Source organism: Mesorhizobium sp. M0239 (genome assembly GCF_040321815.1).
In the GTDB taxonomy this organism is placed as follows: domain Bacteria; phylum Pseudomonadota; class Alphaproteobacteria; order Rhizobiales; family Rhizobiaceae; genus Mesorhizobium.
The window spans coordinates 1-55,843 of the sequence record NZ_JAMYSG010000007.1 but is presented as its reverse complement, the minus strand read 5'-3'; the positions used below and the strand labels follow the sequence as shown (position 1 = coordinate 55,843).

Sequence of the window (55,843 nt, the reverse complement as noted above, 5' to 3'; positions counted from 1 at the left end):
CAGCGTTGACCAAGATTTCGGGAACACCGCCAATCACCGTCTGGCAGACCGACACCGAAATCCCCGATGTCGACCTGATCGCCATTCCAGGCGGCTTTTCCTTCGGCGACTATCTGCGCTGCGGCGCGATCGCGGCGCGCATGCCGGTCATGCGGGCTGTGGCCGAAAAAGCGGCCGCCGGCGTTACGGTCATCGGCGTCTGCAACGGTTTCCAGATCCTGGTCGAGGCCGGCCTGTTGCCGGGCGCCTTGATGCGCAACACCTCGCTGAAATTCGTCTGCCGGCAGGTGAAGCTCGAGATCACCAATGCCAACACCATGTTCACCCGCCGCTATCAGCCGGGCCAGATCATCCGCTCGCCGGTCGCGCATCATGACGGCAATTATTTCGCCGACGCCGACACGCTTGCCCGCCTCGAAGGCGAAGGCCAAGTGGTGTTCCGCTATGCCGAGGGCACCAACCCCAATGGCTCGATCAACGACATTGCCGGCATCGTCAACAGCCAAGGCAATGTGCTCGGGCTGATGCCGCACCCGGAAAACCTGATCGAAGCAGCCCATGGCGGCACCGACGGCCGCGGACTGTTCGAGAGCGCTCTCGGCATCGCCGCCTGACGATATCGAAGCGAACAGCTTGAAAACAGCCGGACATTCCTGTTTCTTTGGAGCAAGTCTGGTTCATTGGGGAGAGAGACGGTCATGAAACTCTATTCGCGGCCGTTGTCGCCCTACTCGTCGATCGTGCGGGCACTGGCCTACATCAAGGACGTACCACTCAAGATCATCGCGCCGCCGCCCGGTTTCCCCATCCCGGAAGAGTTTCGCGCCATCTCACCGATGAACCGGATTCCGGTGCTGATCACCGGCTCGGGCGAGACGATCGTCGAATCGGTGGTCATCGCCGAATATCTCGAGGAACGGTTCCCGGAACCGGCGCTGCTGCCCCCCGATTCCAAGGACCGCGCGCTGGTGCGTATGTTCGCCCGCATCACCGATCTCGATGTGCTGACACCGATGATGAAGCTTTTCGAGCTTCATTCCGTGCCGAAGCGAAACAATGCCGAGATCGACGCCCAGTTCGCCCGCCTACATCATGGACTGGCAGCGATCGAGGCCCGCATGGCGCAAGGGCCCTTCGCACTCGGCGACGACATTAGTTTCGCCGATGCCTGGCTGACGCCGACGCGGTTCATCTTCAACAATTTCCGGGCCATGACGGGACGCCACGACCTGCTCGATGCCTATCCCAAATTCGACGCCTACCAGCAGATCGCCTCGCAACACCCGGCATTGTCGAGGGTGTGGGGCGAGATGACCGATGGTTTGAAGATTTTTCTGTCCGAGCTTGAGATGGGTGCCGCTTGATTAAGTCGAAGACGATCGCGCTGGTCGCCGCGGCGGGCTTTGTGCTGGCATCTTGCCAGTCGACGCCAAAGAGCACGCCTGTTCCCTCAGGCAAAAGTGCTGCGCTGCTGGCCATGGAACAAGTGGCGATCGCTGCCCACAAATGCTGGATCGCCAGCAAGGACCCAGCCTTCAAACCGTACCAGATGGCCAATGAGCTGAATTCGTTCAGCGGCACGCCGCGTTTCCTGCTGGTGCCGGCCAAGCACTATGGCGGCAAACCTTTGCTGGTCGTGCAGGCGCAAGGCAATTCTAGCCGTGTCGACGTCTTCGGACCGCTGATGAACGATCCGCTCGGCGCCCGCATCGGCTCGGACATCGCTCGTTGGCAGACCGGCAATCCGGCCTGCGCCGCGACGGCCTAGCCCATGGGCCGCTTTCTGCAGATTGTGGGGCTGGTCATCGGTCTGGCCGGGCTCATCCTGCAGTTCTGCATCAGCATTCCGGCATCGATGGAAGCAGGCCGCAGCCTGCTTGGCTCCGTCATTTTCGTCTTCAGCTTCTTCACCATCTTGACCAACATCGGCGCGGTGCTGGTGTACATGTCGCTGCTGTCACCCACCTTCTATGCCTGGGTGCCGGCCTTTGCAGGCGCGCGGATGCGGGCCGGCGTTGCCGCTTCGATCGCGCTGGTTTTTATCATCTATGCAACGGTCCTGGCACAACTCTGGCAGCCGCAGGGGCTGTTCCTGCTCTGCGACGTCCTGCTGCATTATGTGACGCCGGTGCTCTTCGTGCTGTGGTGGTTGATATCGGGCGCTGACGGCAGGACGCGCTGGAGCGACATTTCCTGGTGGGTGATCTATCCCATCGCTTATCTGGTCTATGCGCTGGTGCGGGCGCCGTTTGCCGGCGAGGTGCCCTACCCTTTCCTGGACATCGCCAAGAACGGCGCGACCAGCGTCGTCATCTCGGCCGCAGCCATCACCGGACTTTTCCTCGTGCTGTGCGTGGTCGCCGTCCTTGCGGACCATGGCATTGCTCGCACCAGGGCATCGAGCGTCCGTTAGAACTGTGCGGACGTCCTGTCCGCATTTCCAGGGACCATTATCTTTCCCAAAAACCGGTTCCCACTTTTGGGATCACGGTCAGTCCCAGAACGGCCTGATGCCCTCGCGGTGGGCATCGCAGCGCGAGATGCCGATATCCTTGAGCTGGTCGTCGGTCATCTCCAGCAGCGCCAACCGGCTGCGGCGGCGATCCAGCAGGTTGTCGATCCATCTTGCCAGCGACCTCAGCACGCGCACAAGGCGGCTGACAAAGCCGCGCTGAACCGACGGGCGTATCGATTGGCCTGATAATGCAGCGCTCGAATGACGTATTGTCGCGATTGTATTCATTTTCTTTCTGCCGACGTTCTAAATTGTACCCTTTTTTGCACGCGATTGATATGTATTGACTCATGTGCCGGTGCAATATAGAAAATTGTCACCATGACAAATTGGCTTCCAGATCTCACTGCCGGCTCCGGCCCGCTGTATCAGCGGCTGGCGGATTCCATCGAGACGGACATCGATCGCGGCGTGATCGATGCCGGCGCAAAGCTGCCGCCGCAACGCGACCTCGCCTACGACATCGGCACCACCGTCGGCACGGTCGGCCGGGCCTATCAATTGCTGCGCGAGCGTGGGCTGGTGAGCGGCGAAGTCGGGCGTGGAACCTATGTGCTCGGCCAGCGCGCGAAGCCGGATTTTCCGGCTCCGGACGTCGGCGGCGAAGGCACACGCTATATCGATGCGCCTAAAGGCAAGTTGCGTTTCGACAGCACCGCAGCACCCGATATCGGCCAGGGCGACATCGTCGCCGGTGTCCTGTCGCGCACGGCGCAGGACCATCCACATGAGATTTCAAGCTACACGCGGGATTTTCCCGACCGCTGGTACGAAGCCGGCGCCCGCTGGTTGGCGCGCAATTCGTTTCGTCCGAGTGCCGACACCGTCGTTCCCACGCTCGGCACCCATGCGGCGGTGATGGCGGCAATCGCGGCGCTCACCATGCCTGGCGACTATGTTGCCTTCGAGCACCTCACCTACTCGCAGATTTCCCGCAGTGCCGGCCTGATCGGCAGGCGCACCGCGCTGGTGGCATCGGACGAGGAAGGCATCGATCCGCAGGATTTCGAGCGCGTCTGCGCGCAAAAGCATCCCAAGATGATCTTCCTGATGCCGACTGCGCAGAATCCGACGCTGGCCACCTTGTCGGCGGCGCGCCGCGAGGCGATCGCCCATGTCGCACGCGAATACAACGTCGTCCTCATCGAGGACGACCTCTATGGCAATCTGACCGATGATCCGACACCATTGCTGGCCGAGTATGCGCCTGAACGCACCATTGTCGCGGGCGGCCTGTCGAAGTCGGTCGCAGCCGGTGTACGCGGCGGCTGGCTTTCTTGCCCGCCCGCCTACCGCCACCGCATCCGTGTCGCCCACAAGATGATGACCGGCGGCATGCCCTTCCTGCTGGCGGAGGTGAATACAAGGCTGGTGCTGTCAGGTCAGGCGGATGAGATACGCAAGCGCAGCATCGCCGAAATCGGCGCCCGCATCGCCATCGTGCGCGAGACTTTGGCCGGCTTCGCGTTCAAGTCGCATGACAGGGTGCCCTTTGTCTGGCTGACCCTGCCCGACCCCTGGCTTTCCGGCACCTTCAAGAACGCCTGCCTTGAGCACGGCGTGCTGATCGACGACGAGGACGAGTTCAAGGCCGGCCGCTCCGAGCAGGTTTTCCATGGCGTCCGCTTTGGCGTTTCGCAGCCGAGACAGCGCGAGGACATAGCCGAAGGCGTCGCGGCGATCCGGCGACTTCTCGATGAAGGCCGCGCCGGCTACGACAGCTTCTCCTGACACTGCGTGGCTTTGTCCGGTTTTCCGTCGTTTTTCGTCAATCCATGGGTGTATCGGCCGCAAGGCTTGCGATAAGACGGGACTCAAAATCCCAACGTCCCGGATATAAATCGCCGCCCATGACCATTTCCAATTCCGTGCCGATCACCCCTGAGCTCATTGCCTCACACGGGCTCAAGCCCGACGAGTATCAGCGCATCCTCGATCTTGTCGGGCGCGAGCCGAGCTTCACCGAACTCGGCATCTTCTCGGCGATGTGGAATGAGCACTGCTCCTACAAATCCTCGAAGAAGTGGCTGCGCACGCTGCCAACCACCGGTCCGCAAGTCATCCAGGGGCCGGGCGAGAATGCCGGCGTGGTCGACATCGGCGACGGCGACTGCGTCGTCTTCAAGATGGAGAGCCATAACCACCCGTCCTATATCGAGCCTTACCAGGGCGCGGCGACCGGCGTCGGCGGCATATTGCGCGACGTCTTCACCATGGGCGCGCGGCCGATCGCGGCGATGAATGCGCTGCGCTTCGGCTCGCCTGACCATCCCAAGACCCGGCATCTCGTTTCAGGCGTGGTTTCCGGCGTCGGCGGCTATGGCAACGCCTTCGGCGTGCCGACAGTCGGTGGCGAGGTCAATTTCGACGCCCGCTACAATGGCAACATCCTGGTCAACGCCTTTGCGGCGGGCCTTGCCAAGACCGATGCGATCTTCCTGTCGGAAGCCAAGGGCGTCGGCCTGCCGGTCGTCTATCTCGGCGCCAAGACCGGCCGCGACGGCGTCGGCGGCGCCACCATGGCGTCGGCTGAATTCGACGACAAGATCGATGAGAAGCGCCCGACAGTGCAGGTCGGCGATCCCTTCACCGAAAAGTGCCTGCTGGAAGCCAGCCTCGAACTGATGGCCTCGGGCGCCGTCATCGCCATCCAGGACATGGGTGCCGCCGGCCTCACCTGCTCGGCGGTCGAAATGGGCGCCAAGGGCGACCTCGGAATCGAGCTCGATCTCGACAAGGTTCCGGTGCGCGAAGAGCGCATGAGCGCCTACGAGATGATGCTGTCGGAAAGCCAGGAGCGCATGCTGATGGTGCTGCGCCCGGAAAAGGAAAAGGAAGCCGAGGCGATCTTCCACAAATGGGGGCTCGATTTCGCCATCGTCGGCAAGACCACCGACGATCTGCGCTTCCGCGTTCTGCACCAGGGCGACGAGGTCGCCAACCTGCCGATCAAGGATCTTGGCGACAAGGCTCCGGAATATGATCGGCCGTGGACCGAACCGAAGAAGCCGGCGCCGCTGGCCGCCAATGACATTCCGCAAGCCGACGTTGCCGACGCGCTGCTGAAGCTGCTCGGCGGGCCGGACCTTTCGTCGCGGCGTTGGGTGTGGGAACAGTATGACACGTTGATCCAGGGCAATTCGCTGCAGCTTCCAGGCGGCGATGCCGGCGTGGTCCGGGTCGAAGGCCATGCGACCAAGGCGCTCGCCTTCTCGTCCGACGTGACGCCGCGCTATTGCGAGGCCGACCCTTATGAGGGCGGCAAGCAGGCGGTGGCCGAATGCTGGCGCAACTTGACCGCCACCGGCGCTCTGCCGCTGGCCGCCACCGACAACCTCAATTTCGGCAACCCGGAACGGCCCGAGATCATGGGCCAGCTGGTCGGCGCGGTGAAAGGCATAGGCGACGCCTGCCGTGCGCTTGGCTTCCCTATCGTCTCCGGCAATGTCTCGCTCTACAACGAGACCAACGGCCAGGGCATCCTGCCAACCCCGACTATCGGCGGCGTCGGGCTGATCGCCGACTGGTCGAAGATGGTGCGGACCGGCTTTGCGGCCGAGGGCCAGATGATCCTGCTGGTCGGCGCGCCGGGCTCCTGGGGAACGCATCTCGGTCAATCGGTCTATTTCAGGGACATACACGGCCGCACGGATGGCCCGCCGCCGCCGGTCGACCTCGATCACGAAAAGCGCGTCGGCGACCATGTGCGCGCGCTCATCGCATCCGGTGTCGTCACGGCGGCGCACGACGTTTCCGATGGCGGTGTCGCCGTTGCACTTGCCGAAATGGCGATGGCGTCCGGTATCGGCGCCACCGTTCCCGGGCTTGTCGGCACCGACCCGATCCCGGTCTGGTTCGGCGAGGATCAGGGCCGTTATCTCCTGACGCTGTCGATCGATCCGCATGGTGACGAATGGGACGCCATTCGCAAGCAGCAGGGCGAACTCGGCATCTTCGCGCCGTGGATCGGCTCGACCGGGGGCAACGCGCTGAAGCTTGGCGACGCCAGGGCAATCCCGGTCAGCGAACTCTCCGCGGCGCACGAAGGCTGGTTCCCCCGCTTCATGGACCAGGCCAGTTGACGAGAGCATGATCCCGAAAAGTGGGAACGGTTTTTCGGGAAACTCATGATCAATCACAGGAAACTGGCTGCCCGGGCGCTGCTTGCAGTCGTCTTCTGGCCGTCGTTGTTCTTCTTCTGGTTCCTGGGACCGTTCGTCTTTTCCTGCTGTCGACAACCTCAAGCGAGGTGTGCATGCGGCTGGAAACGCGCGCGGAGTTCCTTGCCGCGGCCAATGGCGCCATCCCCATGCTCATCGCGCAGAATCTCATCTACGCGGTCCCGATCGTCTGCCTGGTTCTGTGGGACCGCCTGGCGCCGGATCCGGCACGGGCAAGGCACATTGTCACCTGCATCAAGCTTTTTGCCAGCGCGGTGGTCGTAGGCGCGATGTGGGAGTACGGCTCGTCGCTCATCTGCGACGGCTATGGCGAGGGGTTCTTCTCGCCAGCTTGGCAAATGACGAGTTACCTTCCCATTGTCAGTCTCGTGCTCAACGTGCCGCTCTACGTGCTGGCCTTCAGCCTTGGCCGCGCCTTCTCGACACGCGAGGACATTGCCGAGGATGAAGCAAGCCCACCGGTCTAGTCTTTCTCTGAAGCCATCGAACCGTCTTGCCGTTGGTGGGACAGAACGGCTTCAATCCGGACCGGAAAGGCTTTAGGCTCGCCCGACTCTCATCTTATGGCCGGCTGCCGGCCGCTCGAAACAGGATTTTGCCATGGCAATGGATGCCCACGACATCGAAAAACTGATCAAGGACGGCATTCCGGACGCCAAGGTGACGATCCGCGATCTCGCCGGCGACGGCGACCATTATGCGGCCGAGGTGGTGGCCGAGAGCTTTCGAGGGAAAAGCCGCGTGCAGCAGCACCAGATGGTCTATGACGCGCTGAAAGGAAATATGGGTGGCGTGCTGCACGCACTGGCGCTGCAGACCAGCGTTCCTGACTGAGCCGCACCGGAACAACCGCAACCACGCGGATCAGTGTCGAGAGAACCGCTTGGCCCAACACGGCTCATCCTTTGCGCCATTTCAGCCACGGCACGGCTAACGTCTTGTTTCGAGCAATCGTTGGGTTTATTTGAAGGGATATGTTTCGAGCCTGACTCCCACAGGCGGGAAAGGATTTTCCATGAGCGGTATCAACGACTACATCGACAATGAAGTGAAGGGCAACGACGTCGTCCTTTTCATGAAGGGCACGCCCGGTTTCCCGCAATGCGGATTTTCCGGCCAGGTCGTCCAGATCCTCGACTATATCGGCGCCGACTACAAAGGCGTGAACGTTCTGGACTCGGCTGAACTGCGCCAGGGCATCAAGGAATATTCCAACTGGCCGACGATCCCTCAGCTCTACGTCAAGGGCGAATTCGTCGGCGGCTGCGATATCATCCGCGAGATGTTCCAGGCCGGTGAGTTGCAGACATTCCTCGTCGAGAAGGGCGTCAGCGTCAAAGGCGCCGCCTGATTTCTGTTTGTGCATATTGCCATCCGAAGGTTGATTTTGATTTTCGGGGTCGTGCACAAAGGCGCCGGGAGCAGCCCACCTCGGCAATTTTCATGTCCTGAACCCAGGACCAAGACGAGCCAATGCGCCGGCCCGCCGGCGCATTTTCGTTTGAAAGATCGGACTTGCCGTGGACCAGTCAAAACCAGAGCCGCAATCGGCAAGCAAACTGCCCATTCCGCGCTGGGAGTTCATCGCCCTGTGCGCGGCGCTGATGGCGCTGAACTCGCTGGCCATCGATATCATGCTGCCCGCGCTGCAGCAGATCGGCGCCTCGCTCGGCGTCGAAAATGAAAACCACCGGCAGTACGTCATAACGGCCTACATTCTGGGCTTCGGCGGCGGACAGCTGTTCTTCGGGCCGATCTCGGATCGCTTCGGGCGTCGCGCACCGCTGGTCGCCGGGCTGGTGATTTATGTCGCCGCGGCGGCGGCTGCCGCCATTGCGCCAAGCTTTGAAACACTTCTGCTGTGCCGAGCCGTGCAGGGCATCGGTGCAGCCGCCACCCGCGTCATCGCCGTCTCGATCGTGCGCGATACGTTCGACGGCCGGCGCATGGCCGAGGTGATGTCGCTGATCTTCATGGTGTTCATGGCGATACCGGTCATTGCTCCCGGCATCGGCCAGTTCATCATGCTGTTTGCGACCTGGCATTGGATCTTCGTCACCATGGCCGTCGGTGCGCTCCTCGTCTCGGCCTGGTCGCTGCTGCGCCTTCCTGAAACGCTGCATCCCGAACATCGCCGGCCGCTGACCGTGAACTCGATTGTCGGCGGGTTTCGCATCGTGCTCACCAACCGCATTGCGATCTGCTATGCCTTCGCCAGCACCTTCATCTTCGGCGCCATGTTCGGCTTCATCGCTTCGGCGCAGCAGATCTATGTGGACATCTTCCATGTCGGGGAGATGTTCCCGGTCATCTTCGCCGGGGTTGCGGGCGTGCTCGCCTTCTCCAACTTTCTGAATTCGCGCCTTGTCGGCCGCATCGGCATGCGCCGCCTGTCGCAGAGCGCGTTGCTGCTGTTCCTGGTCATCAGCCTTGCCTGGCTGGTCGTTTCGCTGGAAATGAAGATGCCGCTCTGGCTGTTCATCACCTTCTTTGCCTGTGCCATGCTTCCGTTCGGTGCGCTCGGCGCGAACTTCAACGCGCTGGCCATGGAACCGCTCGGACAACTGGCCGGCACGGCGTCGTCGATCCTCGGTTTCATGCAGACGTTTCTCGGCGGCATTCTCGGCACGTTGATCGGTCAGGCCTTCAACGGCACGGTGACGCCGCTGGCCGCCGGCTTCTGCAGTGTCTCGGTCGCGGCGCTGCTGATGATCTTCATCGCCGAGCGCGGCAAGATGTTCCAGCCACAGAACCCGCCCGTTTCAGGGCACATCACCGACTTGCATTAGGACGCACCTTCAAGAGTTGCCGTGAACCGAGGGGCAAGCATGCGCCCTGCGATTGCTTCACCCATGCTGTCCGAAAAAGGCAATGGCAGAGCGTCATCAAGTGCCCTGAGGATGGATGCCACGAAGGCCCTGCTGCGCTGGGCATCGGTTCCCAGATCGGAATATGTGGCGCGAGGTTTGCCAATCAGTGTGCCGTTGCGGCGAAGCGAGAACCGCAGTGTCAGGGACATGCCCGCGGTTCCGGGTGGCGGTTTCCAGCAGGCATAGATAGCGTCCGACATCTCCCTTATCGTATCGACGGGATCGGAACTGCGACAGCTGCGCTCTTGCGATCTTGCTTCCTGGGAACTGGCAAACAGAGCGGCGGCAAGAGCCGTGGCGACAAATGCGAACCGAGGTTTCATTCGAGAGCCTCCGGATTTGCGTGAAATTGCACCGCTCCTTCGGCTAACGCAGCAATTAATCCTGTGCCGCCCAGAGTTCGCGGCGCAATTCGTGCCAGCTTTCGCGATCGGGCGCGACAAGCAGGCCGCCGCCGAGATGCGAGGGCAGATAGGTGCTGCCGTCGAAGCGCGCCGCGTGGCCGCCGGCCTCGGCATGGATCAGCACGCCGGCCAGATGATCCCACGGCATCAGCTTGTTGTAGACGACGAAGTGGGCATGGCCGCTCGCCAACAGGCGGTATTCGTGCGCGGCGCAGCGATAGGCGAATTGCGACAGGATCTTCGTCTGGTTGCGCGCCAGCCGCGACCGCTCCGGCTCGGCCATATATTGCCAGGAGACGGAGCCGGTCATCTGCGCGATCGGCGCAGGTGCCGCGACATGCACCTTCTCCAGGCTGCCATGCGCATGCCGGATATGGCTGCCAGCGCCCCTGGCACTGATCAGCCAGTCCTTGCCGACGGGATCGTGGATGATGCCGGCAACCGTCTCGCCCTGGACCACGACCGCCAGCATGACGCCGAACAGCGGCACGCCGGAGGCGAAGTTGAAAGTGCCGTCGACCGGATCGATGACGAAGGCCAGATCGGCATCGCCCAGACCATCGAGCAGTGCCGGATTGTCGGAACAGGCCTCCTCGCCGACGATCATCGCCTGGGGATAGCGCTCGCGCAGCCGCGCGGCGATCAGCCGCTCGGCATTGACGTCGGCTTCGGTCACCAGGTCGGCAGCCGACGTCTTCTGGCGGATGTCGCCCTCACCAAGCCGGCGAAAGCGCGGCATGATCTCGGTCAGCGCCGCCTCGGCCAGAATGCCGGCCAGCCAGTCGATCGCGGTGTCGTCAAATGTCATCGGAAATATCTTGCCTTGTGCTGAGGGTCTCATTGAGCGCAGCGAAGTCGAACAGCTTTCTGTCGAGCAGATGCGATGGCCTGCTGTTCGACAGCGCGCGCAGCATCGTATCCTTGCGGCCCGGCATGCGCTTTTCCAGGTCCTCGAGCATCGCCTTCATGGCGTTGCGCTGAAGACCTTCCTGGCTGCCGCAGAGATCGCAGGGAATGATCGGGAAATGCATGGCGGCGGCGAATTTTTCCAGATCGGCCTCGGCGCAGTAGCTCAATGGCCGCAGCACCATGACGTCGCCCTCGTCGTTGAGCAGTTTTGGCGGCATGGCGGCGAGACGGCCGCCATGGAAGAGATTCATGAAGAAGGTTTCGAGAATGTCCTCGCGATGGTGGCCGAGCACCAGCGCCGAGCACCCCTCCTCGCGCGCAATGCGGTAGAGATGGCCCCGCCTGAGGCGCGAGCAGAGCGAGCAATAGGTGCTGCCCGCAGGAAGCTTGTCGGTGACGACGGAATAGGTGTTCTGATACTCGATCCGGTGGGCAATGCCGTGGCTGTCGAGATAGTCCGGCAGGATATGTTTGGGGAAATTGGGCTGGCCTTGGTCGAGATTGCAGGCCAGAAGATCGACCGGCAAGAGCCCGCGCCATTTAAGGTCGAGCAGCACCGCGAGCAGGCCGTAGGAATCCTTGCCGCCAGACAGGGCAACGAGCCAGCGCTGGCCGGGCGTGACCATCGAGAAATCGTCGATCGCCTGCCGGGTCAGCCGCAGCAGCCGCTTGCGCAATTTGTTGAATTCGACCGAGGACGGCACGTCGGCGAACAGCGGATGGAAGCCGCCTTCGCTGTCGGCGATCGGTTCGATGTCTGGAAGCATGTTCATGGCATGTCGCTTTCAGTGGCCCAGAGCGCCGGATTAGCGGACATGACCGACAAAGAAAAGGCCGCCTCGACAGGCGGCCTTTGCTTGGTATCGCAGAACGCGCTCGTTTAGCGCGAATAGAATTCGACGACCAGGTTCGGTTCCATCTGCACGGCGAACGGAACGTCCGCAAGGCCAGGGATGCGCGAGAAGGTCGCGACCATCTTGTTGTGATCGGCTTCGATGTAGTCCGGCACGTCGCGCTCGGCGAGACCGACCGCTTCCAGAATGATGACCAGCTGCTTGGACTTTTCGCGCACTTCGACGACATCGCCCGGCTTGCAGCGATACGAGCCGATATTGACACGCTTGCCGTTGACGTTGACGTGGCCGTGGTTGACGAACTGACGGGCGGCGAAAATGGTCGGCACGAACTTGGCGCGGTAGACGACCGCGTCGAGACGCGATTCGAGCAGGCCGATCAGGTTCTCCGAGGTGTCGCCCTTGCGGCGGTCAGCCTCTTCATAGACCTTGCGGAACTGCTTTTCCGAAACATCGCCATAGTGACCCTTCAGCTTCTGCTTGGCGCGCAGCTGCAGGCCGAAATCGGAAAGCTTGCCCTTGCGGCGCTGGCCATGCTGGCCAGGACCGTATTCACGCTTGTTGACCGGGGACTTCGGGCGGCCCCAGATATTTTCGCCGAGACGGCGGTCGATCTTGTACTTCGCGGATTCGCGCTTGCTCATCGCATTCCCTTTTCAAAACAATACACCCGGAACCTCATGGTCCGGGTGAAGGAAACGCGCCCTCCTCTGGCCTCCGTTTTCGAGACCTGACAGGGTTTTCCCACGCAACGCGGCGGAAAACCCACGGGACACGTCAGTTCAAACAAGATAGTAGAATTGGATTTCCACGCATCTTGCGCACATAAAGAAAACCACCGGGCATTGCGGCCCGGTGTTGGGGCGCTGATTAAACGGAGATTTAACCGGTGTCAAGCTTGTGGCTGGCGTAGGCCATGGCGACGATATAGCGTCTCTGGGTTGAGTGCAGTGCCGGATGTGGCGGGAGGTTGCGCCAGCGGCATCAGGAAGGGACCGGAGCAGAGGAGCTACATTCGCATGAAGAAATTCTTCCTTACCCTGACAGGAGCCGCTGTGTTGGCGGGATCCATGGCGGTCCTGACACCGGAGCCGGCGGAGGCCAGGCATTGGCAAGGACACCGGCATCACCAGGCTTGCCGCATCGTGATCAAGAAGAAGGTTATCTGGCGGCACGGCCACAAGAAGGTCATACGCTACAAGATCAAGCGCTGCAGCGGGCGCTGGTAGGCTCCTATCCGGTCTCAGGCGGCCGATATCATTTCAAAGCCCGCGGTCTTGGCCGCGGGCTCTTTGATTCCGGATGCTTAACCCTTAGTCTTTCGACTTCTTCTCCGGCAGGCCCTTGCGCTTCGTCTCGGCGAATTCCTCGAGCTGCTTTTCGCTCATCGATTCGTACATTCCCTTGGAAGCGCCCTGGAGTTCGCTCTTCTTGGTCTCGCCGCGCTTGGCCGACAGAGCCGCGCCGGCGGCTTTCTGCTGGGCTTTCGAGGTGGCTGGCATGGCTCTTTCTCCCGTTAGAATCTGGAGAAAAACGCAACGACTGCCGTGATGTTCCGCTTCGGAATCACGACATCGCCAGCCCGAAGCCCTGTATTAGGCGACGGGTCGGAAAATCGGCTCTTTTCGATGTGAAGACGGCAAGGTCGGGGCCTTCAGGCAGCATCTCGCCACGACCGCTCGGATCGATGTCGGCGAGAAGCGACAGCGCCCGGCGCGCGATCGCTTCAGCGGGGTCGAGCCAATCGACCGGCCAGGGCGCCGTCTTGCGCATGCGATTGGCCAGAAAGGGGTAGTGTGTGCAGGCGAGCACGACGATATCCGTACGCAGCGCATCATGTTCGACGAAGCACGGCGTAATCTCGGTGCGCACGGCTTCTTCATCGACGAAGCCCTCACGCATGTAGATCTCAGCCAGTCCCGCCAGCCTGTCGCTGCCCACCAGGCGGACATGGCATTTCTGCGCCCATTTGCTGATCAGGTCGCGCGTGTATTGGCGCTTGACGGTGCCAGGCGTCGCCAGCACCGAAACCAGCCCTGAGCGCGTGCGTTCCGCCGCCGGCTTGATCGCAGGCACCATGCCGACGAAAGGATGCTCGGGAAATCTATCGCGCAACGCATCGATCACCAACGTCGAGGCGGTGTTGCAGGCGATGACGGAAATGGCCGGCGCAAAGCGCTCCAGCAGTTTGCCGAACAATTCGAGTATATGCGCCCTCAGCGCCGGCTCTTCCCAAGCGCCGTAGGGAAACGCAGCGTCGTCGGCGACATAGATGAAGCGGCGGTCGGGCATCAGCACGCGTGCCTCGCGCAGCACGGTAAGCCCGCCGATGCCCGAATCGAACATCAGGATCGGCCGCTCAGTCATTGTCGGTTCCTTTTCCGCCAAGCGGCGGTATGTCATCGTCCTTGCCGGTGTCGGCAAAGCGCGCCGCCTCCGCCTTGCGGGCACGCGCGGCGGCCGCGGGCAAGCGCCGCGGATCGTCGCCAGGGGACCCGTCGCCGCGCGGCATCGCCGGAGAAAACCTGTCGAGCGACGAGATGATGCCGCGCAGCACCTTGAGCTCCGGTTCGGCAAAGCCGGGGCGTGTGAGCACCGCGCGCAGATTGTCGACCATTTTCGGCTTCTTCGGCGCCGGCCGGAAATAGCCGCGCGCTTCCAATGCGCCTTCCAGATACGCAAACAGGCCGTGCAATTCTTCCTTGCTTGCCGGCTTCATGTCCGGGCCGGAAAAATTGGTCTTGGTCTCATCTTCCAGGCCGGACTTCATCCATTCATAGGACATCAGCAGCGCGGCCTGGGCGATGTTGAGCGAGGAGAAATCGGGATCGACCGGGAAAGTGACGATCTCGTCGGCCAAGCCGACCTCGTCATTGTAGAGGCCGAAGCGTTCGCGTCCGAACAGGATGCCAGTGCGTTGTCCCATTGCATGATGGGTCCGAAGCATCCTGCCCGCCTCCACCGGCCCGCGCACGGATTTGAAGCCGTCGCGCTGCCTGGCCGTGGTTGCGAAGACAAAATTCAAGTCGGCGAGCGCCGAGGCCAGGTCGTCGAACACTCTCACGGCGTCGATGACATGGTCGGCGCGGCTGGCCGCCGCGCGTGCCTTCTCGCTCGGCCAACCATCACGCGGGTTGACCAGGCGCAGCTCCGACAGACCGAAATTGGCCATGGCGCGCGCGACCATGCCGATGTTCTCGCCAAGCTGCGGCTCGACGAGGATGATCGCCGGGCCGGCGACTGCAATGCTATCGGGATCTTTGATGACGGGCATGATTGTCAATGAACTGCTGTTTGCGGCATTTCAGCGTCCCTGCCATATTCGGCCGGGAAAATGAAGCATTCGCAAATGACGACGGCTCTGGCCTCCAATTCGTGACCGATCGCCGTTTGCGTGGCCAAAAGCGCTTTGATATACGGGCGACATCTCCCGGCCCAACGCCACGCGGGCAAGGCCGTCCCATATCCCAGCAACGAGGCATTCTTTCATGGCGAAGATCAAGGTGGCGAACCCGGTCGTCGAACTCGACGGCGACGAGATGACCCGCATCATCTGGCAGTTCATCAAGGACAAGCTGATCCACCCTTATCTCGACCTCAAGCTTGAATATTACGACCTCGGCATCGAGCATCGCGACGCCACCAACGACCAGGTGACCATCGATTCGGCCAACGCCATCAAGAAACACGGCGTCGGCGTGAAATGCGCGACGATCACGCCCGACGAACAGCGCGTCGAGGAGTTCAAGCTGAAGAAGATGTGGAAGTCGCCGAACGGCACCATCCGCAACATCCTCGGCGGCACCATCTTCCGCGAGCCGATCATCATGAAGAACGTGCCGCGCCTGGTGCCCGGCTGGACCAAGCCGATCATCGTCGGCCGTCATGCCTTCGGCGACCAGTACCGCGCCACCGATTTCCGCTTCCCCGGCAAGGGCAAGCTGACCATCAAGTTCGTGGGTGAGGACGGCCAGGTGATCGAGCACGATGTGTACGACGCGCCCGGCGCCGGTGTCGCCATGGCCATGTACAATCTCGACGACTCGATCCGCGAGTTTGCCCGCGCCTCGCTGAACTACGGCCTGCTGCGCAACTATCCGGTCTATCTGTCGACCAAGAACACTATCCTCAAGGCCTATGACGGCCGCTTCAAGGACATCTTCCAGGAGGTCTACGAGGCTGAATTCGAGGCCGAGTTCAAGTCGAAGAAGCTGTGGTACGAGCACCGCCTGATCGACGACATGGTGGCCTCCGCCCTGAAATGGTCGGGCGGCTATGTCTGGGCCTGCAAGAACTATGACGGTGACGTGCAGTCCGACACGGTTGCTCAGGGTTTCGGCTCGCTCGGCCTGATGACATCGGTGCTGATGACACCGGACGGCAAGACCGTGGAAGCCGAAGCCGCGCATGGCACCGTCACCCGCCATTATCGCCAGCATCAGAAGGGCGAGGAAACCTCGACCAATTCGATCGCCTCGATCTTCGCCTGGACGCGCGGCCTCGCGCACCGCGCCAAGCTCGACGACAATGCCGACCTGAAGCGTTTCTCCGAAACGCTGGAAAAGGTCTGCATCCAGACGGTCGAGTCCGGCTTCATGACCAAGGACCTGTCGCTCTTGATCGGCCCCGACCAGCCCTGGCTGTCGACCACCGGTTTCCTCGACAAGATCGACGAGAACCTGCAGAAGGCGATGGCCTGACAAGTAAGCAAGATGGGCAAGCCCATCGTCTACGGGGCGGAGTACAGCGTCTATCTACGCATCGTCCGCCTCGTACTCGCGGAAAAAGGCATCGACTACGAGCTTGTGCCGGTCGATGTCTTTGCCGCCGATGGCGTTCCCGCCTGGTATTTCGAGCATCATCCGTTCGGCCGCATCCCGGCCTTCGAGCATGACGGGTTTCGCCTCTTCGAGACAAGCGCGATTGCGCGCTATGTCGAGGAGGCGTTCGACGGGCCGACGCTGCAGCCTGCCGACGCGCGCGGCCGCGCCAGGATGGGCCAGATCATCGGCATGCTCGACGCCTATGGCTATCGCGCGATGGTCTGGGATGTTGCCGTCGAGCGGCTGGAGAAAGAGGCCCCCGACGAGGCGCTGATCGCCAGCGGGCTGCGCCAGGCCGAAACGGTGCTCGGGGTGCTTACCTCACTCAAGGCTCCCGGACCGTGGCTGCTCGGCGACCAGCTCACGCTGGCCGACCTGCACGCGGCACCCATCATCGCCTATTTCCTCAATGTCGCCGAAGGGCAAGGCCTGTTGGCACGGTTCGCGGACATCCAGGACTGGTATGCGCGCATTGCGGCTCGGCCGAGCTTCGTGCGGACTGAACAAGCCCGCGATAAGTATTGAGAGGCCTGCGGGACAGCGCCCCCCTCTGTCCTGCCGGACATCTCCCCCACGAGTGGGGAGATTGGCAGCGTCCGCTAAGGCGCCTATTCCGGCGCGGTTTTATTTCCACGTGGGAGATTGGCGAAAGCCGACGCGACGTCCGATCTCCCCCCAAGTGGGGGAGATGTCCGGCAGGACAGAGGGGGGCGCTGGCCCTCCAACCGTTGCTATAAATTCAGCCCACTAGCCTACGCCGCTTCGAGTGCCGCCCTCACCGCTGCAATCGCATCATCGGCCTTGGAAGCGTCGGGGCCACCGGCCTGGGCCATGTCGGGCCGCCCGCCGCCGCCCTGCCCGCCCAATGCGGCGGAGGCCACGCGGACAAGGTCGACGGCGCTGAAGCGGCCGATGAGGTCGTCGGTGACGGCCACCACGACGCTTGCCTTGTTGTCTTCGCCGGCGCCGACGAAGACGACGACGCCGGAGCCGAGCGAGCTCTTGCCGGCATCGGCCAGCGGCTTCAAATCCTTCGGCGAGACACCGGAGACCGTCTTGCCGAGGAAGCCGACACCGGCGACCGTCTCATTGGCGGCTGGAGCATCGGCTGACGATCCCCCGCCCAGCGCCAGCTTCTTGCGCGCCTCGGTCAATTCCTTCTCGAGCTTCTTGCGCTCTTCGAGCAGCGTCTCGACGCGCGCCGGCACATCGGCCGGCGAAATCTTGAGCACGGCCGCCGTCGCCTTCAAACGCCGGTCCTGCTCGTCGAGATGTTTGCGCGCGGCTTCGCCGGTCAGCGCCTCGATGCGGCGCACGCCGGCGGCGACCGCGCTGTCCGACACGACACGCACCAGGCCGATATCGCCGGTCGCCCGGACATGCGTGCCACCGCAGAGCTCGACCGAATAGGGCCGGTTGGCCTTGGCGCCGTGCACCCCGGTGCCCATGGACACGACGCGCACTTCGTCACCATACTTCTCGCCAAACAGCGCCATGGCGCCTTCGGCAATGGCATCGTCGACCGACATCAGGCGCGTGGACACCGGGCTGTTCTGCACGACGATCTCGTTGGCCATGCGCTCGACCTCTTCGAGGTCCTCCGATGAAATGGGTTTGTTGTGCGAGATGTCGAAGCGCAGGCGCTCGGGCGCCACCAGCGAGCCCTTCTGCGCGACATGGCTGCCCAGCACCTCGCGCAGCGCCTCATGGATCAAATGCGTCGCGGAATGGTTGGCGCGCAACCTGGAGCGGCGCGCATGATCTACCTTCAGTTCGACGGCGGCGCCCGTCTTGACCGTGCCGCTGGCAACCTTGCCGATATGCACGAACAGCCCGTCGGCCTTTTTCTGCGTATCGGAAACCTCGATCGAGAAGCCCTCGCCTGAAATAACGCCGGTGTCGCCCATCTGGCCGCCGGACTCGGCATAGAACGGCGTCTGGTTGACGACGATCGCCACTGCGTCACCCTTGCCGGCGCTGTCGACGGTCTTGCCGTCCCTGACCAGCGCCTGGATGATGCCTTCGGCAGCTTCAGTCTCATATCCGAGGAACTCGGTGGCGCCGGCCTTCTCGCGCACGGAGAACCAGATGGTCTCGGTCGCCGCGTCGCCGGACCCAGCCCAGTGCTTGCGCGCCTCGGCCTTCTGCTGCTCCATCGCATTGGTGAAGCCGGCAAGATCGACAGAGATGCTGCGCTGGCGCAGCGCGTCCTGCGTCAGATCGAGCGGGAAGCCATAGGTGTCGTAGAGCTTGAAGGCCGTCTCGCCGTCCAGCATGTCGCCGGCATGAAGCGTTTCGGTCGCCTCCGAAAGCAGGCCGAGGCCGCGCACCAGCGTCTTGCGAAACCTGGTCTCCTCGAGCTTCAGCGTCTCGGTGATCAACTGTTCGCCGCGCAGCAGTTCCGGATAGGCCTGACCCATTTCGCGCACCAGCGCCGGCACCAGCTTCCACATCAGCGGTTCGTTGGCACCGAGCAACTGCGCATGACGCATGGCGCGGCGCATGATGCGACGCAGGACATAGCCACGGCCTTCGTTCGAAGGCAGCACGCCATCGGCGACCAGGAAGGAGGACGAGCGCAGATGATCGGCAATGACCCGGTAGGACGCGACAGTCTCCTTGTCGGGACCATGCCCGATCGCGGACGAGGCGGCGTCGATCAGGTGGCGGAACAGATCGGTCTCGAAGACGCTTTCCACCCCTTGCAGGATGGACGCCATGCGCTCCAGGCCCATGCCGGTGTCGATCGAGGGGCGCGGCAGGTCGATCCGCTCCTCCTTCGTCACCTGTTCATACTGCATGAACACCAGGTTCCAGAATTCCAGGAAACGGTCGCCATCTTCCTCCGGGCTGCCGGGAGGACCACCCCAGATGTGCTCGCCGCGGTCGATGAAGATCTCCGAACACGGACCGCACGGGCCGGTATCGCCCATCGCCCAGAAATTGTCCGATGTCGCGATGCGAATGATGCGGTCGTCGGAAAACCCGGCGATCTTCTTCCAGAAACCGGCCGCCTCGTCGTCCGTATGATAGACGGTGACCAGCAGCTTGTCCTTGTTCAGCCCGAACTCCCTGGTGATCAGGTTCCAGGCAAGCTCGATGGCTCGCTCCTTGAAATAGTCGCCAAAGGAAAAATTGCCGAGCATCTCGAAGAAGGTCAGATGGCGCGCAGTGTAGCCGACATTGTCGAGATCGTTGTGCTTGCCGCCGGCGCGCACGCTCTTCTGGGCTGTCGACGCGCGCGAATAGGGCCGCTTCTCCAAACCGGTGAAGACATTCTTGAACTGCACCATGCCGGCGTTGGTGAACATCAGTGTCGGATCGTTGCGCGGCACCAGCGGGCTCGACGCGACGATCTCGTGACCCTCCTTGCGGAAGTAGTCGAGAAATGTCGACCGGATCTCGTTCACGCCACTCATGAATGCTGCCTTTTCGGAAGAGCCGCCGGCAAACCGGCGGAAATGGGCTCTGCGTTTTTAGAAGATTAGGACTTGGCCTTTTAGCCGCCGCGCCTCACCCTGTCCAGAAACACGGAATTGGTCCAATCCACGGCCTTTGCCGGCCGTTCGAACCGGCCTGTTTTCGCTGCCGAAACGCAAAACCGCCGGCACTGGGCCGGCGGTTTCGAAACGCAATAACGCGGAACTCAATTACATAAGCCTGAGATAATAGAACGCGATTATGGCCGAACTCCGGCCGGCATCGCGCACGAAGCTGTTACATGGCGCCGGATTCTTCCTCGAAACCGTCGTCTTCGCCGCGCTCAGGGCCGCCATTCTCGAGGAATTTCTCGGCGATCAGCCCGGCATTCTGCCTGATCGACAACTCGATCTCGCGTGCCGTGTCGGGATTGTCACGAAGGAACAGCTTGGCATTTTCGCGGCCCTGGCCGAGACGCTGCGAATTATAAGAAAACCAGGCGCCAGACTTCTCGACAATACCGGCCTTGACCCCGAGATCGACCAGTTCGCCGGTTTTGGACACGCCCTCACCAAACATGATGTCGAATTCGACCACCTTGAAGGGCGGCGCCAGCTTGTTCTTGACCACCTTGACGCGGGTCTGGTTGCCGACAACCTCGTCGCGGTCCTTGATCGAGCCGATGCGGCGGATGTCAAGACGCACCGAAGCGTAGAATTTCAGCGCGTTGCCGCCCGTCGTGGTCTCGGGCGAACCAAACATGACGCCGATCTTCATGCGGATCTGGTTGATGAAGATGACCATGGTGTTGGAGCGCGAGATCGACGCGGTCAGCTTGCGCAGCGCCTGGCTCATCAAGCGGGCCTGCAGGCCGGGCAGCGAATCGCCCATCTCACCTTCAATTTCGGCGCGTGGCGTCAGCGCCGCGACCGAATCGACCACCAGCACGTCGATGGCGCCGGAGCGCACCAGCGTGTCGCAGATTTCCAGCGCCTGCTCACCGGTGTCGGGCTGCGAGATCAGGAGGTTTTCGAGATCAACGCCAAGCTTGCGGGCATAGACCGGATCGAGCGCATGCTCGGCATCGACGAAGGCGCAGATGCCGCCCTTCTTCTGGGCTTCCGCAACGGTGTGCAGCGCCAACGTCGTCTTGCCCGAGCTTTCCGGCCCGTAGATCTCGATGATGCGGCCGCGCGGCAAGCCACCAACACCAAGCGCGATGTCTAGGCCAAGCGAGCCGGTCGGCACCGTTTCAATCTCGACGACCTGATCGTTGGCGCCGAGCCGCATGATCGAGCCCTTGCCGAAAGCCCGCTCGATTTGCGACAGCGCCGCATCCAGAGCCTTTGATTTGTCCACTGCCTTGTCCTCTACCAGCCGCAAAGAATTCTGAGCCATGATACATCACCCCTTGGTCGTCAATGAAGGCCGGACAATCCGTAATCCCTGCCTATTTGTACCTTTTTTGTTCTCATTTGGCAAGAGGGGTCAAATATCTGAAAAACAAACAATATCCGGATTTGTTCTTTTTTTGTCCAAGGATTCGATCAGGGATGCACCACACGTTGGGCCAGACGGCTCGGTTGTTTCGATCTGCCGAATCGCCGCCTTGCATGCGAAGCTCCGTCGCGCAGCCTAGCGCTTGTGCGGCTGGAATAACAAAGGTCATATCGCCGACATGCTGAAATCCACGAAAATACTGGCCGTAGGCGGCGCCCATATCGACCGGCGCGGCCAGGTGTCCGGCGCTTACGTGCCGGCTGCCTCCAATCCCGGCACGATGCGCGAGGATGTCGGCGGCGGCGTCTTCAACGCTTTGCGCAGCGCCGTGCGGCGCGGCGTCTCCGCGTCGCTCATGTCGGTTCGCGGCGGCGATGCCGCTGCCGACACCGTTTCGCGAGCCATCGCCGAGGCAGGCATTACCGACCTGTCGGCGGTCTTCCTCGACCGCACGACGCCGAGCTACACGGCGCTGATCGACAGTGAGGGCGAGCTGATCGTCGGCTTTGCCGACATGGCGCTCTATGATTTGGCGTTTCCCAAGCAGATCAGGCGCTCCAAGGTGCGGGAGGTGATCGCTGGCGCCGATGCGATCCTGTGCGACGCCAATCTGCCCTCTTCGGCGCTGGAACGGCTGGTGGCGCTCGCCGCGGGCAAGCCGATTTTCGCCATTGCCATCTCGCCGGCCAAGGTGGTGCGGCTGATACCGGTGCTGAAGGAGCTCTCGCTCGTCTTCATGAACCGGCGCGAGGCCATGGTGCTGGCCGGCGTCGCCGCGACTGCCACGGAGCGCGAGGTCGTCGACGGGTTGCGATGCAGCGGCCTTGTCAGCGGCGTGGTGACGGCGGGCAGCGAGCCCATGCTGGGCTTCGATGAAGCCAGCGCCTTCTCGATCCTGCCGCCGCCGCCAAGAAAGGTCGCTGACGTCACCGGCGCTGGCGATGCGCTGGCGGGCGCTACGGTTGCTGCCTTGCTGCGTGGCCTGCCGCTGCGGGCAGCTCTGCGCGAAGGCATTGCCGGGGCGACGCTTGCCATCGAAAGCGCCAACGCCGTTCCGGAGTTCACCGCGGCGAGCTTCGCGGAAGCGTTGGCTCTTGTGCCGGATGCCAGGGAAGTGGCATGAGACCGGCAAATTCATAGTGCCACGATGTTGCCTGATGTCCCGACGGACGCGCCGCATTCCGGATTGGAGACCCTGATGACCCCTGAGACCGCCCGCCCATTCATCGACATCCACGCGCCGGTGGCGCAGGCCCTGGCTGCCGGGCGGCCGGTGGTGGCGCTGGAAAGCACCATCATCACCCATGGCATGCCCTACCCCGACAATGGCGCCATGGCGGCCGATGTCGAAAAGATCATCACCGACGGCGGCGCCGTGCCGGCGACCATCGCCGTGGTTGGCGGCCGCATCAAGATCGGGCTTTCGGACGGCGAGCGCGAATCGCTGGCGATGACGGGCGACGCCATGAAGCTGTCGCGCGCCGATCTCGGTTTTGCCGTGGCGCAAGGGCGCACCGGTGGCACCACGGTCGCCGCCACGATGATCGCGGCGCATATGGTCGGCATAAAAGTGTTCGCCACCGGCGGCATCGGCGGCGTGCACAAGGGCGCCGAAAAGAGTTTTGACATTTCCGCCGATCTCGACGAGCTGGCGCGCACCCCGGTCATCGTCGTCTCGGCCGGCGCCAAGGCGATCCTCGACATCGAAAAGACGCTGGAGGTGCTGGAAACACGCGGCGTGCCGGTGATCGGCCATGGCTGCGAGACGATGCCAGCCTTCTGGTCGCGGCAGTCGCCGTTCCGCGCGCCGCTGACCTTGCACGAGCCGGAAGAGATCGCGCATTTCTACCAGACGAGGGCAGCGCTGGGGCTCGCCGGCGGCATGCTGATCGCCAATCCTGTGCCGGAAAACCATGAAATCCCGGCTGAGGAGATGGCGGGCTATATCGACGCCGCGCAAAAGGCCGCAGAAGCACAACATGTCACCGGCAAGGCGGTGACACCCTTCCTGCTGTCGAAAATCCTCGAACTGACCGGCGGCAGGAGCCTGAAGACCAACATCGCGCTGGTGGAAAACAATGCCAGGCTGGCGGCGAGGATTGCGAAGGCGCTGTAAGCCAACGTCGGCGGGACAGCACCCCCCTCTGGCCTGCCGGACATCTCCCCCGCAAGGGGGGAGATCGAATGTCGTCAACGCCTCTGCCAATCTTCAACGTTGAAAAAAGCAGGCAGACGGTGAAACCGCCAATCTCCCCCCTTGCGGGGAGATGTCCGGCAGGCCAGAGGGGGGTGCTGTCCCTCGACCGTCCCAAGGCTGGCATCACTTCCCCGCCCGCCGCCCCGCCTCATAGGCCCGCCGTGCCCAGGCCGCCATCTCGTCGGGATCATCAAACGCGCTATCTGGAACGCCCCAGTAGGGCATGGCGACCAGCTTGCCGTGGCGCGAGCCGGTATAGGTCCATTGCGTGCAGCCGGCGGCCTCGAACTCGGGCGCGCTTTGCTCGTCGGCCTTCAGCATCAACTCACCGCGCAGCACGATGGCGACGATGACACCGTCGAAATAGATGCCCTTGCCGCCGAACAGTTTTCGGATGCTGACAGGGCCGAGGCCCTCGAACAGTTCGGCGATGCGTTCATTGTCCATGCCGCGATCATGTCACCGGCGTTTGGCCTTGTCATCGCCGCAACCAAAATCATGCTGACAGGTTGTGTGAGGTCGATCGGAGTTTCCCGCCATGCCCGTCCTGCTCAAAGGGTCCTGCCGCTGCAATGCCGTGCGTTTCGAGGTGGAGAGCCACACGCCGGCGCCATTCATGCTGTGCTACTGCTCGATCTGCCGCAAGCAGCAGGGCGGCGGCGGGTTTGCCATCAATCTCGGTGCGAACAACGAAACACTGAACATCAGGGGCAAGCGCAGCCTCGGCGTCTTTCGGGCGGAGATCGAGGACGACGAGCATCCGCATTGCGAAATCTCGACCGGCGAGCGCAATTTCTGCAAGAAATGCGGGGCGGCCCTTTGGCTCTACGACCCGACATGGCCGGAACTGGTGCATCCCTTCGCCTCGGCGATCGACAGCGATTTACCCATTCCGCCAACCAAGGTGCACCTGATGCTGAAATACAAGGCGAACTGGGTGGAGCCGGTGGTTGGCAAGCATGACAAGGTCTTCGACGCCTATCCCGAGGAATCGATCGCCGACTGGCACAAGCGGACGGGCATGTGGGTGGATTAGCGTCCTTCACCCCGTTTACGGCGGGGCGATTGCATATGGGTTTTTACGAAGAGGACCCCCACCCTAACCAAAAGGGGGAGGGAACGCTGCCGCGCGCCATCCTTTTGGCGTCGAAACCTCGGGGATTTGCGGAATCAGCGCCTACCGAGTCTCCCTCCCCCTTGTGGGGAGGGATTAAGGGTGGGGGTATTCGTAGAGCGCAAGCCAGTCATATGCGATCACCCCTGCCGCTTACGGGGCTGGAAGATCAGGCCGAGGCGCGTGCTTCTGCCAGCGCCTTGAGGTCCGCCGGCTTCAACTCGACGGACTCACCGCAGCCGCAGGCCGAACTCTGATTCGGATTGCGGAATGTGAAGCCAGTGCGCAGCGTCGTCTGCTCGAAATCCATCTCGGTGCCGAACAGGAATAGCGCTGCCTCGGGCGCCACATAGACATGCGCGCCATCGCGCTCGATATGGTCGTCCTTGGTGTTGGGCTCGGTCACCAGATCGACCGTATATTCCATGCCGGCGCAGCCGCCCTTCTTGATGCCGAGGCGGATGCCGTGCGCCCTGTCGCGGGTGGCCACAATCTCGCGCACCCGGTCGGCGGCCTTTTCGGTCATCGTGATGACGGCGAAGCGTCCCATTCGTTTTCCTTCCATTCCATGCAGGTTCAAGGCCTGCCGAATGATTCCTCACCTAAAATGGTGAAGTTTTATCCCTGGCGCAAGTGCACCAGCCTCTGTCGCGCTAGTACCAGCCCACCGCCACCTGCGCCTCTTCCGACATGCGGTCGGCCGACCAGGGCGGGTCGAAAGTCATGTTGACCTCGACGCCGGACACGCCTTCGACAGCGCCGACGGCGTTTTCCACCCAGCCGGGCATTTCGCCGGCGACCGGGCAGCCGGGAGCGGTCAGGGTCATGTCGATCTTGACCGACCGGTCGTCCTCGATGTCGATCTTGTAGATCAGGCCGAGCTCGTAGATATCGGCTGGGATTTCCGGATCGTAGACGGTCTTCAGCGCCGAGACGATGTCGTCGGTCAGCCGCGCCAGCTCGTCGGCTGGAATGGCCGATCCCGAAACCAGCGCATTGGGCGCTGTTTCCGGAGTGGTCTCGGCTGCGATGCTCACATCATCCATGGTCGTCACCCAAAAAAATCATCATCCGAAGAATTTGCGCGCTTTTTCGAGCGCCTCGGCCAAAGCGTCGACTTCGGCCCTGGTATTATACATGCCGAACGATGCCCTGCATGTGGAGGTTACGCCGAAGCGTTTCAACAGCGGCTGGGCGCAATGGGTGCCGGCGCGGACAGCAACGCCCTGCCTGTCGATCACCATCGACACGTCATGCGCATGAATGCCTTGCAGCTCAAACGAGATGATGGCGCCCTTGCCGGGCGCATCGCCGAAGATGCGCAGCGAATTGATGGCGCGCAGCCGCTCATGCGCGTAGTTCTTGAGGTCTTCCTCATGGGCGGCAATGCGCTCGCGGCCGATTTTTTCCATATAGTCGAGCGCAGCACCCAGCCCGATCGCCTGGACGATCGGCGGCGTGCCGGCTTCGAAACGGTGCGGCGGCTCGTTGTAGGTGACGATGTCTTCCGTCACCTCCTCGATCATCTCGCCACCGCCCATGAAGGGGCGCATGCCCTGGAGAATGTCCTTCTTGCCGTAGAGCACGCCGATGCCCGAGGGGCCGTAGACCTTATGGCCGGTGAAGACGAAGAAGTCGCAGTCGAGATCCTGCACATCGATCGGCATATGCACGGCGCTCTGGCTGCCGTCTACAAGGACGGGAATTCCACGCGAATGCGCAATGCGCACGATCTCCTTGATCGGCGTCACCGTGCCCAGCGCATTCGACATCTGTGTGATGGCGACCAGCTTGGTGCGGTCGGTCAGGCGCTTCTCGAATTCCTCGATGTGGAAGACGCCGAGATCGTCGACCGGCACCCAGACGAGTTTCGCGCCCTGCCGCTCGCGGATGAAATGCCAGGGAACGATGTTAGAGTGGTGCTCCATGATCGACAGCACGATCTCGTCGCCCTCGCCGATGTTGGGCATGCCATAGCCATAGGCGACGGTATTGATGGCCGACGTCGTGTTCGAGGTGAAGACGATGTTGTCGGTGCTCGGCGCGTTGAGGAAACGGCGCACCGTTTCCCGCGCCTTTTCATATGCGTCGGTCGCCGCATTGGAGAGGAAGTGCAGGCCGCGATGGACGTTGGCATATTCCTGGGAATAGGCGTGCTGGATGGCGTCGAGCACCGCCTGCGGCTTCTGTGCCGAGGCGCCATTGTCGAGATAGACCAGCGGCTTGCCATAGACTTCCCGCGACAGGATCGGGAAATCGCGGCGGATCGCTTCGACGTCGTAGAAATCTCCGATCTTGCCTGGAGCGTTCATCAGGTCACCCGTGTGCCACGAACCAGTCGTCGAGCCGCGCTTCCAGCGCCTCGACGATCGCTTCGTCGTCCAGTTCCTCGATCACCTCCGCGACGAAGGCCTTCACGAGCAACCCCCGCGCGCTTTTCTCGTCGACGCCGCGCGCCATCAGGTAGAACAGATGGTTGTGGTCGATCTCGGTCACCGTCGCGCCGTGGCCGCAAATCACGTCGTCGGCGAAGATTTCAAGCTCGGGCTTGGTCGAGAACTCGCCATCGTCCGACAGCAACAGCGTGTTGCAGGCCATCTTCGCGTTGGTCTTCTGCGCATATTGATGGACGTTGATGCGGCCCTGGAACACACCGCGCGCCTTGCCCGTCACCACATTGCGGATCACTTCCGTAGAGGTCGTGTGCGGCACGGCGTGGTCGAGCACCATGGTCACGTCTGTGTGGGTGTCGCCGGCCAGCAGGTTGATGCCGCGAAGCTTGAAATCGGCGCCTTCGCCAGTCGTCCTGACCATGATCTCCTGGCGCACGAGCTTGCCGCCGGCGTTCATGACGAACAGCGTCAGTTTCGCATTCTTGCCGATATGGGCCTTGAACTGCGCCAGATGCGTCGCCGTTTCCGGCTGCTCCTGGACGACCAGCCACGTCACCTCGGCGCCCTCGTCGAGCACGATCTGACTGACCGAGCTGCTCAAGGCAGCGCCATCACCCGTCTGCCGTTCGACGATGACGGCCTTGGCGCCGGCGCCGACGCGCACGGGCAGGCGCACATGCGTCTGGCCGCCGGCCTGCAGGTTCTGCAGTTCGATCGGCTTTTCAAGTTCCACACCATCGGCGATGTCGACAAAATACCCGTCGGCGACGAAAGCCGTGTTCAGCGCGCCGATTGCGTCGTCGCTGCCATAGGGATCGAGCCCCGGTGCGATGCTGCCGTCGACCAGCTTTTCCGAAAGGCGCTGGAAGGTGACGCCTTCAAGGACAGGCACCTTCGCGTCGGACTTGCCGTTCAGGATCGACACCACGGCAGAACCCTCGACGATCGGTGCGATGGCTTTAGCCATGGCGGCCGGGTCGAAGTCCGGCACGGTATTCAGCAACCGCCGCAGGTCGGTATAGTGCCAGGATTCGACGCGCCGCGTCGGCAGGCCGTGCTTGATCGTCTCGATGGCGTCGTCGCGCTTCAGCATCACCGCGCCGTCGCCCGGCAGCAGCGACAATCGGTCGCCGAACGCGTCGATCAACGCTGTCTCGGCCGGTGTCCGCTGGGGCTGTGCGTGCATATTCATTAGTTTGACCTTGCCCTCTGGCATCTCACGCGGCTTCGCCGATCACGCCGGCATAGCCATTGGCTTCCAGGTCGAGCGCCAGCGACTTGTCGCCTGACTTGATGACCTGGCCCTTGTAGAGCACGTGCACGGTGTCGGGCACGATGTGCTCAAGCAGGCGCTGGTAGTGGGTGATGACCAGGAACGCCCGGTCCGGCGCGCGCAGCGCGTTGACGCCGTCGGAAACGATCTTCAGCGCATCGATGTCGAGGCCGGAATCAGTCTCGTCGAGCACGCACAATTTCGGCTCCAGCAGCTTCATCTGCAGGATCTCGGCGCGCTTCTTCTCGCCGCCGGAGAAGCCGACATTGAGCGGCCGCTTGAGCATCGCCATGTCCATGCTGAGCGAGGCGGCGGCTTCCTTCACGCGCTTCAGGAATTCCGGGATCTTCAGCGGCTCCTCGCCACGTGCCTTGCGCTGCTCGTTCATCGCCACTTTCAGGAATTCCATGGTCGCAACGCCCGGTATCTCCATCGGATACTGGAAGGCGAGGAAAATGCCTGACGTGGCGCGCTCGGCCGGATCCATTTCGAGGATCGACTGGCCGTTGTAGAGGATGTCGCCTTCGGTCACCTCATAGTCCTCGCGGCCGGCGAGGATGTAGGACAGCGTCGATTTTCCCGAGCCGTTCGGCCCCATGATCGCGGCGACCTCGCCGGCTTTCACCGTCAGGTTCAAGCCACGGATGATCTCGGTGCCGTCATCGACGATGCGGGCGTGCAGGTTTCTGATTTCAAGCATTTTTTCGTTTCCTGAATATATATCCGGTCAGCCGACCGAGCCCTCAAGGCTAATCCCGATCAGCTTCTGTGCTTCGACCGCGAATTCCATCGGCAGTTGCTGGATCACGTCCTTGACGAAGCCGTTGACGATCAGCGCGATCGCTTCCTCTTCCGGGATGCCGCGCTGCATGACGTAGAATTTCTGGTCCTCGGAAATTTTCGACGTCGTCGCTTCGTGCTCGAACTGCGCCGTCGAATTCTTGGCTTCCATGTAGGGCACGGTGTGCGCGCCGCACTGGTCGCCAATCAGCAGCGAGTCGCAGTTGGTGAAATTGCGGGCGTTGGTCGCTTTGCGATGCGCCGAGACCTGGCCGCGATAGGTGTTCTGCGAGTAGCCGGCGGCGATACCCTTGGAGATGATGCGGCTCGACGTGTTCTTGCCAAGATGGATCATCTTGGTGCCGCTATCGACCTGCTGATAACCGTTCGACACGGCGATCGAATAGAATTCGCCTTGGGAATCGTCGCCACGCAGGATGCAGCTCGGATATTTCCAGGTGATGGCCGAGCCGGTCTCCACCTGCGTCCACGAGATCTTCGAGCGGTCACCCCGGCAGTCGCCGCGCTTGGTGACGAAATTGTAGATGCCGCCCTTGCCCTCGGCGTCGCCGGGGTACCAGTTCTGCACCGTCGAATATTTGATCTCGGCATCGTCGAGCGCCACCAGCTCGACCACCGCGGCATGCAGCTGGTTCTCGTCGCGCTGCGGGGCCGTGCAGCCCTCGAGATAAGAGACGTAAGCCCCCTCCTCGGCGATGATCAATGTGCGCTCGAACTGGCCGGTGTTCTTCTCGTTCATGCGGAAATAAGTCGACAGCTCCATCGGGCAGCGCACGCCCTTGGGCACGAAGACGAAGGAGCCGTCGGTGAACACGGCGGAGTTCAGCGTCGCGTAGTAATTGTCGGAGGTCGGCACGACCGAACCGAGATACTTCTGCACCAGCTCCGGATGCTCGCGGATGGCTTCCGAGATCGAACAGAAAATGACGCCGGCCTGCGCCAGCTCCTTCTTGAAGGTGGTGACGACGGAGACGGAATCGAACACGGCGTCGACAGCGACGCGGCCCGATTTGTAGACGTTATCGCTGACCTCCTCGAGCTCCGAGGCATCGGTCTTCTGCACACCGGCAAGGATTTCCTGCTCCCGCAGCGGAATGCCGAGCTTTTCATAGACCTTCAAGAGTTCGGGATCGACATCGCTGAGCGAGGTCGGGCCGGGCGTGCTCTTGGGCGCCGCATAGAAATAGATGTCCTGGAAATCGATCTTCGGATAGTGGACGCGCGCCCAGGTCGGCTCGTCAAGCGTCAGCCAGCGGCGATACGCTTCCAGACGCCATTCCAGCATCCAGGACGGCTCGTCCTTCTTGGCCGAAATGAAACGGATGATGTCTTCGCTGAGGCCCTTGGGGGCCTTGTCCATCGCGATTTCGGTCTGGAATCCGTATTTGTATTGGTCGACGTCGATCTTTCGGACCCGATCGATCGTGTCCTGCACAGCAGGCATATGCGTTCTCCATCCACGCCGGGGTCAAGGCCCGACAGTTTTCAAACTATGGCACCGCCAAAACCGAACCCCAAGAGGTGCTCGCGGCGGCGTAAGTTTAATATAGTGCGCTTCGACCGGGAATTCACCCGGCCAGCATGAAACGCACGGCTCTACCAGGCCGAAAGGCCCAAATTCGTCCAACCGCTACGCGGCCCGTTCTCTATCCGCCCTACGTGCGGCAATACCCGCAAGCGCGGTGCGGAAAAGCTCAACGTCTTCCGCGCCGGTCGCCGGTCCGATGGACACCCGCAAGGCGCCGAGACTGTCGCCGTATCCCATGGCTTTCAGCACATGGCTCGGTCCGACCTTGCCAGACGAACAGGCAGAGCCGGCCGACAGCGCCACACCGGCCAGATCGAAGGCGATCTGCGCGGTTTCGGCTTTGACGCCCGCAATAGCGAAGAATGCCGTATTGGCAAGCCTTGGCGCACCGGTTCCGAAGATTTCCGCGTCCGGCACCAGCGTTTTCACGATGGCCTCGATCTCGTCGCGGCGCCGGCGCACCGCATCCATGGCCGGCAATCCGGCAAGGGCCTCGCGGGCGGCCGCGCCAAAACCGGCAATGGCAGCGAGGTTTTCAGTGCCGCCGCGATGGCCCTTTTCCTGGCCACCGCCAGTGACCAGCGGCTTCGGCATCATCAGATCCGAAGCCGCGACCATGGCGCCGACGCCCTTGGGACCGCCGATCTTGTGCGAGGACAGAATCAGATAATCGGCGTAACCAGCTGATAGATCGATCGAAACACGCCCGGCGGCCTGCACGGTGTCGACAATGAGGATACCGCCCGCCGCCTTGACAATCCCGGCGATGCGATCGATCGGCTGGATGACGCCGGTTTCGTTGTTGGCGGTGTGGATGGCGACCAGCGGCAGGCCTTCGCTCTTGTCATGACCGCCGAGCACCGATGCCAAGGCGCCGAGATCGGCGATGCCGTTGGCGTCGACACCGATCCGGGTAACCTGCGCTGCCGGGAAGTGTCCGCCATTCAACAGGCAGGGATGATCGGCCTCGGACACGTAAAGCCGGCTCATGCGCACGGTGCCGCGCCCCATCCGCCAGTCTGGTGACAGCAGCGTCGAGGCTGCTTCCGTCGCACCGGAGGTGAACACGATATGCTCCGCCTTGGCGTTGACGAGCGCCGCCACGTCACGCCTGGCGGTCTCGATCAGGCGGCGGGCCGCACGCCCCTCGGCGTGAACCGATGACGGATTGGCGGCGACGTCAAGCGCCGCGACCATAGCCTCGCGGGCCGCGGCAAGCAGCGGCGCACTGGCATTATAATCGAGATAGGCGCGTTTTGCGGCCATTTTCGTCCGTCAAGTCCCGTCAGAAGCCATTCCGATGTCGTATGGCGTTATTTCCTTGAAATTCCAAGGCGAGCCGTCCTATTTACGCGGCTTGCGGCGCGGGTGGCCGGGCTCGATGTCTTGCCACCCAGTTTTGAACAATTCTAAACTAGCTTCTAAGAAGACGCTCGCCCTGCGTCAAGGCCAGAGGAAACGTTCCAGGCACCGCGCGTTCGTATTACCAAGTGGAGTATTTTATGCCTGAGGTCATTTTCACCGGTCCTGCCGGCCGCCTGGAGGGTCGCTATCAGCCTTCCAAGGAAAAAAGCGCGCCGATTGCCATCGTCCTGCACCCGCATCCGCAATTCGGCGGCACGATGAACAACAAGATCGTCTACGACCTCTTCTACATGTTCCAGAAGCGGGATTTCACCACGCTGCGCTTCAATTTCCGCGGCATCGGCCGCAGTCAGGGCGAATTCGACCACGGCACCGGCGAGTTGTCGGATGCCGCCGCGGCGCTGGATTGGGTGCAGTCGCTGCATCCCGATTCCAAGAGCTGCTGGGTCGCCGGCTACTCCTTCGGCTCCTGGATCGGGATGCAGCTTCTGATGCGCCGGCCGGAGATCGAAGGCTTCATCTCGATCGCGCCGCAGCCCAACACCTATGATTTCTCGTTCCTGGCGCCCTGCCCGTCATCGGGCCTGATCATCCATGGCGATGCCGACAAGGTGGCGCCGCCGAAGGATGTGCAGGGCCTGGTCGACAAGCTGCACACGCAGAAGGGCATCACCATCACGCAAAAGACGTTGCCCGGCGCCAACCATTTCTTCGCCAACGATGCCGACCTGCTGCTCGAGGAATGCGCCGACTATCTCGACCGCCGGCTGGCCGGCGAATTGTCGGATCCGCGTCCGAAGCGGCTGAGATAAACAAGAAAAGAACGGACGGCGATGTACGAGCCTCCTCATTTCAGGGAAACGCGGCCGGAAATCCTGCACGGGCTGATCCGGACGCATCCGCTGGGCCTGTTGATTTCCAACGGGTCCGATGGGCCGGTCGCCAACGCTGTCCCGTTCCTGCTCGACGCGGAAATCGGGCCTAACGGCAGGCTGCGCGCCCATCTGGCGCGGGCCAACCCGCAATGGCGCCTGCTGGCCGACAATCCGGCTTCACCGGTATTGATCGTCTTCCAGGGCAGCGATGCCTATGTGACGCCGTCCTGGTACGAGACCAAGCGCGAGACCGGCAAGGTGGTGCCGACCTGGAATTATGCCATCGTGCAGGTTCGCGGCACAGTCAAGGTGATGGATGACCAGGATTGGCTGGCGCAGCAGATCGCCGATCTGACGGCGTCGCAGGAAGGCGCTCGCCAAGCGCCCTGGGCAGTGACCGACGCGCCGGAGCCGTTCATCCAGTCGCAGATCAAAGGCATTATCGGGCTGGAAATCGAGATCAGCGAAATCCACGGCAAGTGGAAGGTCAGCCAGAACCGGCCTGTGGCCGATCGCGTCGGCGTTGCCCAAGGGCTGGAAAGCGAAGACCACCAGTCGCCCGGCATGGCCGGCCTAGTCAGATCCTATGGCGGGCTGGACGGCAACTGAACTTCGGATGCTCAGGCAGCCTTCCTTGTCGGTCCGATCAGCCAAAACGTTGTCTTGCGGACCGGCAGTCCCGAAGGCATCGGCCGGAAGATGAAGCCGAGCCGGGCAAAGACCAGCCCGCAGGCCAGCGCGAAACCGCAGCCAAGGCCGAAGCCGGCGACGGTGTCGCTGGGATAGTGCGCGCCAACGAAGATACGGGTCGAGGCGATGCAGGCAGTGATCGCCAGGGCGATGTACCAGCGCCGCGGAAACAACAGCAAAGCGACCCCGAACACCGCGCCCATCGTCGTACCATGGCCGGATGGAAAGCCGGCGAAGCGCGCATCGAAAGCGAAGGGGTGCAGGGTAAGCACGCCAAAGTCCTCGTAATAGAGCGGGCGAGCCCGGCCAATCGCATATTTCAGCACATTGACGGCGATTCCCGACAGGCCGGTGGCGCACAGCACCAGAAAAGCCAGGCAGGTCCAGTTGTAGAGGAGCATCAGCGAGCGCCGGGAGAGGCTTCGCCAATCCGTCAGGTTCGCGGCGACAAGCAGAAGCGCCGACGGAATGAGATACCAGCCACCCAGGCCGAACTGGGTGAAAAAGTCGGCAGTCCGGGCAAATCCCGCCGACCACTTGCCGTGAAGCATTCCGGCCGGAGTGTCGAGACGAACAAACGCTGCCGCCGTCAGCAAAATCCAGACCAGCACCCAGACCGACCACAAAACGTTCGGGTATCTGGCCGGACGGGTGGCAAGGCGGCTTTTGGCGATCTGCATCGTATCGCGAAAATTGTCGAGCGACCGGCGCCCTACCCCAAGGAGCAGGCTCGAAACGGGCGGGCGTGATTTCACCAGCATAGGAAATTCGACCCCATTGTTGCCGTCATGGGCATCGGCGAGCCGTCACTGGGTTACACGATAGAGGCCGAGCGACAGCTTGTCTCCCGATGAATAGTTGAGGCCGTCGACCTCGGCAACGCGGTTCGCCGACTTGCCTTGCGCCGCCAGCAGCCCATTCAGTTTCTGCTCGTCGCCGACCTGCGCCAGCGCCAGGGCGCAGGCAGGATCGCCGAGCAGATGCTTGGCGACGCCATCGACATCGGTCAGGACGGTCTTGGTGCCGACCAGGAACACCAGGCTCGGCTCGTGATATTCCGCCGAAGCGAGCACCGTGGTGTCGCAAGGCCTGTTGGCCTGGAACGCCGCCTCGATCGCCGGGCTCAGCCAGATCGGCTTCAGCGAAGGCGCGATGACGCCGAACAACAGCCCATAGGTGATGCCCGCGCAAGCCGCGACGGCGCCGATGCGAGGAAGCGGAACCTGCAACTCCCGCGAGAAGGCAAGGTAGCCCGCCCCCAGTGCTGCCGCGGCGGCCGGAATGCTCCACCAGGAGAAGGTGCCGGTGAGGTAGATCGGCGCTCCGACGCAGACCGCCGCCAGGCCAAGGCTGACCACGGCAAGACCGAATGCGGTCGACCACCACAACCAATCCTGCCAGCGCCTGAGCGGCGCATTCGCCTCCTGCGGCGGCAAGGTCAGCAGCCAGCCGATCAGCAGCGCCATGCCGGGATAGGCCGGCAGGACATAGTGCGGCAGCTTGGTCGGGATCAGCTCGAACACCAGCCAGAACGGAATGTACCAGGCCAGGCAGAAACGCAACCGCGGATCGTCGCGCAGACGGTTGAGGGCCTGCAGCCCGGCGCCGACCGCGATCAGACCGAACGGCCACATGAACAAGGAATAGGTCAGCATGTAGAAGCCCGGCGGCAGGCCGTGCGATTCCTCGCCCGAGGCGACCTTGGCCATCATGTCCTTGCCGACGGCATCACTGAGAAAGGCGCAGCCGCTCTTCCAGGTGATGAGGGCCACCCAGGGCAACACGATGAGCACCACCAGAGCGACACCGCGCACGAGCTTCAGCTTCAGGAGCCAGCGCCAGTCGCGCTCGAAGGCAAACAGGGCGGCGACCGTCAGCACCGACAGGAGCGGAGCCACCGGCCCCTTGATAAGGATTCCGAGGCCTTGAGCCGCCCAGAAGATCCACGGCAAATGGGCGGCCACCGGTTCGTTGCGGCGCGATGCCAGATAAATCTGGGCGAGCGCGCCTTGCGCCGCCACGCAGCAGGCCAGCAGCATGGCGTCGGTCTTGGCGTCACGGCCCTCGAAGGCTGTGGCGAAGATAGCCGCCATTATCAGGCCGGCGGCGAGACCGGCATTGGCCCCGAACAGCTTGGTGCCTGTCCAGGCAATGCCGACGACGGCCAAGGCAATGCCAAGCATGGAGACGAGGCGGTAGACCCAGATCGGCGCCGCCGCCCCCTCGCCGCTCAGCGCCACGGCCGCCGATTGCAGCCAGTAGATGCCGATCGGCTTCTTGTAGCGCGAGGCATCCTGAAAACGGATGTCGACATAGTCGGAGGTTTCGACCATCTGCTTGGTGGCCTGGACAAAACGGGATTCGTCCCGGTCGACGGGTGGAAGGCTCGCCAGTCCGCTGAATGTCATCAGCACGCTGAACAGAAAGAGAAAGAGATAGTTCCTGTTCATCGCGGAGCTTTCCGGATCTGATCTGCGGGATGGCCCCGTCGCGGCGCCTCAGGCCCTGCCCCTGCGCGGCGCCTCAATACGCCAGCCCAAACGACGAAGCAAGGATTCGCAAACGCCATCCGCGTGGGCACCAAAACAGGAACCCGCTTTTGCTGATCGCTGGACCTTTGTCTGGCGCGCGATCAGACGCAAAACCGGAAACCACTTTTGCTGATCGCGCTTGGATGCTAAACGCCCGCGTTCATGCACATCCGAGCCACAGCGGCCGGCGCTTTCGGGAAAGAAACAATGTCCGCCTTCAAATCCGATTTCCTGCGCACGATGAGCGAGCGCGGTTTCATCCACCAGACTTCGGATGATGCCGGCCTCGACAATATCTTCGCCAAGGAGACGGTGACGGCCTATATCGGCTTCGACGCCACCGCCAAGAGCCTGCACGCCGGCTCGCTGATCCAGATCATGATGCTGCACTGGCTGCAGCAGACGGGTCATCGGCCGATCGCGTTGATGGGCGGCGGCACCTCGATGATCGGCGACCCGTCCTTCAAGGACGAGGCGCGCAAGCTTTTGACCCCGCAGGACATCGAAGACAATCTAGCCGGCATCCGCCGCAACTTCATGCCCTACCTCAAATTCGGCAGCGGTCCGAACGACGCCATCATGGTCAACAACGCCGACTGGCTGATGGAGATCAACTACGTCAATTTCCTCCGCGATGTCGGCCGTCACTTTTCCGTCAACCGCATGCTGGCGTTCGATTCCGTCAAGTTGCGGCTCGATCGCGAGCAGTCGCTGTCGTTCCTCGAATTCAACTACATGATCCTGCAGGCCTATGATTTCGTCGAGCTCTACAAGCGTCTCGGCTGCCGCCTGCAGATGGGCGGCTCCGACCAGTGGGGCAATATCATCAACGGCATCGATCTCGGCCGCCGCATGGAGGATGCGCAGCTCTATGCGCTGACGACGCCGCTGCTCACCACCTCGTCGGGCGCCAAGATGGGCAAGTCGGCTTCGGGCGCGGTCTGGCTCGATGCGGAGATGCTGAGCCCCTACGAATTCTGGCAGTACTGGCGCAACACCGAGGATGCCGACGTCGCCCGCTTCCTGAAGCTCTACACGACGCTGCCGCTGGACGAGGTGGCGCGGCTCGAACAGCTCGGCGGATCCGAGATCAATGAGGCCAAGAAGATCCTCGCCACCGAGATCACCGCCCTGCTGCACGGCCGTGCAGCCGCCGAGCAAGCCAGCGATACGGCGCGCAAGACGTTCGAGGAAGGCGCGCTCGCGGAGTCGCTACCGACCGTCGAGGTCGACAAAACGGCGCTTGAAACCGGCGTCGGTATCCTGTCGCTGCTGGTCACTGCCGGACTGGCGGCATCGAACGGCGAAGCGCGGCGGCATGTGCAGGGCGGTGCCGTGCGCCTGAACGACGAGCCGGTGAGCGACGAGCGCCGCCTGGTGACATCAAAGGATTTGAGTCCGGAAAACATCGCAAAGCTGTCTTTGGGAAAGAAAAAACACATTCTGGTGCGGCCAGTCTGAACTCGATCACCGGTACTCGAAGATCGACCTGAATATTCCAGGCGCGATCACCGACAGCGGATTGATGTCCAGCAGCGGCTTGTTGGCATTGCCCTTGAGCCGGTAAGTGACACCGATCAGGCCACGGTCGCGACCATTGCCGAGCAGCGCGCCAACGATGGGCAGTTCGCCGAAGATGCGATTGAGGCCATAGACCGGCATGAACGTGCCGGTCATGTCCATGTTGTTGTTCTGGTCGTAGAGCGTGCCCTGGAACGTCGTCCCGATGCGCGGTCCGCGCAGCACGCCATTGGCCAGTTTCAGATAGCCGCTGCCCTTGTCGATCTCGGCGTAGCCGCGTTCGAACTTCACCCGCGATGTGTCCAGCTTGCCCTTGACCGCCTGATTGAGGCTGCGGTTGTCGCCGGCCGGCGTGGTCGAGACGATGGAGGCGAGTTTCGGTTCGTTGACGACGAAAAAGTTGCTGGTGTCGACCTTGCCCTTGAGCGATCCGTCGCTCGGCCCGGCCAGTGCGAGCGTGATCGCGCCGCCTTCCATATGCTCGTAGATGTTGAGGAATCTCAGAATGGCGCCGGCGTCGGCGGACTGCATGTTGAGCGTGCGCCGGCCGGCGCCGGTGGTGTTGCTGATTGATATGGCCGCACCTGAACTGGCCGTGGCGCTGACCTTCAGCCCGTTCACCCGCGAGCCGGCCGCGCTGTAGTCGAGCTTCAGATTGGACAATTGCTCGTCGTGGAAACCGGTCAGCCGGTCGACATCGGCGCTGACGGAAATGGCATCGGAACCGGTGGTCTTGGTAGCCGTGTCGACGTCCGAAGTGAACTGCTTGATGAGCGAGCGGGCATCGAGCGCGTTGCCCGATATGTCGACCGCATAGCCCTTGCCGGACCGCTTCACCGACACGGCAACGTCGTCGCCCCTGTTCAAGGTGACCTTGCTGAACCGCGCCGACGACAAGGCGCCATTGACCAGCACGATGCTGCCGTCGACGGAGAACGTCTTTCCGTCGAGGTCGAAATCGGACAGCGTCATGGTCTCGCCGGACCTGGTCATGACGAAGGTGACCTTGGCGGGGACCCCTGCCCCCTTGCTCCAGCCCGCCCAGGGAATGTCCAGCCTGGCGTTGGTCAGGTCGGCCGAGACGTTCTGGTCGCCGCTGCCGTTCTTGTCGATCGCCACCTTTACCGTTCCGGCAAGCAGCGGCTTCAGGCCGGGCATGGCGGCGGCGCGGATCTTGTCGTCAAGCACCAGAGCCACCTTGCGGCTGCGCGCCGGCCCGTCATCCGCGAGCGGCTCTACCAGATCGAGTTCGGCCGGAATGCCGTTCAGCAATGCCTTGGCGGAGATCACCGCCTTCTCCGGATCGACCGTGATCGAACCGTCGGCATCCGTCACGATCTGGCCCTCGAAGGGCTTGGCCAAGGACATACCGGTGTAGTCGAGCGACACCAGCCAATCGAGCTTCGAACTGTCGACGCCCGACTGCAGCGGAATATCAGCCTTGACGTGGCCGGTGACGCTGCCCGACAGGTCTTCCGGCAGAATGCCGACATGGCGCATGGCGTTGATCGGCTCGTAGGATGCGAGTTCGGCGACGGCCGACGCTTCGCCGTCGACGTCGATATCGAGCGCGCCGACGACCGGCGGGCGGTTGGCCGCCTTGACCGTCAGCGTGCCGTTGCTGGCCGCCACGGTGCGGCCGCTGGGCATGTAGACGGTGCCCGAGGACAGGGAGATATCGACATCGTTGCCGTGGAAACCGACGACACCGACCGCGTCGCGTATCGGCGGGATGCGGCCGGCGGTGTCGAAGCGCGATCCCTCGATCTGGAAGCGGCCGAACACCTCATCGGCCGAAAGCGGCACGCCGTTGCCAAGCCGGCCCGGCACAACCTGGAACTGAAGGTTGGCGTCGACAACACGGCCGCCGAACAGATTGGCCAGCACCCACAGCCGGGCATTGCGCGCCGAAAACCACGGCCATAGCTGCTTGACGTGAGAGACCTGCATGTCGTGGATGTTGAACGCCAGATTGATCCCCGGCACTTTGCCGTCGACGAACGCCACGGCGGCGGTGCCAAGCATCTCGCCGGAGCCGGCGGACCGGAGCGCGATCTGCTCGGCGACCAGTTTGTGGCTCACCGTATTGTAGACCCCGGCAATCCGGGCGAGGAAGGTGAGCGCCGGCTCGGGCGACTCCGAAGGCGCAAGCGACGACCCGTCGCTGGTCAGGTCGTAGCGATAGGAGGGTTCTTCACCCACCGCTCCGCTTGCCGGCTTCGGCCCGATCGACCCGGCGAAATCGAATGTCGAGCGGCCGGTCTTCAGCAGCAATCTGTCGACCTGGATCTTGTTGCTGCCCGCAACCAGCGTCGCATTGATATCGACGTCCGCCGGCAGCAGTCCTCGCGTGCCGAGATCAAGGACAGAACCCGTCGACGACAAAGCGGCCGTCAGCCGCGATGCGTTCGCGCCGAACCCTTCCGATCCCGTCAGCTTCAGCGCGACGGTTCCCAGCTTGCCGGCAGCGGCCGCCATGTCGCCGGTATCGGCCAGATCGACGCTCGCATCCAGTGCCGTGACGCGGTGCGCCGCGATATCGCGGGAGGCGGAAGCGGCAACGGTAGCCGTCCTGCCGTCGATGTCCGCCGTGGACGAGAACTGCATGCCGCCCGGGCCTGACTGCACGACGGTGGCGTCGGTGAGCTTGACGAGCTTGATCGCTCCGGTTTCGGGCAGCACGAATTCGACATTGCGAAGGTCGATCCGGCGCAGCGAATCCTCCCGCACGGCATCGAGTGCGTGGTTGATGTTTCCGAACACCGCAGCGGACAGCTTCTCCGGATCGATGAGGCCGTCCGCATTGCGCAGGCCGGCGGTCCAGTCGCCGCCGGACGGCATCGCAGCCACGACGATGCGGGCATCCGAGATCCTGGCGCTGGTCAGCCGCACATCTCCCCACAGCAGCGGGAACAGACGCACGCCGAAGCGCACGCGGCCGGCATCGGCCATCGGCTTGCCGTCCGATGTCTTCAAGCTGACGTCGCTGACCTGGAGCGCGATGAAACTCGAACCGTCGAGCGTGATGCGGGCAGGCCCGACCGCGACATTGACATCGACGCCCGCCAGTTTCTCGAGCGCCGTTTCCGCCTCGGTGCGAAGCCGGTCGGCTCCGATGCCGGAGGCGCCAACCAGATAAACGAGCATGGCGGCCAGCAGCACGAAAGCGACCAGACCGGCGAACAGTCGCGACAGGATGCGAAAACCGCGTCCGATCGACGCCTGACCGAGCGGCGGCACACGGCAGGCGGACGGAAAGGTCCCCAGGTCGGTGATCTCATCACGCCTGAACCGGATCTTCTCGTGCTGCGGTCGCTCCTGATCCACGCAATTTTCCGTTGTACGAACTCGATCGTGGACGAATCCCCGTCCGACACTATATCGGTGTGGCTTCGCGCGTAACCTCAAACAAGGGCATCGGTATGGCTGACCTCGACGTAGGCGATCTCGCGCCGCAATTCGACCTGCCGCGGGACGGCGGCGGATCAGTCAGCCTTGCCGCATCGTCCGGCAAGCCCATCGTGCTCTATTTCTATCCGCAGGACGACACAACAAGCTGCACGCAGGAGGCGATCAGCTTCTCGCAGCTGAAGCCGGAGTTCGAGAAGGCCGGCGCCGCGGTGATCGGCCTGTCGCCCGACCCCGTCAAGAAGCACGACAAGTTCAAGTCGAAGTACAATCTGACCATCGACCTCGCCGCCGACGAGGAGCGCAAGGTGATCGAGGCCTACCATCTGTGGGTCGAGAAATCGATGTATGGCCGCAAGTATATGGGAGTCGAGCGCGCGACGTTCCTGATCGGCCGCGACGGGCGGATCGCCAGGATTTGGCGCAAGGTCCGCGTCAAGGGCCATGCGGAAGAGGTGCTCGAGGCCGTTCGTGCGCTTTGAGATTTTGCCGGCGAGGCCGGCCCGGTTTCCCTTACAACCTTACGCACGCCCGGCGGGCAACCGCTGCGGACAAGTCGGCGCTGCAAGCCTTTGTTAACCTTAATAATGTGTAGTCAAGCTGTCGTGGTGTCGTAAACGAAAGCTTGGTCCCGTGAACGTAACCGGTCAGTCCGCAGTCTTCGGCAGGCGTAAGGAGCCCCATACGGTCATCATCGCCCGGGGCAACGAGATCAGGCATTTCACAATCCGGCCGTGGCTGGCGGCCTTTATCGGCTCGGCGCTGGCCGCCATTGCCATAGGTTACCTCATGGCCACCTCCTATCTCGTCCTGCGCGACGATTTGATCGGCGCCACCACTGCGCGCCAAGCGCGCATGCAACAAGCCTATGAAGATCGAATTTCGGCGCTTCGCGCCCAGGTCGACCGCATCACCAGCCGGCAGTTACTCGACCAGCAGCTGATGGAAACCAAGGTCAGCGAACTGCTTGAACGGCAGAGCCAGCTGAGCCAGCGTCACGGCCGCCTTGGCCCGCTGCTCGAACGCGCCGAGAGCGAAGTCGGCGCAGCGCCGGCCGAATATCCGGCAGCGGTTGCGAAGCCGGACAAACGCGCCGAAGTGACCGGCAGCATCAAGGAGCCCGCGACGAATTATGCGGTCGCCAGCCTGAGCGCCGATCCCGGCGCCGGCGACACAAGGCCGTTCTCGCTGTGGTCGACCCGCTCCGATCCGCTGCCTAGCGCTTCAGCCGCCGATCGTGCCGACAAGCTCTTCGTTTCGATCAACCAATCGCTGAGATCCATCGAGAGCGATCAACTGACCCGCATCAGCACGCTTGCCGACAATGCCTACAAGAGCGCCGATGCCATCACCCAGGCGCTCGAGGCGGCCGGACTGCCCGTCGACAGCGACTTCGGCAAGGGCGACAGCGATGTCGGCGGACCGCTCATTCCGGTCGACAGTTCGATGATGTTCGACAGCAAGGTCAAGGAGTTGGACGAAGCGCTTGACGCCCTCGACCATCTCAAGAAGGAAGCGCGCCAGCTGCCGCTGACCAACCCCGCGCCGGGCCACTCCGTCACCAGCCCGTTCGGCGTGCGCACCGACCCGATCCTCGGCACCGCGGCACTGCATTCCGGCATGGATTTCAGGGCGCCGATCGGCATGGCCGCCAAGGTCACCGCGCCCGGCACCGTCACCAAGGCCGGCTGGAACGGCGGCTATGGCCGCATGGTGGAAGTCGACCACGGCAATGGTTTTGCGACACGTTACGGGCATCTCAGCGAGATCGACGTGACCGTTGGCGAGAAACTGGACGCCGGCGCCGTCATCGGCAAGACCGGCAGCAGCGGCCGCTCGACCGGCCCGCATCTGCACTACGAAGTCCGCCACAATGGCGAAGCGATCGATCCCTTGCGCTTCCTCACGGTCGGCAAGAAGGTCGCCCAGTATCTGTAAGCGATCCTGGGCTCCTGCCCCATGCGCCGATGACCATCATGATGGCTGACTAAGGCGCTCCCGTCGACAGAAACGCCGTCGCTGCCGCAACCAGGGTGGCCGCGCCGACCTTCAGCGCGGCCTCGTCGACACGAAACCGGGCATGGTGGAGCGGAAACACCGATCCGATCTCCTCGTTGCGGATTCCCAGCCGAAAATAGACCGACGGGCGTTTCTCGCTGTAGTAGCCAAAGTCGTCCGCGATCGTCCATCCGGGCGTTTTGAGGACGTTGTCGGCACCGATGCAGGCCTTGGCGCTGGCGGCAATCAGCTCGGTCATCTCGACATCGTTGACGACACCAGGTTCGCCCTTGTGGATGTCGACCTCGACACGCGCGCCGTGGCTTGTCGCTACCCCATCGGCTATCGTACGAACGCGGTGCCAGGCCCGCTCGCGGGTGGCGTCGCTGCCGCTTCGGATGGTGCCTTTCAACGTGACCTTGCCGGCGGTGACATTGTAGGCGTTGCCGCCGTTGATGGCCGTCACGGAAATCACCAGCGGATCGTACGGGTCGATCTCGCGCGAAACGATCTTCTGCAATTCGCTCACCAGGGAGCAAGCCACGGCCAACGCATCGACACCCTCATGCGGTTTTGCCGCGTGCGCCGCCGAGCCGATGACGACCACATCGAAAGTGTCGCAGGCCAGAGTGTAGGGACCGGAGCCGACGGCGATCTTGCCGGTCGGTGTGTACGGATCGACGTGGACGCAGATGGCGGCGTCGATATCGTCGAGAAGCCCCTCTTCCACCACCCGCCTGCCGCCCGACGGTTCGTCCTCCTCCGCCGGCTGGAAGATCAGGCGAACGGTGCCGCCAAAACTGTCCCGCGACTGGTGAAGATGCGCGGCGACCGCGAAAGCCATCGATGCATGGGCGTCGTGGCCGCAGGCATGCATCACGCCTGGATTCGTCGATGCATAATCGACGCCGGACTCCTCCTCGATCGGCAAGGCATCGATGTCGGCGCGAATGGCGACCTTTCGATTTGACGGCTTGCCGGTGCCGACAATATCGACGGCAAGGCCAAAGCCGGCGACGTCGCGAATGTCGGCAATCCCCTGATCCACCAGCATCTGCCTGAGATAACGCTGCGTGCCGGCCTCTTGGTTCGAGAGCTCGGGATTGCGGTGCAGATGGCGGCGGACCTCGATCATCCGATCGAGAATTCCGGCGGCGATATCGGTCGTCACGGTTTTCGCAACACCACCCGCCGTGGCCGAACCCTCAGGATTTGACATGGATCTCTCGCGGGAACTTCGTCAGGGTCTCATGGCCGGTTTCGGTGACCAGGATGGTCTCGCTGATCTCGATGCCCCAGCCGTCCATCCACATGCCGAGGATGGAATGAACGACATTGCCCGGTTCAAGCACGGTCTTGTCGCCCGGCCTGAGGCTGATCGTGTGCTCGCCCCAATCCGGCGGATAGGCAACCCCGATGGAGTAGCCGATGCGCGATTCCTTCTTCAGTCCGTAGCGCTGGATGACCTTGCGCCAGGCGGCTTCGACGGCTTCGGCTGATGTTCCCGGCCTGACCGCGTCGAGCACCGCATCCATGCCCTCGATCACCGCTTTTGCCGTGTCCGAAACATTTGTCGGCGTCTTGCCAAGCTGCATGGTCCTGGCGAGGCCGGCGGCATAGCGGCGGCAGACGCCGGCAAGTTCCAGCGCGATCGTCTCGTTTTCCCCGAACCGCCTGTCGCTCCACATGATGTGCGGCGCCGAGGCATTCTCGCCACCGAGGATTGTCGGTGGAAGCGCGGTGATGTCGCCGGCAAAATCCGGGCTGCCCGCAATCTGCGCCGCCTGGATGGCGGCGATGGCATCGCATTCGCGAACACCCGGCGCAATCACCTCGAAGGCCCGCGTGACGGCCGCTTCGGCCAGGGTCGATGCCTTGCGCAAATACGCGATCTCGGGCGCCGATTTGACCGCGCGGATCCAGTTCACCAGCAGGTCGGCATCGTGCCATTTTGCGTTGGGAAGTCCGGCGACAAGCCGGGCGTGCGCCTTGGGGGAGAAATAATAGGCTTCGAGTTCGATGCCGATATGTCTGCTCCCCCAGCCCCTGGCGACGATCCAGTTTGCGATCCAGTCCATCGGATGGCGATCGACGCGCTGAACATGGTCTTCCGGGAAGCCAACCACGTTTTCCGGCTTCATCCAGGCTGTCAGAAGACCGCCGGCCGCATCCATGGCGCGCCCGATCCAGACCGGCTCGACCTCTTCGATTGGCACGAGCACGACCTGGGGCGTATAGAACGACCAGCCATCATAGCCGGTGATGTAATGCTGGTTGGCAACGTCGTTGACAACAAGGAGCTCGAGACCGCGCTTGGCCATCTCGGTGCGGATTTTTCGTAGCCGCTGCTGGTACTCGTCGCGGGCAAACGGCAATTCGATCATCTTTGCTCCATGCTTTGTCGGATCAACGGTCGCGGGGTTCGCCCACCTTTGAAACGGTTTCGACATGGCGGCAATCAGCCAGGGCGGCGTGTGAGCAGGTCCTGAACCGAATACGTCCTCGAAGGCCTTCCCTGGAAAACTTCGTCGTGAATTTATTTTTGAATTCCATTTGACTGAATAAATAAGCAATGCAAAGCTGCGCTCTCCTAAGGGGCGCAATCATGGCACTGCGGGGGACCAATCAGGAGTTCGGGCGGCCGTACAACCGGCGCATCGTGCTTGAGTCCATCCGCCTGCATGGACCGATCGCCCGCGGCGAGATCGCCCGGCGCGTCGGCCTCACCGTCCAGACGGTGTCGACCATCGTTCGCGAACTGGAAGATCAGGGCTACATCCTGTCGCTGCGCGAAGAGCCGAAGGGGCGCGGCCTGCCGCCAGCGACGCTCCGGATCAACCCCGATGGGGGCTATGCCGTCGGCATCCACATCACTCCGCTTGGTATCAGCGCCGCCTTGATCAATCTGAGCGGCGACGTGATCGAGAGCATCTACCGCGAGGCGCCAAATGCGACGCCGGACCACGCCTTCGAGCTGATCGGGGCGATGGTGGTGGAATTGACCAGACTACGGGCTGGCGGACGGGTGCTGGGCGTCGGCATGGCCCTGCCCGGCCCATTCGACGTGGAGTCCATGAGTTTCGTGGGGCCGACCACCATGACCGGCTGGAAGGATGTAGCGCTGCGCGAACGGCTGGCGGCCTCCACCGGATTGCCGGCCTTCTTTGAAACCGATATGGCAGCAGCCGCCATGGGCGAGCGCCTCTACGGCCTCGGCGCCCAGTTTTCCGAATATTACTATCTCTATTTCGGCGTCGGCCTTGGCGGCGTCATGGTTCATGATGGCAGCGCCTTGCGCGGCGCCTGGGGAAATGCCGGCGAGATCGGGCACATTCCCGTTATTCCGGGCGGCGAGGCTTGCCCGTGCGGCAACAGCGGCTGTCTCGAAAGATATTTGTCGCTCGAGGCGCTCCGGCGCTGGAACGGCAGCGAGGCGGATTGGGTCGCCGAAGTCGCACCGATCTTTCACAACGCCGTCGCCGTCATCGAGAACCTGTTCGACCCGGAGACGGTCATCCTCGGCGGGCTGGCGTCCGCCGACCTGCTCGAAATGCTGGCTGGTTCGGCCGGAGGCCTGCACAACTCCGTCTCGGCTCGCAAGGACCGCACGACGCCCAGGGTTGTGGTCGCACGCGGCGGGCAGCATTCCGTGCTGCGCGGCGCCGCCGCCCTTGCGGTTTCCGGGGTGCTGTCACCTCGCTTCGGGCAGATGTTCGCGGCCGAACGCGAACGCGAGCGCGACCTTCTCAAAGGCAGGGAGATTGCGGCATGAGTGAACCCCTGCTGGTGCTCGACAACGTCACCAAGAACTATGGCGCGATCGAAGCGCTCAAGGGCATCAGCTTCTCGATCGGCAAGGGCGAGGTCGTGGCGCTGCTGGGCGACAACGGCGCCGGCAAATCGACACTGGTCAAGATTATCGCCGGCGGACTGGAGCCGACCTCCGGCCGAATGCTGTTCGAGGGCAAGGAGTTCCTTGCCCGGTCGCCCGCAGAGGCCAAGGCAGCCGGCATCGAGACCGTCTACCAGGACCTGTCGCTGTGCACCAATGTCGACGTGGTCGCCAATTTCTTCATGGGCCGCGAAATCACCAGACAGGTTTTCGGCATTCCCGTGCTCGACGAGCGCGCCATGGAAGCCGTCGTCGGAAAGGCGCTGGCCAGTGCCGGCACCCGCATTCCCTCGCTGCGCGCCAATGTCGAGCACCTTTCGGGCGGCCAGCGGCAAGCCATCGAGCTCAACCGGTTCGTGCATTGGGGCGGCAAGCTGGTGCTGCTAGACGAACCGTTCGCAGCGCTCGGGGTCGAACAGACGCGGCGCGGCCTCGACATGATCCGCCAGGTGGCGAACCAGGGCATCGGCGTCGTCATCATCACCCATATCATGCAGCAGGCTTTTCAGGTCGCCGACCGGATCGTGGTGATCCGCCAAGGCGTCGTGGCCGGCGATGTCGCACGCAATAAAACAAGTCCCGATGCGGTGATCAACATGATCACCGGTGAGACGCTTGCCGGTGCCGGACCGACAGGCTGAGGGACAAAGAGGGGTCCGGCTTAAGAGGAGCGAACGACATGAAGCGAATACTTCTTGCTGTCTTCGGTATCCTTGCACTGGCCTTTGCCACGCTCACGCCGGCATTCGCCCAGTCCAAGGGTATCGTCTACTATATGGTGCCGACCCTGCTGGACGAGTTTCAGACCGGCTCGGTGAGCGCGCTGGAACTGTTCCTGAAGCAGACCGGCTACGAGATGAAGACGCTGAACGCCGACAACAAGACCGACGCCCAGCAATCGCAGATGAACGATGTCATCGCGCTGAAGCCGGCGGCCATCATCCTGGCGGCAGTTGACTTCAATGCACTGAAACCGTCGATCGAGGCAGCCCGCGCCGCCGGCATCCCGGTGGTCGAGTTCGACCGCCAGATCACCTCGACGCCATCCGACTTCACCTCTGTCGCCGGAACGGTCGAGATCGGCTACGTCGCCGCGGACCAGGCCGAGAAGCTGCTGAAAGCCAAGAACGGCTCGGTGAAGGGCAAGGTTCTGCAGGTGCTCGGCGATCCCGGCGATCCCTATACGCTCGACATCCAGAAGGGCTTCGAGGAGAAGATGAAGGCGTTTCCGGACGTCAAGATCATCTCGCTTCCGGCCATGCAATGGGAAGCCAGCAATGCCGGCACAATCGTTGCCGACCAGATGTTGGCAAACCCCGACATCGACCTGATCTTCAGCCATGCCGCGCACCTTTCGGTCGCCGCCGTCGCCTCGCTCGAGGCAGCCGGCAAGAAGCCGGGCGACGTCATGCTGATGAGCTCGAACGGCGCTCCGGTCGGCCTCGACCTGATCCGCAAGGGCTGGCTCAACGCCGAAATCGAGCAGCCGCTCTACGCGCAGGCCGCGGCTGTCGCCATGTTCATGGACAAGATCGTCAAGAAGCAGGAGATCAAGCCCGGTGAATACGACGTGCTCGGCTTGAAATCGACCGTGACCAAGGAAGCCTGGGGTCCGAACATCAAGATCCCCGGTGCCGCCATCACCAAGGAAAACGTCGACAATCCGGCCTTCTGGGGCAACCAGAAGCCGCCGACGGACACCGTCAAGTCGGTCGAATAGTCATTGAAAGCGCTCCGGGCCGTAACGGCCCGGAGCCTGCCCCTTCACACCGCCGCGTCCGAAAGGATGCCGTGGCGAATTTGAATCCGCGCCTTAACCCGACGAAATCGAGTTGATTTCGCGGGGCGCCAACCGGATCAGCCCATGAACCCGCGCACACGCAAAGCCCTGGAGTTCGTACTCGACAACCTCGTCTGGTTCATGCTGCTGTTCGTGCTGGTGGTCTTCTCCATCTTCGTCCCGAACTACTTTCAGCTCGGCATTTTCGCCAACATCATCGAGGCTTCCAGCGTGCTCGGCGTCATGTCGATCGGCCTGGCGCTGGTGATCATCGCCGGCCACATGGATTTGTCGGTCGAATCCGTCGCAGCGCTCAGCGCCATGGCGGTCGGCATCCTATTCTGCTCGTCGGGCATCGGCATGGGCGTGCAATTGCATCCCGAATGGCTGATGGTTCCGGTTTCGCTGCTGCTGGCGCTGGCCGTCGGTGGCCTCATCGGCGCCTTCAACGGCTATCTGGTGGTCAAGGTGAAGATGAGCGCCTTCATCATCACGCTGGCGTCCTACATCTGGGTGCGTGGCCTCGTGCTGGTGATTTCGGGCGGCCGCTCGGCACAGGACCTGGCGCCGGCCATCCGCTGGTTCGGCATCCAGCGCCTGATCGGCTTGCCGCTGACCGCCTGGATCGCGGTTGGCTGCTTCGTCGTCTTTTCGCTGATCATGGCCAAGACGCCGTTCGGCCGGCATCTGGTGATGATCGGCGGCAACGAGACGGCGACCTTCCGCGCCGGCATCCGCGTCAACCGCAATCTCATCATCGCCTTTGTTCTCGCCGGCGCCATCGCCGGCCTCGCCGGCTGGCTGCTGGCGATCCGCACGTCGGGCGCCACCGCCAATCTCGGCGTCGGCCTGCTGTTCAACGCGTTCGCCGCGGTCGTCATCGGCGGCGTCAGCTTGAAGGGCGGTGTCGGCACCCTGCCCGGCGTCTATGCCGGCGTGCTTTTGCTCTCGGCCATCAACACGGCGATCAATTTGATGGGCCTGCCGGCCAATTTCACCCAGGTGATCCACGGCCTGCTGGTGCTGGCGGCCGTGCTGCTCGACGCCTTCAAGCAAACCATCCGCCAAAGACTCGCATGACAGGACGGCTCGCATGACCAATCGGTTACAAGACAAGGTAGCGCTGATCATCGGCAGTGCCCGCGGCATCGGCAAGGGCATCGCGCTACGCTTTGCCGAGGAAGGCGCGAGGCTGGTGCTCGCCGACACCGAGGTCGAGGCCGGGCAAGCCACCGCTGGCGAGTTGGGCGTCCCCTTCATCCGCACCGACATCTCGCAAATGAGCGACGCCGAGGCCGCCGTGGCGCTGGCGCTCAAACTCCATGGCCGCCTCGACGTCATCGTGCAGAATGCCGGCATCTATCCCTGGCAGCTGATCGAAAACACCAGCGGCGACGACTGGGACCGCGTCATGGCGGTCAATCTGCGCGGCACCTTCAATGCCAGCCGCGCGGCCCTGGTGCCGATGAAGGCGCAAGGCTTCGGCCGCATGCTCTACACCTCGTCCATTACCGGCCCGCATGTCACCAGCCCGGGCCATGGCCACTATTCGGCCAGCAAGGCCGGCATCAACGGCTTCATCCGCGCCGCCGCACTGGAATTCTCCGGCTACGGCATCACCGTCAACGGCGTCGAGCCCGGCAACATCCTGACCGAAGCCATCGAGCTGCATCGCGGCGCGGCTTACATCAAGAACATGGAGGACTCCATTCCGCTCGGCCGCCTCGGCAGCCCACGCGACGTCGCCAACGCCTTCCTGTTCCTCGCCTCCGACGATGCCAGCTACATCACCGGCACGACCATTGTCGTCGATGGCGGGCAGTTGCTGCCGGAGGGCAATGATTTTCGACTGTTGCCACCGTGAGTGCAGCACGAACCAGACGACTCGGTTCCGTGTCTGGGAACAGTTGGAATGGACTATGGAATGGTGGGCGATGACGGGCTCGAACCGCCGACATCTTCGGTGTAAACGAAGCGCTCTACCAACTGAGCTAATCGCCCGCTCCGGGCCGGACCTTTAAGCGGTCAGGGTCCGCTTCGCAAGGCCAAATGAATGCAGGACGCCCTGGTTGGATGCCGGTTTTGCCAACAAAACGCCGGCTGTCAAAAAACCTTCTCCTGTTTGCTGTTATGCTGTCCTGTCGCGCTTGACACCCGGTGGCGAACCCCTTATCCAGCGCCCCAACGACGAACACGGCTGACACGTGTTCGCCATGCGCGGGTGTAGCTCAGTTGGTTAGAGTGCCGGCCTGTCACGCCGGAGGTCGCGGGTTCGAGCCCCGTCACTCGCGCCATTTCTCTCAAGGGTATCAAGCTCTTGGCTTCAGAGAAATGTCGACATTGATTGTCAAAAATATTGTCTTGCAAGAGACCTGAGGTCACTCAGGTCCTTTCGGCCCGTGCCTACGTCTGCCCCGCAAGATCACCCCCTCCCCAGTAGTGCCTCGACCTCCTGCAACGTCGGCATCGACGGTGCAGTCCCCGGTCGCGTCACGGAGATACCGGCGACGGCGCAAGCAAAGCGCACCGCCTGCAACGGCTCCACGCCCCGCGACAACGCCGCGGCAAGACCACCATTGAAGGCATCGCCTGCCCCGGTGGTCTCGACCACGGCGCCCGCACTGACGGCGGGAACATGGTCGGAACGCTCCTTCGAATGCAAAAGCGCGCCCTTGTCACCCAGCGTGACGATGACCGTGCCGACACCCTTTTCGAGCAGCTTGTCCGCGGCGGCTCGCGCCTCGTCGACTGAGGATACCTTCATCCCGGTCAATTCCTCCGTCTCCGTCTCATTGGGCGTGAGGTAGTCGCACAGCCTGTAGATGCGGTCGGGAAGCTTTGCCGCAGGCGCCGGGTTGAGGATCGTCGTCACCCCTGCCCCACGCGCGATCTCCAGCGCCCGCATGGCTGCTTCGATCGGCTGTTCGAGCTGGGTGACGAAGACGCCGGCACCGCTGATCAGCCCGGCATTGGCTTCGATGTCGGCTGGTGAGATCAGCATGGCGGCACCGGGGCTGACGATGATGGCGTTGTTGCCGGTGGTCTCCTCGACGAAGATGTAGGCGGCACCGGTGTAGCTTTCCGGCGTGTCGATGACGGCATTCTTGACGCCCGCCTGCGCCCAGGTCTGCCTGGCCATGTCGGCGAAGGGATCGACGCCGAGGCGGGTGAGGAAGGTGACGTCGGCGCCGAGCTTCCCGGCGGCCACGGCCTGGTTCGAGCCCTTGCCGCCCGGCCCCAGCGTGAAGGATGTGCCGAGGATGGTTTCGCCCATGCGCGGCTGCCGCTGCGCCCTGTAGGCGGTGTCGGCGACGAACACACCCAGGATGACGACCGGCTTCATGACGACCGGCTTGCCCGAAGCCATGCCGCTACTCCGCATCCGGCGGCACGACGCCCTTGCGGAAGGCGAAGCAGCCGTAGAAGCGGCGCTCACCTGTCTGGATCACGCAATAGGCCTGTTTGGCGCGCTCGTAGAAAGCATAACGCTCGACCGCGATCATCGGCCACGACTTGCCCTCGGCGTTGTCGACCTCCTTCTGCACTTCGCTTTGCACGGGCGGAATCTCGTCCGGCTTGCCGACAATCTCCATGCGTGCGGCCGAATCATCGACGAATGTGTCGAGCGGGTAGAGCGACAGCACCGCCTTGACCACTTGCGCCGCCGAGGCATCGATGCGCAGCACGCGGCCGAGCGCCGTCTGGCGCGCCACCGAATCGGACGGAAAATTGGTGTCGGCGATGATCAGATCATCGCCATGCCCCATTGCCCGCAATGCCTGCAGCACGTCGGCATTGAGCAGCGGGTTGATGCCTTTGAGCATGGTATTCCTCGTGAGTTGGGATCAGAGACGCTTGCCGGTCTCTGCGTCGAAAAGGTGGATCTGATCGAGCCGGGGCTTCAGGGTCAGCGTGTCGCCGGGCTTGAAGTCGTGCCGCTCACGAAACAGCGCCACCATCTCGCCGTCGCCGAAGCGCAGGAACACCAGCGTTTCCGAGCCGGTCGGCTCGACCACCGAAATCTTCGCTGGCACGCCATCGGGATGGATCTCGAGATGCTCCGGGCGCACGCCATAGACGACAGCCTGGCCATCCTGCGCTGCATTGCCTGGTGCAATCGGGAACAGCGTGCCTGCAATGTCGACACCGGGCCTGGCACCCTTGCGCATGACGCCCTTGAGCAGGTTCATCGAGGGCGAACCGATGAAGCCGGCGACAAACAGGTTGGCCGGTCTGTCGAACAGTTCGAGCGGCGCGCCGACCTGCTCGATGCGGCCGTCGCGCATGACGACGATCTTGTCGGCCATGGTCATGGCTTCGATCTGGTCGTGGGTGACGTAGATGGTAGTGGTCTTCAGCCGCTGGTGCAGCTCCTTGATCTCGGTGCGCATCTGCACGCGCAGCTTGGCGTCGAGATTGGAGAGCGGCTCGTCGAACAGGAACACTTGCGGATTGCGCACGATGGCGCGGCCCATGGCCACGCGCTGGCGCTGGCCGCCGGAAAGCTGGCGGGGATAGCGCTTCAGATAAGGGTTGAGGTCGAGGATATCGGCGGCGCGCTTGACCCGCTCGGCGACCACGGCCGGATCGGTTTTCCTGAGCTTGAGGGCAAAGGCCATGTTCTGCTCGACCGTCTTGTGCGGATAGAGCGCATAGTTCTGGAACACCATGGCGATGTCGCGCTTGGCCGGCGGCAGATGATTGACGACGCGGTCGCCGATGGCGATCGTGCCGGCGGAGACGGTCTCCAACCCAGCCACCATCCTGAGCAACGTGGACTTGCCGCAACCCGAAGGGCCAACCAGCACCACGAACTGTCCGTCTGCGATATCGACGCTGACTTCGTGCAGAACCTTGACCGTTCCAAAGGCCTTGGCCACCTTGCTGATCGCGACTTGCGCCATATCTCCCCCATCGGCTCCATTAGCCGTAGGCGCAGAAGCTACCCAACGCGACCTGCCAGGGCAAGTCGGTCTCTTATAGATAAAAACCCGCTCTCGTTGACACGGCGTTTGGTTGTGAGAATAGTGGCAGGCGCTGGTCAAAATGTCGGTACCCGATCCGCAGGGAATTTCAATCGACGCAGGGTGGGGTCCTGCCTAATTCGTTTCCGAACCGGGGAGCATCCTTGGCGCTCCAGCGTCCGACAGTTGGCCGATTTATTCACACTGATGTTCTGGGAGGAAATAGGCGATGAGAACGGGTCTTTACGAGAAACTGGTTCGTGCCGGCGCCACAAGGCGCGACATATTGAAGGGCGCGGCCAGCATGGCCGCGATCGCAGCCGCATCCGGCGCCGGACTTGGCGCCTTGACGCGACCGGCCTCCGCGGCAAGCGAATTGCGCTCCAAAATCCTGCAGATCCCCGGCGTCGGCAAAGGCCAGCCGACGGACGCCGATTTCCAGAAGGTCGGTGAACTCTGCCTCGAGGCGACCAAGGCCAACGTCAAGGAAGGCGAATTCGCCGGCGTCGAGCTGACCTTCATGGGTCTCAACAACCAGAACCTGCACAATGTGCTGTTCCGCGGCTTCCTGAAGCCATGGGAGACCTATACCGGCGCCAAGATCAACTGGATCGACCTGGCGCAGGCCGACTACAACGCCCGCCTGCAGCAGTCGATCGCCACCGGCACCGTCGATTTCGACATCATCGAGATGGGCGCGCCGTTCGAAGGCGATGTCTGCGGCAAGGGCCTGACCTCGGAAATGCCGGATTGGGTCAAGGACCAGATCGACATGAAGGACGTCGTGGCCTATCTGCAGCCGCCGGTCGGCACCTGGGACGGCAAGCAATACCGCGTGACCGTCGACGGCGACGCGCACAATTTCAACTACCGCACCGACGTGTTTACCGATGCCGACCTCGCCAAGGCCTGGAAGGACGGCGGCGGCGAAGGTGAATGGGGCGTGCCGAAGACCTGGCAGCAGGTCCAGGCGGTGACGAAGTTCCTCAAGGGAAAGAAACTCAAGGACCAGGACGTCTTTGGCTATCTCGACGCGCCCAAGGCGTGGGGTGGTTTCGGCTTCTATTTCCTCGGCAGCCGCGCTAGCGCCTATGCCAAGCATCCGGACGACAAGGCCTGGCTGTTCGACGCCGACACGATGAAGCCGCGCGTCAACAATCCGGCCTGGGTGCGCGCCATCCAGGACGTCATCGACGCGCTGCCGTCCGAACCCGCCGACCAGATCAACGCCGATCCGAACACGACCGCCTTCCAGCAGTTCCTGGCCGGCACCGGCTCGATGGTCACCTGGTGGGGCGACGTCGGCTCCAACGTCAAGACCAACGACTCTTCCGTCGTCGGCGACGTCACCGGCTTCTCGATCCTGCCTGGCTCGGACGATGTCTACAATGCGAAGACCGGCGCCTGGGACAAGCTCGCCAGCGGCCCGAACTATGCGCCCAACTGCGCCTATCTCGGCTGGGGCGTCTATGTCATGGCCCGCGTCGATGCCGACGAAAAGAAGAAGAAGGCGGCATGGTCCGCCGCCGCTCATCTCGGCGGCAAGGACCTGTCGATCTGGACGGCGATGTATCCATCGGGCTTCCAGCCTTACCGCAACTCGCATTTCGACATTCCCGAATGGGTGGCGGCCGGCTACGACGAGGCGTTCATCACCTCCTACCTCAAGTCGGAATCCGACAGCTACAACCATCCGAACGCGGCGATCGAGCCACGCATCCCCGGCATCTTCCAGTACTACAGCGCCGCCGAGGACATCCTGGCCAACACTTTCGCCGGCAAGATGAAGGCGCAGGAAGGCGCCGACGCCATTGCGGCGGCCTGGGAGAAGCTGACCGACCAGATCGGCCGCGACAACCAGATCAAGCTCTACAAAGCTTCGCTCGGCATGTAGGCTGGCCTATGAACCGTGGGGGGGCGGGCCCCCCCGCCCCCATTTTAAACGCAACACCGCGGCGCGGCGCGTAAAAACGGCGGGCTTATTTGGTGGAGCGACATAAGACCCGCACCACAAGGCCGGCGGAGCCGGGCCATGAC

52 protein-coding genes, 2 tRNA genes and 1 pseudogene (1 of these 55 cut by a window edge) are annotated in these 55,843 nt (G+C 62.8%); 28 read left to right on the top strand and 27 right to left on the bottom strand.

All coding sequences use genetic code 11. The features are described 5' to 3' along the window. The 4 genes from purQ to NKI99_RS08790 all read left to right on the top strand — a co-directional run. Window positions 1-614, top strand: partial view of a phosphoribosylformylglycinamidine synthase subunit PurQ gene (gene purQ, locus NKI99_RS08805; RefSeq protein ID WP_128303282.1) — the 3' portion only. Its footprint begins 55 nt before the window's first position; only the last 614 of its 669 coding nucleotides appear in the window; the start codon falls outside the window, past its left edge; its stop codon occupies window positions 612-614. Window positions 615-698: 84 nt separating this feature from the next. Beyond that, the gene (locus NKI99_RS08800; protein ID WP_127810643.1) at window positions 699-1,364 is read left to right on the top strand and encodes a glutathione S-transferase family protein; all 666 of its coding nucleotides are present in this window, start codon (window positions 699-701) and stop codon (window positions 1,362-1,364) included. Then, window positions 1,361-1,768 carry a hypothetical protein gene (locus NKI99_RS08795; protein ID WP_128303281.1) on the top strand — a complete coding sequence of 136 codons (408 nt, stop codon included), beginning with the start codon at window positions 1,361-1,363 and terminating at the stop codon, window positions 1,766-1,768. The genes NKI99_RS08800 and NKI99_RS08795 overlap by 4 nt, the downstream gene beginning before the upstream one ends. Window positions 1,769-1,771: 3 nt before the next feature. Next, window positions 1,772-2,413: a Pr6Pr family membrane protein gene (locus NKI99_RS08790; RefSeq protein ID WP_128303280.1), complete on the top strand. Its 642-nt coding sequence runs from the start codon at window positions 1,772-1,774 to the stop codon at window positions 2,411-2,413. Between the two features lie 78 nt (window positions 2,414-2,491). Here the strand turns inward: NKI99_RS08790 and NKI99_RS08785 are convergent, their stop codons facing one another. Further along, the gene (locus NKI99_RS08785; protein ID WP_128303279.1) at window positions 2,492-2,743 is read right to left on the bottom strand and encodes a DUF1127 domain-containing protein; all 252 of its coding nucleotides are present in this window, start codon (window positions 2,741-2,743) and stop codon (window positions 2,492-2,494) included. A gap of 93 nt (window positions 2,744-2,836) precedes the next feature. Between NKI99_RS08785 and NKI99_RS08780 the strand changes: the two genes are divergently transcribed. The 6 genes and pseudogenes from NKI99_RS08780 to NKI99_RS08755 all read left to right on the top strand — a co-directional run bounded on the left by NKI99_RS08780 (window position 2,837) and on the right by NKI99_RS08755 (window position 9,485). Then, entirely contained in the window at window positions 2,837-4,246 is a 1,410-nt protein-coding gene (locus NKI99_RS08780) for an aminotransferase-like domain-containing protein (RefSeq protein WP_352552720.1), read from the top strand. Window positions 4,247-4,365: 119 nt separating this feature from the next. Further along, complete coding sequence (gene purL, locus NKI99_RS08775) at window positions 4,366-6,597, top strand: phosphoribosylformylglycinamidine synthase subunit PurL (RefSeq protein ID WP_352610571.1); 2,232 nt, start codon at window positions 4,366-4,368, stop codon at window positions 6,595-6,597. A gap of 45 nt (window positions 6,598-6,642) precedes the next feature. Further along, window positions 6,643-7,163: pseudogene (locus NKI99_RS08770) on the top strand (hypothetical protein). A 133-nt stretch (window positions 7,164-7,296) separates the two neighbouring features. Then, a complete protein-coding gene (locus tag NKI99_RS08765) occupies window positions 7,297-7,530 on the top strand; it encodes a BolA/IbaG family iron-sulfur metabolism protein (protein ID WP_010909092.1) in 234 nt (77 codons plus the stop codon). Window positions 7,531-7,711: 181 nt separating this feature from the next. Further along, the gene (grxD, locus tag NKI99_RS08760; RefSeq protein ID WP_006332883.1) at window positions 7,712-8,047 is read left to right on the top strand and encodes a Grx4 family monothiol glutaredoxin; all 336 of its coding nucleotides are present in this window, start codon (window positions 7,712-7,714) and stop codon (window positions 8,045-8,047) included. Window positions 8,048-8,300: 253 nt separating this feature from the next. Further along, on the top strand, window positions 8,301-9,485 hold the full coding sequence (locus NKI99_RS08755; RefSeq protein ID WP_245486115.1) for a multidrug effflux MFS transporter: 1,185 nt from the start codon (window positions 8,301-8,303) through the stop codon (window positions 9,483-9,485). On the opposite strand, the gene NKI99_RS33830 is transcribed toward NKI99_RS08755, so the two are convergent. From NKI99_RS33830 to rpsD, 4 genes are all read right to left on the bottom strand, one after another. Further along, on the bottom strand, window positions 9,482-9,889 hold the full coding sequence (locus NKI99_RS33830) for a UCP034077 family protein (RefSeq protein ID WP_127293481.1): 408 nt from the start codon (window positions 9,887-9,889) through the stop codon (window positions 9,482-9,484). The genes NKI99_RS08755 and NKI99_RS33830 overlap by 4 nt on opposite strands. Before the next feature lie 55 nt (window positions 9,890-9,944). After that, window positions 9,945-10,778, bottom strand: coding sequence for an inositol monophosphatase family protein (locus NKI99_RS08745; RefSeq protein WP_352610568.1), 834 nt, complete (start codon window positions 10,776-10,778; stop codon window positions 9,945-9,947). Next, entirely contained in the window at window positions 10,768-11,652 is an 885-nt protein-coding gene (ttcA, locus tag NKI99_RS08740) for a tRNA 2-thiocytidine(32) synthetase TtcA (RefSeq protein ID WP_352610566.1), read from the bottom strand. The genes NKI99_RS08745 and ttcA overlap by 11 nt, the downstream gene beginning before the upstream one ends. 107 nt (window positions 11,653-11,759) lie before the next feature. Further along, window positions 11,760-12,377 carry a 30S ribosomal protein S4 gene (rpsD, locus tag NKI99_RS08735; protein WP_352610564.1) on the bottom strand — a complete coding sequence of 206 codons (618 nt, stop codon included), beginning with the start codon at window positions 12,375-12,377 and terminating at the stop codon, window positions 11,760-11,762. A 375-nt stretch (window positions 12,378-12,752) separates the two neighbouring features. Between rpsD and NKI99_RS08730 the strand changes: the two genes are divergently transcribed. Continuing rightward, a complete protein-coding gene (locus NKI99_RS08730) occupies window positions 12,753-12,962 on the top strand; it encodes a hypothetical protein (RefSeq protein WP_023810329.1) in 210 nt (69 codons plus the stop codon). A gap of 84 nt (window positions 12,963-13,046) precedes the next feature. On the opposite strand, the gene NKI99_RS08725 is transcribed toward NKI99_RS08730, so the two are convergent. The 3 genes from NKI99_RS08725 to NKI99_RS08715 form a co-directional block, all read right to left on the bottom strand. Then, a complete protein-coding gene (locus NKI99_RS08725) occupies window positions 13,047-13,235 on the bottom strand; it encodes a DUF3008 family protein (protein WP_023810328.1) in 189 nt (62 codons plus the stop codon). A 64-nt stretch (window positions 13,236-13,299) separates the two neighbouring features. Beyond that, complete coding sequence (gene murI / locus NKI99_RS08720; protein WP_023810327.1) at window positions 13,300-14,100, bottom strand: glutamate racemase; 801 nt, start codon at window positions 14,098-14,100, stop codon at window positions 13,300-13,302. Next, window positions 14,093-15,007: an RNA methyltransferase gene (locus tag NKI99_RS08715; RefSeq protein WP_128303273.1), complete on the bottom strand. Its 915-nt coding sequence runs from the start codon at window positions 15,005-15,007 to the stop codon at window positions 14,093-14,095. Before NKI99_RS08715 ends, murI begins: the two co-directional genes overlap by 8 nt. Before the next feature lie 214 nt (window positions 15,008-15,221). Here NKI99_RS08715 and NKI99_RS08710 point away from each other — a divergent pair, with 214 nt between their 5' ends. Then, a complete protein-coding gene (locus tag NKI99_RS08710) occupies window positions 15,222-16,433 on the top strand; it encodes an NADP-dependent isocitrate dehydrogenase (protein ID WP_127321786.1) in 1,212 nt (403 codons plus the stop codon). Between the two features lie 12 nt (window positions 16,434-16,445). Beyond that, window positions 16,446-17,081: a glutathione S-transferase family protein gene (locus NKI99_RS08705; RefSeq protein ID WP_352440145.1), complete on the top strand. Its 636-nt coding sequence runs from the start codon at window positions 16,446-16,448 to the stop codon at window positions 17,079-17,081. A 227-nt stretch (window positions 17,082-17,308) separates the two neighbouring features. Here NKI99_RS08705 and alaS read toward each other — a convergent pair whose 3' ends face one another. Continuing rightward, window positions 17,309-19,975, bottom strand: a complete 2,667-nt coding sequence (gene alaS / locus NKI99_RS08700; RefSeq protein ID WP_352440144.1) for an alanine--tRNA ligase — start codon at window positions 19,973-19,975, stop codon at window positions 17,309-17,311. Between the two features lie 298 nt (window positions 19,976-20,273). Beyond that, window positions 20,274-21,374, bottom strand: coding sequence for a recombinase RecA (gene recA, locus NKI99_RS08695; RefSeq protein WP_023810321.1), 1,101 nt, complete (start codon window positions 21,372-21,374; stop codon window positions 20,274-20,276). A gap of 280 nt (window positions 21,375-21,654) precedes the next feature. Between recA and NKI99_RS08690 the strand changes: the two genes are divergently transcribed. Both NKI99_RS08690 and NKI99_RS08685 read left to right on the top strand, forming a co-directional pair. Next, entirely contained in the window at window positions 21,655-22,599 is a 945-nt protein-coding gene (locus NKI99_RS08690) for a carbohydrate kinase family protein (protein ID WP_352610562.1), read from the top strand. A gap of 75 nt (window positions 22,600-22,674) precedes the next feature. Further along, entirely contained in the window at window positions 22,675-23,592 is a 918-nt protein-coding gene (locus NKI99_RS08685) for a pseudouridine-5'-phosphate glycosidase (protein WP_352610561.1), read from the top strand. Between the two features lie 204 nt (window positions 23,593-23,796). On the opposite strand, the gene NKI99_RS08680 is transcribed toward NKI99_RS08685, so the two are convergent. Continuing rightward, complete coding sequence (locus NKI99_RS08680) at window positions 23,797-24,120, bottom strand: TfoX/Sxy family protein (protein WP_352610559.1); 324 nt, start codon at window positions 24,118-24,120, stop codon at window positions 23,797-23,799. Between the two features lie 91 nt (window positions 24,121-24,211). Between NKI99_RS08680 and NKI99_RS08675 the strand changes: the two genes are divergently transcribed. Then, complete coding sequence (locus tag NKI99_RS08675; RefSeq protein ID WP_352610558.1) at window positions 24,212-24,709, top strand: GFA family protein; 498 nt, start codon at window positions 24,212-24,214, stop codon at window positions 24,707-24,709. 247 nt (window positions 24,710-24,956) lie between these two features. Here the strand turns inward: NKI99_RS08675 and sufA are convergent, their stop codons facing one another. From sufA to NKI99_RS08640, 7 genes are all read right to left on the bottom strand, one after another. Then, a complete protein-coding gene (sufA, locus tag NKI99_RS08670; RefSeq protein ID WP_352610556.1) occupies window positions 24,957-25,337 on the bottom strand; it encodes a Fe-S cluster assembly scaffold SufA in 381 nt (126 codons plus the stop codon). Window positions 25,338-25,440: 103 nt separating this feature from the next. Beyond that, the gene (locus NKI99_RS08665; RefSeq protein ID WP_136618766.1) at window positions 25,441-25,833 is read right to left on the bottom strand and encodes an SUF system Fe-S cluster assembly protein; all 393 of its coding nucleotides are present in this window, start codon (window positions 25,831-25,833) and stop codon (window positions 25,441-25,443) included. 21 nt (window positions 25,834-25,854) lie between these two features. Beyond that, a complete protein-coding gene (locus NKI99_RS08660; RefSeq protein ID WP_352610554.1) occupies window positions 25,855-27,099 on the bottom strand; it encodes a cysteine desulfurase in 1,245 nt (414 codons plus the stop codon). A gap of 4 nt (window positions 27,100-27,103) precedes the next feature. Further along, entirely contained in the window at window positions 27,104-28,372 is a 1,269-nt protein-coding gene (gene sufD / locus NKI99_RS08655; RefSeq protein ID WP_352610552.1) for a Fe-S cluster assembly protein SufD, read from the bottom strand. A 25-nt stretch (window positions 28,373-28,397) separates the two neighbouring features. Then, window positions 28,398-29,153 carry a Fe-S cluster assembly ATPase SufC gene (gene sufC, locus NKI99_RS08650; RefSeq protein ID WP_023810312.1) on the bottom strand — a complete coding sequence of 252 codons (756 nt, stop codon included), beginning with the start codon at window positions 29,151-29,153 and terminating at the stop codon, window positions 28,398-28,400. Window positions 29,154-29,180: 27 nt separating this feature from the next. Beyond that, the gene (sufB, locus tag NKI99_RS08645; protein ID WP_352610551.1) at window positions 29,181-30,698 is read right to left on the bottom strand and encodes a Fe-S cluster assembly protein SufB; all 1,518 of its coding nucleotides are present in this window, start codon (window positions 30,696-30,698) and stop codon (window positions 29,181-29,183) included. A 186-nt stretch (window positions 30,699-30,884) separates the two neighbouring features. After that, window positions 30,885-32,048 (bottom strand): cysteine desulfurase family protein, encoded by a 1,164-nt coding sequence (locus NKI99_RS08640; protein ID WP_352610550.1) that lies wholly within the window; start codon window positions 32,046-32,048, stop codon window positions 30,885-30,887. A gap of 236 nt (window positions 32,049-32,284) precedes the next feature. Between NKI99_RS08640 and NKI99_RS08635 the strand changes: the two genes are divergently transcribed. After that, on the top strand, window positions 32,285-32,959 hold the full coding sequence (locus NKI99_RS08635) for an alpha/beta hydrolase (RefSeq protein ID WP_023669128.1): 675 nt from the start codon (window positions 32,285-32,287) through the stop codon (window positions 32,957-32,959). Window positions 32,960-32,980: 21 nt separating this feature from the next. After that, window positions 32,981-33,631, top strand: coding sequence for an FMN-binding negative transcriptional regulator (locus tag NKI99_RS08630; protein WP_352440138.1), 651 nt, complete (start codon window positions 32,981-32,983; stop codon window positions 33,629-33,631). A gap of 11 nt (window positions 33,632-33,642) precedes the next feature. Here NKI99_RS08630 and NKI99_RS08625 read toward each other — a convergent pair whose 3' ends face one another. Both NKI99_RS08625 and NKI99_RS08620 read right to left on the bottom strand, forming a co-directional pair. Next, on the bottom strand, window positions 33,643-34,473 hold the full coding sequence (locus NKI99_RS08625) for a phosphatase PAP2 family protein (protein WP_352610549.1): 831 nt from the start codon (window positions 34,471-34,473) through the stop codon (window positions 33,643-33,645). A gap of 45 nt (window positions 34,474-34,518) precedes the next feature. Beyond that, a complete protein-coding gene (locus NKI99_RS08620; protein WP_352610548.1) occupies window positions 34,519-36,162 on the bottom strand; it encodes an ArnT family glycosyltransferase in 1,644 nt (547 codons plus the stop codon). Window positions 36,163-36,450: 288 nt separating this feature from the next. Here NKI99_RS08620 and tyrS point away from each other — a divergent pair, with 288 nt between their 5' ends. Beyond that, the gene (gene tyrS, locus NKI99_RS08615; RefSeq protein ID WP_352610547.1) at window positions 36,451-37,704 is read left to right on the top strand and encodes a tyrosine--tRNA ligase; all 1,254 of its coding nucleotides are present in this window, start codon (window positions 36,451-36,453) and stop codon (window positions 37,702-37,704) included. Window positions 37,705-37,710: 6 nt separating this feature from the next. Here the strand turns inward: tyrS and NKI99_RS08610 are convergent, their stop codons facing one another. Beyond that, entirely contained in the window at window positions 37,711-41,091 is a 3,381-nt protein-coding gene (locus tag NKI99_RS08610; protein ID WP_352610546.1) for a hypothetical protein, read from the bottom strand. A gap of 95 nt (window positions 41,092-41,186) precedes the next feature. Here NKI99_RS08610 and NKI99_RS08605 point away from each other — a divergent pair, with 95 nt between their 5' ends. Together NKI99_RS08605 and NKI99_RS08600 are read left to right on the top strand one after the other, a co-directional pair. After that, a complete protein-coding gene (locus tag NKI99_RS08605; RefSeq protein ID WP_128305433.1) occupies window positions 41,187-41,654 on the top strand; it encodes a peroxiredoxin in 468 nt (155 codons plus the stop codon). Window positions 41,655-41,805: 151 nt separating this feature from the next. After that, window positions 41,806-43,110, top strand: a complete 1,305-nt coding sequence (locus NKI99_RS08600; protein ID WP_128305434.1) for a M23 family metallopeptidase — start codon at window positions 41,806-41,808, stop codon at window positions 43,108-43,110. A gap of 49 nt (window positions 43,111-43,159) precedes the next feature. Here the strand turns inward: NKI99_RS08600 and NKI99_RS08595 are convergent, their stop codons facing one another. After that, entirely contained in the window at window positions 43,160-44,389 is a 1,230-nt protein-coding gene (locus NKI99_RS08595; RefSeq protein ID WP_352610545.1) for a M20 metallopeptidase family protein, read from the bottom strand. Continuing rightward, window positions 44,376-45,554 (bottom strand): M24 family metallopeptidase, encoded by a 1,179-nt coding sequence (locus NKI99_RS08590; RefSeq protein ID WP_128305436.1) that lies wholly within the window; start codon window positions 45,552-45,554, stop codon window positions 44,376-44,378. Before NKI99_RS08590 ends, NKI99_RS08595 begins: the two co-directional genes overlap by 14 nt. 221 nt (window positions 45,555-45,775) lie before the next feature. Between NKI99_RS08590 and NKI99_RS08585 the strand changes: the two genes are divergently transcribed. The 5 genes from NKI99_RS08585 (at window position 45,776) to NKI99_RS08565 (ending at window position 50,706) form a co-directional block, all read left to right on the top strand. Next, entirely contained in the window at window positions 45,776-46,942 is a 1,167-nt protein-coding gene (locus NKI99_RS08585) for an ROK family transcriptional regulator (RefSeq protein WP_128305437.1), read from the top strand. After that, entirely contained in the window at window positions 46,939-47,703 is a 765-nt protein-coding gene (locus NKI99_RS08580; RefSeq protein ID WP_128305438.1) for an ATP-binding cassette domain-containing protein, read from the top strand. The genes NKI99_RS08585 and NKI99_RS08580 overlap by 4 nt, the downstream gene beginning before the upstream one ends. Window positions 47,704-47,741: 38 nt before the next feature. Continuing rightward, window positions 47,742-48,782 carry a sugar ABC transporter substrate-binding protein gene (locus NKI99_RS08575; protein ID WP_013532176.1) on the top strand — a complete coding sequence of 347 codons (1,041 nt, stop codon included), beginning with the start codon at window positions 47,742-47,744 and terminating at the stop codon, window positions 48,780-48,782. Between the two features lie 144 nt (window positions 48,783-48,926). Then, entirely contained in the window at window positions 48,927-49,922 is a 996-nt protein-coding gene (locus tag NKI99_RS08570; protein WP_128305439.1) for an ABC transporter permease, read from the top strand. Between the two features lie 13 nt (window positions 49,923-49,935). Beyond that, entirely contained in the window at window positions 49,936-50,706 is a 771-nt protein-coding gene (locus NKI99_RS08565; protein ID WP_128305440.1) for an SDR family oxidoreductase, read from the top strand. Window positions 50,707-50,767: 61 nt separating this feature from the next. Here NKI99_RS08565 and NKI99_RS08560 read toward each other — a convergent pair. Next, a tRNA-Val gene (locus NKI99_RS08560) sits at window positions 50,768-50,843 on the bottom strand. 216 nt (window positions 50,844-51,059) lie between these two features. On the opposite strand from NKI99_RS08560, the gene NKI99_RS08555 reads away from it, so the two are divergent. Beyond that, window positions 51,060-51,136 (top strand) — tRNA-Asp (locus tag NKI99_RS08555). 128 nt (window positions 51,137-51,264) lie between these two features. Here the strand turns inward: NKI99_RS08555 and rbsK are convergent. Genes rbsK through NKI99_RS08540 form a run of 3 tightly spaced genes read right to left on the bottom strand, consistent with a single transcriptional unit; the run spans window position 51,265 to window position 53,746 of the window. After that, complete coding sequence (gene rbsK, locus NKI99_RS08550) at window positions 51,265-52,209, bottom strand: ribokinase (protein WP_128305441.1); 945 nt, start codon at window positions 52,207-52,209, stop codon at window positions 51,265-51,267. A 4-nt stretch (window positions 52,210-52,213) separates the two neighbouring features. Next, complete coding sequence (locus tag NKI99_RS08545; RefSeq protein ID WP_023810295.1) at window positions 52,214-52,666, bottom strand: RbsD/FucU family protein; 453 nt, start codon at window positions 52,664-52,666, stop codon at window positions 52,214-52,216. Between the two features lie 21 nt (window positions 52,667-52,687). Beyond that, entirely contained in the window at window positions 52,688-53,746 is a 1,059-nt protein-coding gene (locus NKI99_RS08540) for an ABC transporter ATP-binding protein (RefSeq protein ID WP_023810294.1), read from the bottom strand. A 289-nt stretch (window positions 53,747-54,035) separates the two neighbouring features. On the opposite strand from NKI99_RS08540, the gene NKI99_RS08535 reads away from it, so the two are divergent. Then, window positions 54,036-55,700, top strand: a complete 1,665-nt coding sequence (locus NKI99_RS08535) for an ABC transporter substrate-binding protein (RefSeq protein WP_023810293.1) — start codon at window positions 54,036-54,038, stop codon at window positions 55,698-55,700. The last annotated feature ends 143 nt before the right edge of the window (window positions 55,701-55,843 follow it).

What these genes read in the sequence shown, in the direction of transcription:
- NKI99_RS08595 (WP_352610545.1), bottom strand. Translation starts at nt 44,389, where the DNA reads ATGTCAAATCCTGAGGGTTCGGCCACGGCGGGTGGTGTTGCGAAAACC.
- NKI99_RS08710 (WP_127321786.1), top strand. Translation starts at nt 15,222, where the DNA reads ATGGCGAAGATCAAGGTGGCGAACCCGGTCGTCGAACTCGACGGCGAC.
- NKI99_RS08790 (WP_128303280.1), top strand. Translation starts at nt 1,772, where the DNA reads ATGGGCCGCTTTCTGCAGATTGTGGGGCTGGTCATCGGTCTGGCCGGG.
- NKI99_RS08580 (WP_128305438.1), top strand. Translation starts at nt 46,939, where the DNA reads ATGAGTGAACCCCTGCTGGTGCTCGACAACGTCACCAAGAACTATGGC.
- sufD (WP_352610552.1), bottom strand. Translation starts at nt 28,372, where the DNA reads ATGAATATGCACGCACAGCCCCAGCGGACACCGGCCGAGACAGCGTTG.
- sufC (WP_023810312.1), bottom strand. Translation starts at nt 29,153, where the DNA reads ATGCTTGAAATCAGAAACCTGCACGCCCGCATCGTCGATGACGGCACC.
- alaS (WP_352440144.1), bottom strand. Translation starts at nt 19,975, where the DNA reads ATGAGTGGCGTGAACGAGATCCGGTCGACATTTCTCGACTACTTCCGC.
- purL (WP_352610571.1), top strand. Translation starts at nt 4,366, where the DNA reads ATGACCATTTCCAATTCCGTGCCGATCACCCCTGAGCTCATTGCCTCA.
- recA (WP_023810321.1), bottom strand. Translation starts at nt 21,374, where the DNA reads ATGGCTCAGAATTCTTTGCGGCTGGTAGAGGACAAGGCAGTGGACAAA.
- ttcA (WP_352610566.1), bottom strand. Translation starts at nt 11,652, where the DNA reads ATGAACATGCTTCCAGACATCGAACCGATCGCCGACAGCGAAGGCGGC.
- NKI99_RS08665 (WP_136618766.1), bottom strand. Translation starts at nt 25,833, where the DNA reads ATGGATGATGTGAGCATCGCAGCCGAGACCACTCCGGAAACAGCGCCC.
- NKI99_RS08635 (WP_023669128.1), top strand. Translation starts at nt 32,285, where the DNA reads ATGCCTGAGGTCATTTTCACCGGTCCTGCCGGCCGCCTGGAGGGTCGC.
- NKI99_RS08690 (WP_352610562.1), top strand. Translation starts at nt 21,655, where the DNA reads ATGCTGAAATCCACGAAAATACTGGCCGTAGGCGGCGCCCATATCGAC.
- NKI99_RS08660 (WP_352610554.1), bottom strand. Translation starts at nt 27,099, where the DNA reads ATGAACGCTCCAGGCAAGATCGGAGATTTCTACGACGTCGAAGCGATC.
- NKI99_RS08620 (WP_352610548.1), bottom strand. Translation starts at nt 36,162, where the DNA reads ATGAACAGGAACTATCTCTTTCTCTTTCTGTTCAGCGTGCTGATGACA.
- NKI99_RS08540 (WP_023810294.1), bottom strand. Translation starts at nt 53,746, where the DNA reads ATGGCGCAAGTCGCGATCAGCAAGGTGGCCAAGGCCTTTGGAACGGTC.
- NKI99_RS33830 (WP_127293481.1), bottom strand. Translation starts at nt 9,889, where the DNA reads ATGAAACCTCGGTTCGCATTTGTCGCCACGGCTCTTGCCGCCGCTCTG.
- NKI99_RS08765 (WP_010909092.1), top strand. Translation starts at nt 7,297, where the DNA reads ATGGCAATGGATGCCCACGACATCGAAAAACTGATCAAGGACGGCATT.
- rbsK (WP_128305441.1), bottom strand. Translation starts at nt 52,209, where the DNA reads ATGGCTTCGGGCAAGCCGGTCGTCATGAAGCCGGTCGTCATCCTGGGT.
- NKI99_RS08755 (WP_245486115.1), top strand. Translation starts at nt 8,301, where the DNA reads ATGGCGCTGAACTCGCTGGCCATCGATATCATGCTGCCCGCGCTGCAG.
- NKI99_RS08605 (WP_128305433.1), top strand. Translation starts at nt 41,187, where the DNA reads ATGGCTGACCTCGACGTAGGCGATCTCGCGCCGCAATTCGACCTGCCG.
- NKI99_RS08725 (WP_023810328.1), bottom strand. Translation starts at nt 13,235, where the DNA reads ATGCCAGCCACCTCGAAAGCCCAGCAGAAAGCCGCCGGCGCGGCTCTG.
- NKI99_RS08570 (WP_128305439.1), top strand. Translation starts at nt 48,927, where the DNA reads ATGAACCCGCGCACACGCAAAGCCCTGGAGTTCGTACTCGACAACCTC.
- NKI99_RS08565 (WP_128305440.1), top strand. Translation starts at nt 49,936, where the DNA reads ATGACCAATCGGTTACAAGACAAGGTAGCGCTGATCATCGGCAGTGCC.
- NKI99_RS08715 (WP_128303273.1), bottom strand. Translation starts at nt 15,007, where the DNA reads ATGCCCGTCATCAAAGATCCCGATAGCATTGCAGTCGCCGGCCCGGCG.
- sufA (WP_352610556.1), bottom strand. Translation starts at nt 25,337, where the DNA reads ATGGGACGCTTCGCCGTCATCACGATGACCGAAAAGGCCGCCGACCGG.
- NKI99_RS08590 (WP_128305436.1), bottom strand. Translation starts at nt 45,554, where the DNA reads ATGATCGAATTGCCGTTTGCCCGCGACGAGTACCAGCAGCGGCTACGA.
- NKI99_RS08685 (WP_352610561.1), top strand. Translation starts at nt 22,675, where the DNA reads ATGACCCCTGAGACCGCCCGCCCATTCATCGACATCCACGCGCCGGTG.
- grxD (WP_006332883.1), top strand. Translation starts at nt 7,712, where the DNA reads ATGAGCGGTATCAACGACTACATCGACAATGAAGTGAAGGGCAACGAC.
- NKI99_RS08745 (WP_352610568.1), bottom strand. Translation starts at nt 10,778, where the DNA reads ATGACATTTGACGACACCGCGATCGACTGGCTGGCCGGCATTCTGGCC.
- NKI99_RS08785 (WP_128303279.1), bottom strand. Translation starts at nt 2,743, where the DNA reads ATGAATACAATCGCGACAATACGTCATTCGAGCGCTGCATTATCAGGC.
- murI (WP_023810327.1), bottom strand. Translation starts at nt 14,100, where the DNA reads ATGACTGAGCGGCCGATCCTGATGTTCGATTCGGGCATCGGCGGGCTT.
- NKI99_RS08675 (WP_352610558.1), top strand. Translation starts at nt 24,212, where the DNA reads ATGCCCGTCCTGCTCAAAGGGTCCTGCCGCTGCAATGCCGTGCGTTTC.
- NKI99_RS08575 (WP_013532176.1), top strand. Translation starts at nt 47,742, where the DNA reads ATGAAGCGAATACTTCTTGCTGTCTTCGGTATCCTTGCACTGGCCTTT.
- NKI99_RS08535 (WP_023810293.1), top strand. Translation starts at nt 54,036, where the DNA reads ATGAGAACGGGTCTTTACGAGAAACTGGTTCGTGCCGGCGCCACAAGG.
- NKI99_RS08630 (WP_352440138.1), top strand. Translation starts at nt 32,981, where the DNA reads ATGTACGAGCCTCCTCATTTCAGGGAAACGCGGCCGGAAATCCTGCAC.
- NKI99_RS08545 (WP_023810295.1), bottom strand. Translation starts at nt 52,666, where the DNA reads ATGCTCAAAGGCATCAACCCGCTGCTCAATGCCGACGTGCTGCAGGCA.
- NKI99_RS08705 (WP_352440145.1), top strand. Translation starts at nt 16,446, where the DNA reads ATGGGCAAGCCCATCGTCTACGGGGCGGAGTACAGCGTCTATCTACGC.
- sufB (WP_352610551.1), bottom strand. Translation starts at nt 30,698, where the DNA reads ATGCCTGCTGTGCAGGACACGATCGATCGGGTCCGAAAGATCGACGTC.
- tyrS (WP_352610547.1), top strand. Translation starts at nt 36,451, where the DNA reads ATGTCCGCCTTCAAATCCGATTTCCTGCGCACGATGAGCGAGCGCGGT.
- NKI99_RS08680 (WP_352610559.1), bottom strand. Translation starts at nt 24,120, where the DNA reads ATGGACAATGAACGCATCGCCGAACTGTTCGAGGGCCTCGGCCCTGTC.
- NKI99_RS08625 (WP_352610549.1), bottom strand. Translation starts at nt 34,473, where the DNA reads ATGCTGGTGAAATCACGCCCGCCCGTTTCGAGCCTGCTCCTTGGGGTA.
- NKI99_RS08780 (WP_352552720.1), top strand. Translation starts at nt 2,837, where the DNA reads ATGACAAATTGGCTTCCAGATCTCACTGCCGGCTCCGGCCCGCTGTAT.
- NKI99_RS08730 (WP_023810329.1), top strand. Translation starts at nt 12,753, where the DNA reads ATGAAGAAATTCTTCCTTACCCTGACAGGAGCCGCTGTGTTGGCGGGA.
- NKI99_RS08800 (WP_127810643.1), top strand. Translation starts at nt 699, where the DNA reads ATGAAACTCTATTCGCGGCCGTTGTCGCCCTACTCGTCGATCGTGCGG.
- NKI99_RS08640 (WP_352610550.1), bottom strand. Translation starts at nt 32,048, where the DNA reads ATGGCCGCAAAACGCGCCTATCTCGATTATAATGCCAGTGCGCCGCTG.
- rpsD (WP_352610564.1), bottom strand. Translation starts at nt 12,377, where the DNA reads ATGAGCAAGCGCGAATCCGCGAAGTACAAGATCGACCGCCGTCTCGGC.
- NKI99_RS08585 (WP_128305437.1), top strand. Translation starts at nt 45,776, where the DNA reads ATGGCACTGCGGGGGACCAATCAGGAGTTCGGGCGGCCGTACAACCGG.